48 protein-coding genes and 1 tRNA gene (2 of these 49 cut by a window edge) are annotated in these 56,904 nt (G+C 72.0%); 17 read left to right on the top strand and 32 right to left on the bottom strand.

The annotated features are described in order from the left end of the window. The 3 genes from WMF12_RS16825 to WMF12_RS16815 all read left to right on the top strand — a co-directional run. Nucleotides 1-336: the final stretch of a dihydrodipicolinate synthase family protein gene (locus WMF12_RS16825; protein ID WP_437872540.1), read on the top strand. The gene continues 558 nt to the left of window position 1, outside the view; the window shows 336 of its 894 coding nt (coding positions 559-894); its start codon lies off the left edge, out of view; it ends in the stop codon at nucleotides 334-336. A 213-nt stretch (nucleotides 337-549) separates the two neighbouring features. Beyond that, complete coding sequence (locus tag WMF12_RS16820) at nucleotides 550-1,428, top strand: MbnP family protein (protein ID WP_437872539.1); 879 nt, start codon at nucleotides 550-552, stop codon at nucleotides 1,426-1,428. Next, the gene (locus WMF12_RS16815) at nucleotides 1,425-2,471 is read left to right on the top strand and encodes a cytochrome-c peroxidase (RefSeq protein WP_437872538.1); all 1,047 of its coding nucleotides are present in this window, start codon (nucleotides 1,425-1,427) and stop codon (nucleotides 2,469-2,471) included. Before WMF12_RS16820 ends, WMF12_RS16815 begins: the two co-directional genes overlap by 4 nt. Nucleotides 2,472-2,727: 256 nt before the next feature. Here the strand turns inward: WMF12_RS16815 and WMF12_RS16810 are convergent, their stop codons facing one another. The 6 genes from WMF12_RS16810 to WMF12_RS16785 all read right to left on the bottom strand — a co-directional run bounded on the left by WMF12_RS16810 (nucleotide 2,728) and on the right by WMF12_RS16785 (nucleotide 8,990). Continuing rightward, nucleotides 2,728-3,819 (bottom strand): hypothetical protein, encoded by a 1,092-nt coding sequence (locus WMF12_RS16810; protein ID WP_437872537.1) that lies wholly within the window; start codon nucleotides 3,817-3,819, stop codon nucleotides 2,728-2,730. Between the two features lie 586 nt (nucleotides 3,820-4,405). Next, entirely contained in the window at nucleotides 4,406-7,177 is a 2,772-nt protein-coding gene (locus WMF12_RS16805) for a hypothetical protein (protein WP_437872536.1), read from the bottom strand. Beyond that, on the bottom strand, nucleotides 7,174-7,398 hold the full coding sequence (locus tag WMF12_RS16800) for a hypothetical protein (protein WP_437872535.1): 225 nt from the start codon (nucleotides 7,396-7,398) through the stop codon (nucleotides 7,174-7,176). Before WMF12_RS16800 ends, WMF12_RS16805 begins: the two co-directional genes overlap by 4 nt. A gap of 120 nt (nucleotides 7,399-7,518) precedes the next feature. Beyond that, on the bottom strand, nucleotides 7,519-7,815 hold the full coding sequence (locus tag WMF12_RS16795; protein ID WP_437872534.1) for a hypothetical protein: 297 nt from the start codon (nucleotides 7,813-7,815) through the stop codon (nucleotides 7,519-7,521). A gap of 42 nt (nucleotides 7,816-7,857) precedes the next feature. Continuing rightward, nucleotides 7,858-8,235 carry an RHS repeat domain-containing protein gene (locus tag WMF12_RS16790; protein ID WP_437872533.1) on the bottom strand — a complete coding sequence of 126 codons (378 nt, stop codon included), beginning with the start codon at nucleotides 8,233-8,235 and terminating at the stop codon, nucleotides 7,858-7,860. Nucleotides 8,236-8,917: 682 nt separating this feature from the next. Then, nucleotides 8,918-8,990 (bottom strand) — tRNA-Lys (locus WMF12_RS16785). Between the two features lie 235 nt (nucleotides 8,991-9,225). Between WMF12_RS16785 and WMF12_RS16780 the strand changes: the two genes are divergently transcribed. Both WMF12_RS16780 and WMF12_RS16775 read left to right on the top strand, forming a co-directional pair. Beyond that, nucleotides 9,226-9,981, top strand: a complete 756-nt coding sequence (locus WMF12_RS16780) for a S1 RNA-binding domain-containing protein (RefSeq protein WP_437872532.1) — start codon at nucleotides 9,226-9,228, stop codon at nucleotides 9,979-9,981. 591 nt (nucleotides 9,982-10,572) lie between these two features. Then, nucleotides 10,573-12,171 carry a L,D-transpeptidase gene (locus tag WMF12_RS16775; protein ID WP_437872531.1) on the top strand — a complete coding sequence of 533 codons (1,599 nt, stop codon included), beginning with the start codon at nucleotides 10,573-10,575 and terminating at the stop codon, nucleotides 12,169-12,171. A gap of 218 nt (nucleotides 12,172-12,389) precedes the next feature. On the opposite strand, the gene WMF12_RS16770 is transcribed toward WMF12_RS16775, so the two are convergent. After that, the gene (locus WMF12_RS16770; RefSeq protein ID WP_437553094.1) at nucleotides 12,390-12,839 is read right to left on the bottom strand and encodes an acyltransferase; all 450 of its coding nucleotides are present in this window, start codon (nucleotides 12,837-12,839) and stop codon (nucleotides 12,390-12,392) included. 474 nt (nucleotides 12,840-13,313) lie between these two features. Between WMF12_RS16770 and WMF12_RS16765 the strand changes: the two genes are divergently transcribed. Beyond that, nucleotides 13,314-14,066, top strand: coding sequence for a hypothetical protein (locus tag WMF12_RS16765; RefSeq protein WP_437872530.1), 753 nt, complete (start codon nucleotides 13,314-13,316; stop codon nucleotides 14,064-14,066). A gap of 197 nt (nucleotides 14,067-14,263) precedes the next feature. Here WMF12_RS16765 and WMF12_RS16760 read toward each other — a convergent pair whose 3' ends face one another. Continuing rightward, nucleotides 14,264-14,656: a response regulator gene (locus WMF12_RS16760; protein ID WP_231864879.1), complete on the bottom strand. Its 393-nt coding sequence runs from the start codon at nucleotides 14,654-14,656 to the stop codon at nucleotides 14,264-14,266. 208 nt (nucleotides 14,657-14,864) lie between these two features. After that, nucleotides 14,865-15,299, bottom strand: coding sequence for a DUF309 domain-containing protein (locus WMF12_RS16755; protein ID WP_437872529.1), 435 nt, complete (start codon nucleotides 15,297-15,299; stop codon nucleotides 14,865-14,867). A gap of 80 nt (nucleotides 15,300-15,379) precedes the next feature. Here WMF12_RS16755 and WMF12_RS16750 point away from each other — a divergent pair, with 80 nt between their 5' ends. Next, complete coding sequence (locus WMF12_RS16750) at nucleotides 15,380-15,550, top strand: hypothetical protein (protein WP_437718119.1); 171 nt, start codon at nucleotides 15,380-15,382, stop codon at nucleotides 15,548-15,550. A gap of 50 nt (nucleotides 15,551-15,600) precedes the next feature. On the opposite strand, the gene hflX is transcribed toward WMF12_RS16750, so the two are convergent. From hflX to glgA, 6 genes are all read right to left on the bottom strand, one after another. Further along, nucleotides 15,601-17,031 carry a GTPase HflX gene (hflX, locus tag WMF12_RS16745; RefSeq protein WP_437872528.1) on the bottom strand — a complete coding sequence of 477 codons (1,431 nt, stop codon included), beginning with the start codon at nucleotides 17,029-17,031 and terminating at the stop codon, nucleotides 15,601-15,603. Nucleotides 17,032-17,273: 242 nt separating this feature from the next. Next, the gene (locus tag WMF12_RS16740) at nucleotides 17,274-19,196 is read right to left on the bottom strand and encodes a GAF domain-containing protein (RefSeq protein ID WP_437872527.1); all 1,923 of its coding nucleotides are present in this window, start codon (nucleotides 19,194-19,196) and stop codon (nucleotides 17,274-17,276) included. A 232-nt stretch (nucleotides 19,197-19,428) separates the two neighbouring features. Further along, entirely contained in the window at nucleotides 19,429-20,841 is a 1,413-nt protein-coding gene (locus tag WMF12_RS16735; protein ID WP_437872525.1) for a WD40/YVTN/BNR-like repeat-containing protein, read from the bottom strand. A gap of 35 nt (nucleotides 20,842-20,876) precedes the next feature. Next, entirely contained in the window at nucleotides 20,877-21,338 is a 462-nt protein-coding gene (locus WMF12_RS16730) for a FixH family protein (protein ID WP_437872523.1), read from the bottom strand. Then, nucleotides 21,331-22,326, bottom strand: coding sequence for a hypothetical protein (locus tag WMF12_RS16725; RefSeq protein WP_437872521.1), 996 nt, complete (start codon nucleotides 22,324-22,326; stop codon nucleotides 21,331-21,333). The genes WMF12_RS16730 and WMF12_RS16725 overlap by 8 nt, the downstream gene beginning before the upstream one ends. A gap of 166 nt (nucleotides 22,327-22,492) precedes the next feature. Continuing rightward, nucleotides 22,493-23,947 (bottom strand): glycogen synthase GlgA, encoded by a 1,455-nt coding sequence (glgA, locus tag WMF12_RS16720; RefSeq protein ID WP_437872520.1) that lies wholly within the window; start codon nucleotides 23,945-23,947, stop codon nucleotides 22,493-22,495. A gap of 206 nt (nucleotides 23,948-24,153) precedes the next feature. On the opposite strand from glgA, the gene WMF12_RS16715 reads away from it, so the two are divergent. The 5 genes from WMF12_RS16715 (at nucleotide 24,154) to WMF12_RS16695 (ending at nucleotide 31,718) form a co-directional block, all read left to right on the top strand. Beyond that, nucleotides 24,154-25,335: a vWA domain-containing protein gene (locus tag WMF12_RS16715; protein WP_437872519.1), complete on the top strand. Its 1,182-nt coding sequence runs from the start codon at nucleotides 24,154-24,156 to the stop codon at nucleotides 25,333-25,335. A gap of 87 nt (nucleotides 25,336-25,422) precedes the next feature. Further along, nucleotides 25,423-26,475 carry an RluA family pseudouridine synthase gene (locus tag WMF12_RS16710; RefSeq protein ID WP_437872518.1) on the top strand — a complete coding sequence of 351 codons (1,053 nt, stop codon included), beginning with the start codon at nucleotides 25,423-25,425 and terminating at the stop codon, nucleotides 26,473-26,475. A 204-nt stretch (nucleotides 26,476-26,679) separates the two neighbouring features. Next, entirely contained in the window at nucleotides 26,680-27,618 is a 939-nt protein-coding gene (locus tag WMF12_RS16705) for a hypothetical protein (protein WP_437872517.1), read from the top strand. 111 nt (nucleotides 27,619-27,729) lie between these two features. Further along, nucleotides 27,730-29,679 (top strand): molybdopterin-dependent oxidoreductase, encoded by a 1,950-nt coding sequence (locus tag WMF12_RS16700; RefSeq protein WP_437872516.1) that lies wholly within the window; start codon nucleotides 27,730-27,732, stop codon nucleotides 29,677-29,679. Nucleotides 29,680-29,789: 110 nt separating this feature from the next. Further along, on the top strand, nucleotides 29,790-31,718 hold the full coding sequence (locus WMF12_RS16695; protein WP_437872515.1) for a hypothetical protein: 1,929 nt from the start codon (nucleotides 29,790-29,792) through the stop codon (nucleotides 31,716-31,718). A gap of 111 nt (nucleotides 31,719-31,829) precedes the next feature. Here the strand turns inward: WMF12_RS16695 and WMF12_RS16690 are convergent, their stop codons facing one another. Then, complete coding sequence (locus tag WMF12_RS16690) at nucleotides 31,830-33,413, bottom strand: hypothetical protein (RefSeq protein ID WP_437872514.1); 1,584 nt, start codon at nucleotides 33,411-33,413, stop codon at nucleotides 31,830-31,832. A 219-nt stretch (nucleotides 33,414-33,632) separates the two neighbouring features. Between WMF12_RS16690 and WMF12_RS16685 the strand changes: the two genes are divergently transcribed. Next, on the top strand, nucleotides 33,633-34,139 hold the full coding sequence (locus WMF12_RS16685) for a DUF4112 domain-containing protein (RefSeq protein ID WP_437873861.1): 507 nt from the start codon (nucleotides 33,633-33,635) through the stop codon (nucleotides 34,137-34,139). Between the two features lie 220 nt (nucleotides 34,140-34,359). On the opposite strand, the gene WMF12_RS16680 is transcribed toward WMF12_RS16685, so the two are convergent. The 9 genes from WMF12_RS16680 to WMF12_RS16640 form a co-directional block, all read right to left on the bottom strand. Continuing rightward, nucleotides 34,360-35,064, bottom strand: a complete 705-nt coding sequence (locus WMF12_RS16680) for a Bax inhibitor-1/YccA family protein (protein ID WP_437872513.1) — start codon at nucleotides 35,062-35,064, stop codon at nucleotides 34,360-34,362. A 275-nt stretch (nucleotides 35,065-35,339) separates the two neighbouring features. After that, complete coding sequence (locus WMF12_RS16675; protein ID WP_437746632.1) at nucleotides 35,340-35,684, bottom strand: hypothetical protein; 345 nt, start codon at nucleotides 35,682-35,684, stop codon at nucleotides 35,340-35,342. A gap of 149 nt (nucleotides 35,685-35,833) precedes the next feature. Continuing rightward, nucleotides 35,834-37,267, bottom strand: coding sequence for a ParA family protein (locus WMF12_RS16670; protein WP_437872511.1), 1,434 nt, complete (start codon nucleotides 37,265-37,267; stop codon nucleotides 35,834-35,836). 188 nt (nucleotides 37,268-37,455) lie between these two features. Further along, nucleotides 37,456-39,024: a bifunctional phosphoribosylaminoimidazolecarboxamide formyltransferase/IMP cyclohydrolase gene (gene purH, locus WMF12_RS16665; RefSeq protein ID WP_437872510.1), complete on the bottom strand. Its 1,569-nt coding sequence runs from the start codon at nucleotides 39,022-39,024 to the stop codon at nucleotides 37,456-37,458. A gap of 175 nt (nucleotides 39,025-39,199) precedes the next feature. Continuing rightward, nucleotides 39,200-41,692, bottom strand: a complete 2,493-nt coding sequence (gene lon, locus WMF12_RS16660) for an endopeptidase La (RefSeq protein ID WP_437746629.1) — start codon at nucleotides 41,690-41,692, stop codon at nucleotides 39,200-39,202. Nucleotides 41,693-41,900: 208 nt separating this feature from the next. Beyond that, a complete protein-coding gene (gene clpX / locus WMF12_RS16655; protein WP_012235779.1) occupies nucleotides 41,901-43,157 on the bottom strand; it encodes an ATP-dependent Clp protease ATP-binding subunit ClpX in 1,257 nt (418 codons plus the stop codon). A 482-nt stretch (nucleotides 43,158-43,639) separates the two neighbouring features. Continuing rightward, nucleotides 43,640-44,284, bottom strand: a complete 645-nt coding sequence (locus WMF12_RS16650; protein WP_012235778.1) for an ATP-dependent Clp protease proteolytic subunit — start codon at nucleotides 44,282-44,284, stop codon at nucleotides 43,640-43,642. Nucleotides 44,285-44,582: 298 nt separating this feature from the next. Further along, nucleotides 44,583-45,851, bottom strand: a complete 1,269-nt coding sequence (tig, locus tag WMF12_RS16645; protein WP_437718100.1) for a trigger factor — start codon at nucleotides 45,849-45,851, stop codon at nucleotides 44,583-44,585. A gap of 265 nt (nucleotides 45,852-46,116) precedes the next feature. Further along, on the bottom strand, nucleotides 46,117-46,281 hold the full coding sequence (locus tag WMF12_RS16640) for a hypothetical protein (protein ID WP_012235776.1): 165 nt from the start codon (nucleotides 46,279-46,281) through the stop codon (nucleotides 46,117-46,119). Nucleotides 46,282-46,974: 693 nt separating this feature from the next. On the opposite strand from WMF12_RS16640, the gene WMF12_RS16635 reads away from it, so the two are divergent. Further along, nucleotides 46,975-47,910, top strand: a complete 936-nt coding sequence (locus tag WMF12_RS16635) for a ParA family protein (protein ID WP_437718099.1) — start codon at nucleotides 46,975-46,977, stop codon at nucleotides 47,908-47,910. Next, nucleotides 47,907-48,812 carry a ParB/RepB/Spo0J family partition protein gene (locus WMF12_RS16630; RefSeq protein ID WP_437872509.1) on the top strand — a complete coding sequence of 302 codons (906 nt, stop codon included), beginning with the start codon at nucleotides 47,907-47,909 and terminating at the stop codon, nucleotides 48,810-48,812. Before WMF12_RS16635 ends, WMF12_RS16630 begins: the two co-directional genes overlap by 4 nt. Before the next feature lie 109 nt (nucleotides 48,813-48,921). On the opposite strand, the gene WMF12_RS16625 is transcribed toward WMF12_RS16630, so the two are convergent. The 4 genes from WMF12_RS16625 to WMF12_RS16610 are packed head-to-tail and all read right to left on the bottom strand — an operon-like array spanning nucleotide 48,922 to nucleotide 53,991. Next, nucleotides 48,922-49,977 carry a tetratricopeptide repeat protein gene (locus tag WMF12_RS16625; RefSeq protein ID WP_437746626.1) on the bottom strand — a complete coding sequence of 352 codons (1,056 nt, stop codon included), beginning with the start codon at nucleotides 49,975-49,977 and terminating at the stop codon, nucleotides 48,922-48,924. Further along, nucleotides 49,974-52,835, bottom strand: a complete 2,862-nt coding sequence (gene glnD / locus WMF12_RS16620; protein ID WP_437872508.1) for a [protein-PII] uridylyltransferase — start codon at nucleotides 52,833-52,835, stop codon at nucleotides 49,974-49,976. The genes WMF12_RS16625 and glnD overlap by 4 nt, the downstream gene beginning before the upstream one ends. Nucleotides 52,836-52,854: 19 nt before the next feature. Then, on the bottom strand, nucleotides 52,855-53,688 hold the full coding sequence (locus tag WMF12_RS16615; RefSeq protein ID WP_437872506.1) for a CheR family methyltransferase: 834 nt from the start codon (nucleotides 53,686-53,688) through the stop codon (nucleotides 52,855-52,857). A gap of 15 nt (nucleotides 53,689-53,703) precedes the next feature. Next, nucleotides 53,704-53,991, bottom strand: coding sequence for a hypothetical protein (locus WMF12_RS16610; protein ID WP_044965043.1), 288 nt, complete (start codon nucleotides 53,989-53,991; stop codon nucleotides 53,704-53,706). A gap of 111 nt (nucleotides 53,992-54,102) precedes the next feature. Here WMF12_RS16610 and WMF12_RS16605 point away from each other — a divergent pair, with 111 nt between their 5' ends. Both WMF12_RS16605 and crcB read left to right on the top strand, forming a co-directional pair. Then, nucleotides 54,103-55,017: an ABC transporter ATP-binding protein gene (locus WMF12_RS16605; protein WP_437872505.1), complete on the top strand. Its 915-nt coding sequence runs from the start codon at nucleotides 54,103-54,105 to the stop codon at nucleotides 55,015-55,017. A gap of 114 nt (nucleotides 55,018-55,131) precedes the next feature. Next, the gene (gene crcB / locus WMF12_RS16600) at nucleotides 55,132-55,515 is read left to right on the top strand and encodes a fluoride efflux transporter CrcB (protein ID WP_437746623.1); all 384 of its coding nucleotides are present in this window, start codon (nucleotides 55,132-55,134) and stop codon (nucleotides 55,513-55,515) included. Nucleotides 55,516-55,584: 69 nt separating this feature from the next. Here crcB and WMF12_RS16595 read toward each other — a convergent pair whose 3' ends face one another. The 3 genes in view from WMF12_RS16595 to WMF12_RS16585 are tightly spaced (at most 24 nt apart) and all read right to left on the bottom strand, a layout consistent with a single transcriptional unit that may run on beyond the window. Then, nucleotides 55,585-56,589, bottom strand: a complete 1,005-nt coding sequence (locus WMF12_RS16595) for a hypothetical protein (RefSeq protein WP_437872504.1) — start codon at nucleotides 56,587-56,589, stop codon at nucleotides 55,585-55,587. Nucleotides 56,590-56,613: 24 nt separating this feature from the next. After that, a complete protein-coding gene (locus tag WMF12_RS16590; RefSeq protein WP_437872503.1) occupies nucleotides 56,614-56,889 on the bottom strand; it encodes a hypothetical protein in 276 nt (91 codons plus the stop codon). A 6-nt stretch (nucleotides 56,890-56,895) separates the two neighbouring features. Then, nucleotides 56,896-56,904: the 3' end of a polysaccharide deacetylase family protein gene (locus WMF12_RS16585; protein ID WP_437872502.1), read on the bottom strand. Its footprint extends 936 nt past the window's final position; the window shows 9 of its 945 coding nt (coding positions 937-945); the start codon falls outside the window, past its right edge — the gene reads right to left on this strand; it ends in the stop codon at nucleotides 56,896-56,898.

The following is a 56,904-nucleotide window of genomic DNA, read 5'->3' as shown; positions in this document are numbered from 1 at the left end:
TACAACGGAAGCAATCCGCTCGCGCTCGCCGCGTTCGTGGCCGGGGCTCGCGGCTGGTGCACGGCTGCCCCGCACATCATCCCTCGCCTCACCGTCGAGCTGTACGACGCGGTGACCCGTGGTGATCTCGACGCCGCTCGGCGCTCTTTCTACCGCCAGCTGCCGTTCCTTCAGTTCATCGTCGCGCATGGCCTGCCGCGGGCCATCTCGGCGGCCCTCGAGCTGATGGGCACACGGGTCGGGCCGCTTCGGGCCCCGCTGCAGCCCCTCGACAAGGCGCGGACAGAGGAGCTCCGGCGGATCCTGGTGGATCTCGCCGTACTGCCATCCGCATGAGCCGTCCGGAATCTTTGCTACCGCTCGTCACGCCATCGCTCGCGCCTTGATCGCGTCTCGCCCAGCAAGATCCCAGCGATGCGTCATCTGTTCCGGTGTGGTGCGTCATCGCGTACACTCGATCCCACGATGAAATCTCCTGGCTTGTTCCGGTTGATCGGGTTGCTCTTGGGCGCCGCGGCCGCTTGCGGCACGTCCTCGAATCAGCAGCAAATGGCGTCCGGGACCGGCGGGGCGGGCGGCAGCCAGCCCGACGGGTCCGGTGGAGCGAGCAGCACGGGCGGCGCGGGCGGCCAGGCCGAGGCCACCTGGCCGACCGGTTGCGAAGAGCAGCCGGCGTCCATCAGGACCGAGGGCGCCATCGTCGAGCTCGCGTTCGAGCTCGTCCTCGGCGGCGCACCGTTGCTGTTCGGCGAGCCGAACGTCGCGCCGGACGGCAGCACGGTCACGCCGCTCAACGTTCGCTTCTACGCCTCGCACGCGGCGCTGATCGGGGCGGACGGCGATCTCGTGCCCGTCGATATCGTCGGCCCCGACGGCGCCGCCACCCCTTACGGGGTCCACTTCTACAACGCCGAGGAGCCGGGCTCGGCCACGCTCCGGCTGCGCGCTCCGGCTGGCAGCTATGAAGGCGTCAGCTTCGTCTGGGGCTTGCACCAGGCCTGCAACGTCTCCCGGCCCGAAACGACCGTCGCGCCTCTGTCGGAAGCCTCCCAGATGACGTGGCCGCACACCGGTTACCTCTTCCTGCGCTACGAGGGCAGCGTGGCTCCGCCGGCCGAGGGTGAGGGTGGTTCCGACGATCCGGACGGAGAGACGGCCACGGTTCCGCCGGCGGTCCACATGGGGGGCAACCTGGTCATGGATCTCGCCCCCAGGGTCGAGGTACGAGGCGCCCTGTCCGTGCCCGCGAGCGGCTCGACGGGCAAGGCCGTCCGGGTCGTCCTGGATGAGGTCTTCGCGGGCGCCACGGCGGACGTCGATTTGACCGGGTTCGTCGCGCCGCCCGGGCCCGTGGGAGACGAGCTCCTCGCGGGTGAGCGCCTGCGGCGCGGCCTCCCCGACCTGACGGTGTTCGCCTTCGGTCCGTGACGCCGGGCTTCCACCGTGGCGGGGCCATCGGCCTGGCGGCGCTGCTCCTTGCGGGCGGATGCGGCGACGACGGGCCGGCGGCCCCTGGACCTTTGCCGCCGCTCGTCACGGACGCCATCCCCGCCGGGTTTCCGGCGCGCACCGCGGCGGCCAGAGCGCCGGCCGACAACGCGCTCACCGAGGCGAGGGCCCAGCTCGGCAAGAGGCTCTTCTTCGACAAGCGCCTCTCTCGCACCGGCGAGATAGCGTGCGCGAGCTGCCACCGCCAGGAGTACGCCTTTGCCGATCCGGACCCCGTCTCCCGGGGGGTTGACGGCCGCCTGGGACAGCGGAACGCGCCCGCGCTGGTGAACCTGGCCTGGGGCGAGAGCTTCTTCTGGGATGGCCGCGCGGCCACCCTGGAAGAGCAGGTGGGGAAGCCCATCGAGAACCCCGACGAGATGGATCTACCGCTCGCCGAGGCCGTGGCTCGTGTCGCCGGCGATGACGTCTACGTGAAGGCGTTCAAGGATGCCTATGGCGGGCCTCCCGGCGAGGAGTCCTTGCGCCATGCCCTGGCCAGCTTCGTCCGTTCGATCGTCAGCGCCGACAGCCCTTACGACCGGCACCGGCGCGGGGACGACACGACCTTTGGAGACGCCGAGCGCCGCGGCGAGGCGCTGTTCCTGAGTGAGCGGGCTGGCTGCTTCCATTGCCACCCATCCGGAATGCTCACCAACGAAGGCTTCTTCAACAACGGCACTTACCTCGACGGCGGCGACGTCGGGCGGCAAGGGATCACCGGACGGACGGGAGACCTCGGCAAATTCAAGGTGCCCGGCTTGCGGAACATCGCGGCGAGCACCCCCTATATGCACGACGGATCGCTGGCGACGCTGGAGGAAGTGGTCGACCATTACGATCGCGGCGGGCTGGGCCATTTCTCGACCGATCCGCAGATCGATGAGCTGGGGCTCTCTCCGGACGAGAAGGCCGATCTGGCGGCGTTCCTGCGGTCGCTGACCGATCCCGCCTTCCTCGACGATCCGCGGTACCACCCCTGAGGGGCAAGGGCGAGCGCGAGGTACACGCGCTGCTCGCTCGCCGCGAACACGGCGCTCATGTCGGCGGGGGAGTCGTCGACCAGATCCGTCATCTCGATGATCACGGTCATCGCCGCCCGATGTAGCGCGAGGCGCTCCAGATCCGAGGCTGCCATCGCTCCGAGGAGGTCGACCTGGCCCTCGAGGCGGTCCGCTGGCTGCGGCAGGCGCCTCGCTCGGCCATCGCCTTTTTTCACCTTCGCCTCGGCTCGTTCTCTCACTTCCAGCGGTCGAAGAAGCCCCGGCGCCGAGACTGTCGCTTCCGCATCGCCTTGAACCTCTCCATGAACGCTGCGTTCGTGCCGTCGCGGGCGGCAAGGTCGCGAAGGTCGATCGCCAGCTTCAGCGCCTCGTCGTAGGCGCTCTTCGCGACCAGGGCCTCCAGCTCGCTCCAGGCTGCGTCGAGCCGCCGCGCGAGCGCGTCGAGCTGCTTCGTCCGGGCGGCCTCTGCGGCCTTGCGCGACCGCTCGGCGCGGAGCGCCTCGGCGCGCTCTCTCTTCTCGCGACGCTCCTCGGCCGCGGCACGCAGCTCCGCGACGGTTCGTGGAACCCTGGTTGTTTTCGCCTTCACCCGAGCACGGAACGCGCGGCGCAGCTCGGCGCCGAGCGCGAGCTCCGGCTCGTCCACCGCGCGCCGTAGCCACTGATCCTTGGTGCGCGCGGGGAGCGCGCCGACCCACGCGCGGAGCGCGTCGGTATCCTCCGGCTCCGCGCCGCTCGGCTCCGCCGCGGCCGCCAGAAGATCGCCGTCGAGGCGGAGGAAGCCGACCATCGCCTCGAGCGGCGCGGAGAGCTCGCGGAGCCCCGGCGGCAGCGGCGGCTCCGTTTCGTCGTCCTCGACATCGCCCACCTCGACTGCGAGGAGCCAGGCGAGGTACGCGGCGCGCAGATCTCCGCGCAGGAGCTCGCTCCGCACGGGTGCAAGCGACGCGAGCGACACGCCGCTCGTGAAGTCGTCCTCGGGCTCCTCGGTCTCGCTCACCAGCTCGATCACGACGTGCTCGCCGGCCTTCGTCATGCACGCTGCGCCGCCGGGGAAGTACGGGCGGAGCTGCTTCTCGTCGGCGCGCGCCGCCGGCAGCCGGAACATCAGCCGCCGGGTACCCCAGTTGGCGAAGTAGAGGTGCGCGTCGAAGTAGCGCTCGAGGAGCTTCGCCGGGTCGGCCTTGAGGTTACCCCACTGGTACTCGTTCCAGAAGCGCGTGGGCGTGATGTCAGCGCGCGTCGAGGTGTCCCTGAGCTCCGCCATCTGCTTGGGCGTGAGGGGACGATCGAGCGCGACGAACTCGTACCACTGGTACTCGCTCATCTGTGCCAGGTCGTCTCAGTGAGGAGCGCCTCGATGTTGTGCGGCGTCACGTGCTTACCCGTGCGGAGGTCGTGAGCGACCTGGGTTTCGATGTTCGCGTTCATGAAGCCGTTTCAGCCACTCCTACCCCACGGGCCAACGCGATGGGCACCAAAAATCGTCCGCATAGAGCGAGCGCGACGAAAAAAATAGGATGGCCACAACGAGAAAATTAGTCGGCTTCTCGCAATGCTTTGTGAGCCGCAGGCGGGGTGGGCAGCTCACCCGGGCTTGGGGCAGTTGACCCGCGTTGCCGAGGAGCACCTCGGGAAGGCCGGCCCGGCGACGCGTAGATTGCGGCGCTGGATGCGTCGAAGCCTCGACGGCATAGAGCACGTCGCGCAGATCTTCCCATCGAATCGTGAGCACCCTCGAGGCTATAGCCTCGTTGCGCCGCCTGTCATCCATGGCGGCCTGTTCGCTGCGTACGCGGCGTCGGGACGCGTGCCCTCGAGGCCTGTCAGCGACTATGGCCCGGTGGCAGCTGCGAATACGCCGCGGAGATGAGGCCTGAAGGGCTCGGCGCGCGACATCTCCACGCGGACGCTCAGGGCAGCCACCGGCAAACGTCGACGATCTCCCGGGCCACCGCGACGACGCCCTGCGGTCCAGCGACGCGGGCGAACAGCGGCGCCAGGTGCCCGAGGTCGTCCTTCGTCCAGTCGTCGAGGAGATCGGGCCGCGGCTTCCAGCCGAGCTCGTTCAGGAGTCTCTGGCAGACGCGGCGCGCGTGCGGCTCGGTCATCGAGGCGGCCAGCGGGATCAGCGCGAAGAGCGCCTCGTCGTCGTCGCTCGGCTGCTCCAGAGCGCGCTCGATCAGATCGCGCGCAATCGCCGGCGCGTCGTCCGGCGAGGCCACGGCGATCGCGACCAGGTCTGACCACGGGGCGCCGATCTCGCGTGACAGGTCGAGGACCGCATCGGCCCCGAGAGCCCGGGTCCACGCAGCGGCGTTCCGCTCGAAGAGCAGGCGCGCGCCGTCGCTCGCCCGCAGATCGCCCGACAGCTGGGCCCAGGCGGCCTCGCGGACCGCGGCGGGCAGGTGCGCGAGCAGCGCGGATCGCGCCTCGATCCGGTCCGACGGCTGGGGCAGCGTGTCCACCAGCGCGAGCGCATCCTCCACGCGCCCCAGATCGCAGAGGCGCGCGGCGACGGCCTTCACCACCGGGAGGTGGAGGCCGGCCGCAGCCGCGCACGCCTGGACCAGCGCGGACGCGGCGCCGGCAGGTGCGTGCGGCGCGAGCGCGCAGATGCTCCAGCACGCGTCCGGCGGAAGCGCGTCGCCCGCGAGCAGCGACAGCGCGAGCCCCAGCGCCTCCGACGCGCCCGCTTCCCGCTCCTCCGCGGGCAGGCCCGAAGCGAGGTGCGCTAGGACCAGGTGCCGCTCCGAGGGGGGCAGCGCCTCGGACCATGCCCAGAGCCCGCGCACCGCCGCGGGAGACCATCGCGCGGCGACCTCCGAGAGCCGCGGCAGCTCGTCGCTCCTCGCGTCGGCCGGGACCTCGGCGAACGCGTCGCGACCGAGGTCGAGCGCCTCGGCCTCGGGCAGCAGCGCCGCCAGGGACACGCGCGCGCTCCGGCTCTCCTTGGTCCGCTCGCGAGCGAGCCGCGCCGCCGCCTCGCGCGCGGCCGTCACGCGCGCCTGCCCGTCGAGCGCGCGCGCCACGGCGGCGAGCGCGCCCCCACCGGCGTGCTCCTCGCGGGCGGCCTCGAGCGCCCAGTCGAGCACGACGGCGCGCTCGGCGTCGGGCAGCTCGTTCGCCAGCCGGATCAGGGCATTGGCGCGCTCCGCGGCGTCGGCGATCGGCCGTCCAGCATCCAGGATGTCCTCGCCCACGCGCGGCATCTCGATGTGGGGTCCGGCGGAGCCCTCGCCGCCCTGGGCCCCTTTCTCTTCCTCCTCGTCGTCCTGCGCCGCCAGCGCGGCCAGCGCGCGCCGCGTCTCCTCGAAGCCAAGGATGCTCCGCACTGAGCTCGTCACGAGCAGGCAGCGGACCCGCGCGGCCAGCACCGCCACGACATCGCCTCCGGCCGCTGCATCGACCAGAAGGCTCGCCGCGCACGCCGCCGTCGCGTCCACGTCGGCGATGAACCCGGACGAGCCATCCGGGCGTGTCCTCCACACGTCGAGCCACGCACTCGAGACCAGCTCGATCCGCTCTGCGAGGCTCGCGTCGACCCGCTCCAGGTGGGCGCGCCAGTTCCGGCATACGTAGTCGGAGACCGTGCCCGACGCGAACACGCGCTTCCCGTGGTCGGCGAACCGGCGATCGACCGCCGCGCGCTCACGCGGCGCGAGCCGCCCTTCGATGGCCGCCGCCCAGGCCGGGTGACGGAGCGCGAGGCCCGGCTCTCCGGCGGCGACGAGCGGTCCGCTCAGCTCGTTCCAGGCTCCGCCGTTCACCGTCGAGATCGCGAAGAACTCCTCCGCCTCGATCGGCGCGAGCGCGCCCGCAAGCCATGGCAATACGGGGCGGATCGTGCCGCCAGCGCAGAGATCCAGGATGCCCGGAGCTCCGGCGGGAACGCTCGCGAGCGCCGACGCCACAGCCGCGGGATCCTTCGCGAAGGCCTCGGCGAGCGCCTCCACGAGGAGCGGCTCCCCGCCGCTCACCCGTGCGACATCGTCCTTAACGCTGGCCGGCAGCTCGCCGAGCCTCCGCCCGATCGCCTCTGCGACCTCGTCGACTGCGATCGGCGGCAACGCGACCACCTCCGTCCCCTCCCGGAGCCCTCCCAGCGCCTCGAGCGAGCGCACCGACAGCACGGCGCGCACGCCGGGGCCGAGGTCTCGCAGGAAGCGCCGCGCTGCATCGAGGGTCCAGGAGACGCCCTCGTCGAACCCGTCGAGAATCACGACGAGCGGCCTGCTTCCGGGCGGGCGGCCCTCCTCGAGCATGCTCGCAAGGTCGCGCCGCATCTCCTCGACCCCGTGCGGCCGAGCGCCGATGCGCCGCCGCGACCTGAGGAACAGAGCCACGCGCGCATAAAGGAGGTTCAGCGCCGTGGACTCCAGCGCCGTACCGAAGCGGCGGCTCACGGGGACGAACGCGATTTCGTGCCGGCCCGCGCGGGCCAGCTCCAGCGCCCACGCGCCCAGCAGCATCGACTTGCCGCGCCCGCTCGGCCCGAGCAGCGCCACGCGCGCACCGCCGTGCTCCAGCCACGCTTCGAGGCCCGCCACGGCGCCAGCGCGCGCTCTCCCGCCGAGGGGGGCGCTGCGGCAGCGCTCGACCTCGCGCCAGAAGGCGAGGACGCCGCGCTCCGCCGCCGCCGGGCCAGCGGCCGGCGCATCCGGTGCTCGCGAAGGAGTGCTCATGTCCCTGCGAAGGGCGGCGTGCTCGAGGGAGCGGTCCTGAACGACGTGGGGTATCCCTTGTGCCAGACATTGCCGTTCCACGCCTTGCCATCCGAGCCGATGACACCGTTCTTCTTGCCAGTACCGCCGTTGTTCGCCGGGTGGAGGCCGAGCTCACGCAGGACCTGCGCGCAGAACTTGCATGGATCCATGAGGTCACCGCCCTTGTCCGTCGTCGTCATCTTGCCCTCCTTCACCTGTTTCTGCAGCTCCTTCCTGATCTCGGTGTCTTCGGCCGCGGGGTCTTTACAATGCCTTACCGTTCTTCTGGCGGTCCTGCCGGATGTCTTTCGCCAGGTTGTTCAGCGCCTCGATCTCGGCGCACTGCCCGGCGCTCGACGGCTTCGGCCCCGCCACCTTGCCCTCGTCGTGGCGCCGACCGGATCGACGAACGTCCGGAGGCGCCCGTGCTCGTCGTACGTCTGGCTGAACACGGCCCCGGCGCTCACGGCCTTGTCGAGCTTGCCGAAGCGGTTCCCGAAGTAGCGATGAACCGTGATGGAGTCCGCGACTTCGACGTATCCGTCCTCTCCGAACTCCAGCTTGCAGTGGTAGATGCCTCTGGCGACGGTCCTCCCGTCGGCCAGGTGCGTCGGCACGTCCTCCGCCAGGCTGCGGTCACGCCCATCGTCGTAAGCGCCTCACGTCTCGACGCAGCGGTGCCAATCGTCGTAGCGGAATGAGAACGTGAGCCCGGTAGGGCTCGTATGGGAGGTGAGGAGGTGTTCCTGGTAGGTGTAGCGCGTCGTGTATCCCTCAGCGTCGGTCGCGGACGTGAGATCTCCGGCGGCGTCATAGCTGTACTGCGCGAAGGGCACCCAGACACCGCGCTCCCGCGCGTTCTTGCTCTCGAACGCGCCGATGCGCCCGTCGGGCGCCCGCCGGACCCGGACGATCCGGCCGACGCTGTCGGTGATCTCCCGGGTCTCGTGCGGTCTTGCTGCCGTGCGATCCAGACGAACGTACACCTCCTGGCCCCCGGATGCACCCACACGCTCGCAGCCCGGGGCAATGCGCATCGACGAAGAGGATACTCATGAAGTTCAAGACGACGATAGGGGCCGGCGGCCATTCCTGTCGACTCGATAGCGTCTCGCCGCGATGGGAACGAGGACGCCACCCTCACCTGCCGAGACGGGTACCACGACCTCTTCGCGTCCAACTTCAGAGCTCGGTCAGGTTGACGAGACATCACGTGCGCTTGGTGCGTCGATGACCAGAGCAGCCCCACGCACAGCCGCACGGGGACGACGCGGCCGAGCAGCAGCCCACCAGAGGCCGCGAACTCGCATCCTTGTTCGCGTACCACCTCGTCAGCGAGCGCGACCCGAGAGCGAGAAGGCGAACGCACCGACGGCGACTTCGTGGAGGACGTCCCGACGTAGCGCGCACTGCGGATCGTCGCGCTCGAGCGTGCGGCTCGGCTCGCCTCGGGCGTCGGCTCACGCCGGCCGCTCGCGCGCGAGGAGCGGGCCCCACGTATCAGCTCGCCGGTCGCCGGCTGGGGCCGTCGCTGGACGCTCGAGGAAGTCCGCGCTCACCTCGGCCACACGTCGATCGCCTCGACACACCGCCACGCGCACCTGAGCGAGACGGCCATCAAGGGCACCGTCCGTCAGACGCCCGGGTGGGCAGCGCAGCTGCCCACCTCCGCCTCGATTCCACCTGAGGTTTCGCGTCTAACCTCTCGGAATCATTCAGTGGGTCGACAGGGACTCGAACCCTGGACCTACGGATTAAAAGTCCGCAGCTCTACCGACTGAGCTATCGACCCGATTCAGCGGCCGCGGAAGCTAGCAGAAGCCCCCGCCAGGTTCCACCTTTCCGTTCCCGCCGCCTCCCCGCTCTCCGCCCTCCCCGTCCTCTCCCCAGTCCCGTCCCCCTCCCCAGTCTCCCCCCTCCTTCCGCTTCCGCCCCTCCCTCTCCCTCCCCGTCCTCTTGCCTCTCCCCTCGGTTCCTGCTCACCGCCGCCTTCCTCGCGCCCTCGCCTCGCGCTATGAGGTCGCGCCATGTCGTCGTCACGCCCTTCCGCCGCCTCCAAGGAATCGTTCGCTTCGCTCTTCGAGCAGTCCGAAGGAGCTGGCAAGCAGCGTCGCCGCCAGTACCACACGGGTGAGACCGTCGAGGTGACCGTGGTCGCGATCGCTCGCGAGGCGGTCTTCGCGGATCTTGGCGGCAAGCAGGAGGGCATGTTCGAGCGCCCGGCGCTCGCCGATGGTGACGGCAACCTCCGGGTCGCGGTCGGCTCGCGCATCTCGGCCGTGGTATCCGGCGTCGACGCTGGCACCGGCCAGGTGCGCCTCACGCCGGTCGTCGTGCGCGCGAGCGACGACGGCGACGGCGGGACGTCGCTCGCGGTCTCCGCGCCTGCCGCGGGCGGCGCGCCGCTGCTCGTCGAGGGAGCGCGGGTCAAGGGCAAGGTGACGGGCATCGAGCGTTACGGCGTCTTCGTCCAGATCGCGGGCACCTCGGGCCGCTCGGGCCGCGGCCTCGTCCCGACGGCCGAGACGGCGACGCCTCGCTCCGCCGACCTGAAGAAGCACTTCACGGTGGGGCAGGACGTCGAGGCGAAGATCCTCAACGTGGACGAGTCCGGCAAGATCCGCCTCTCGATCTCCGCGCTCCGCGTCGACGAGGAGCGCGGCCAGTTCGAGTCGTATGCCAAGGGCGAGCGCTCCGGCGGCGGCAACGACAAGGGCGCGAAGCCTGCGCCTCGCAACTTCGGCACGCTGGGTGACCTGCTCGCGAAGAAGGTCAAGCGCTAGCGCTTCTTCCCCCTCGTCCCGTCTCCAGCTCCCCCTCCCGTCTCCCTCTCCCTCCTCTCCTTCCCCGTCCTCACGCCGCCGGCAGGAGATTGCATCTCCCCCTCGGTTCAGCATACACCTCGCCCGCTCAGCCCCTTGCGGCTCCAGCTTCGGCTCCTCGTCGCCCGCCGGCTCGCTGGCCCCGCGCGCCTTCGCACCTCGGGCCTGGGTGTCCCTGCCTCCGCCTTCGCGTCGATGCCTTCCCTCGCTCGAGCCTCCGCCCCCGAGTCGCCGCCCGCACCCCAGCGCTCCCCGCGCACGCGCGCTCGCCCCCGCGTCGGCTCACGCGCCACGGCGCCCTCCCGCGCGCACTCCGGCGCCCTGCTCCGCTCTGGCGCTCTCGCCGTCGCCTTCGCCGGCGCCTCCCCGCTCGTCCTTACGGCCGCGGCCTGCTCTCCGTCCCAGGATCCGCCGGGCAGGGCCACCGACGATCACCGCTCCGGCGCCGCTCACGCGCCCGCCCCGCTCGCCACCGGTGCCGCCCTCGCGGCCCCGGGTCTCCCCTCGCCCGAAGCGCTGGCCCCCTCTCCTGGATCCGCCGCGCCGGACGCCGTGTCCCCTGCGTCGCTCGCGTCGCCGACCGCCGCATCACCCTCCTCGAAGGAAGCCACGCTCCCGGGCCGGGGCGCGAAGATCGCCAGCATCGCGATGCGCACCTGGATCTACGTCGCTCCCGACGAGCGCTCGACGAAGCTCGGCTACCTGCGCGCCGGCGCGGTCGTCGATCGGGCCGAGCTCCCTGCGGGCACCGGCGGATGTGCTGGCGGCTGGTACCGGATCGCGCCGCGCGGTTACGTCTGCGTGGGCAAGGGCGCGTCGCTCGCGCTCGAGCACCAGGTGGTCGCCGCCGCCGTGCGCGGCCCGCGCCGTGGTGCGCCGGTGCCTTACTACTACGTCATGTCGGGCTCGCCCCCGCCGCACCTCTACTTCCGGCTCCCGACCGTCGAGGATCAGCGCCGCGTCGAGGGGTCCACGCTCGGCGTCCACCTCGCCCGTGCCGCTGTCGCGCCCTCGTCGTTGCCGCTCGATCCCGTGCCGGAGTTCCTCCTCGCCGGCCGGGATCTCCCCAAGCCGTACGGCGCCGAGGAGAAGCTCCACTACTCGGTGCATACGGGCCGCACCAAGGAGAGCTCCGCCTTCGGCCTGATCACGACCTTCGAGTGGACCAACCGCCGCTTCGGCCTCACGACCGAGCTCGACCTCATCCCGCTCGATCGCACCCGCCCCGCGCGCCTCAGCGCGATGCGCGGCGTGATCATCAAGGATCTCGACGCCGAGGGCGCCGAGGTCCCCGCGAGCGCCACCGACACGGCATCCCCGGCCGCCGCGGCGTCGTCGGCATCCCCCACGTCCTCGGCCGCCCCGACGCCCGCCGCCGCTCCACCGGCCGACACCGCGAGCTTCTCCATCGCCGAGCTGCCTGCCGACGAGCTGCCTCCCCCGCCGCCCGGCACCGATCCCCGCCCCGATCCCGCCTTGAAGGGCGCCCCTGCCTTCGTCCGCGTCCACGGCACCACGCGGCAGCGCCCCTCCGCGTCGGGCCGCGCGCTCGTCGACGCGGGCCTCGCGCCGCACCGCTCGGGCTGGGTGCTCACCGGCCGCACGCGTGGCGGCGCCAAGGGGCTGCTCGAGACCACCGAGGGCTCATGGCTCGCCGCCGACCACCTCGTCATCGCCGAGCTGCGCAAGGACCCTCAGGGGTTCGCGCGCGACGGCAAGAAGTGGATCGACATCTCGATCCGCCGCCAGATGCTCGTCGCTTACGAGGGCACGCGCCCCGTGTTCGCGGCGCTCATCTCCAGCGGTCGCAGCGGCATGGCCGATCCCGAGGAGACCGACGCCACCGTCCGTGGCTCGTTCTACATCCACGCGAAGCACGTCTCGACCACGATGGACGGCGATGACGAGGCGTCCGAGGCGGCGTTCGACCTGCGTGACGTGCCGTACACCCAGTACTTCCACGGGGGTTACGCGCTGCATGGCGCGTACTGGCACGACGAGTTCGGCAAGGCGCGCAGCCACGGCTGCATCAACCTGGCCCCTGCCGACGCGGCCTGGCTCTTCGAGTGGACCGAGCCCGCCGTCCCGCCCGAGTGGCACGGAGCGATGAACATCGAGGGCGGCGGTACGCTCGTCTATGTGCACGGCTGACGGCTCCGCGCACGGCTGACGGCTCCGCGCACGGCTGACGGCTCCGCGTACGGCTGACGGCTCCGCGTACGGCTGACGGCTCCGTGCACGGCTGACGGCTCCGGCTGCCCCGACCCCCTCACGACAGCCGGACGACCGGCCCAGCTCGCCAGGTGCATCTGGCAAGCTGGGCGGGGGGCCCGCTCACCCGACCGCTGCTGGCCCTCCCGTCCCTCCCGTTACTGGCAGGACGCCGGCATCTGCGCGCCGACCAGGAGGCCGCGCAGGGTCGAGAGCGCTTGCCGCCCCTGCGGCGAGTTCGCCAGGCCGTCGCACGCCGAGGCGGCCGCGAGGTAGCCGCCCTGCTGCTCGGGCGGGGCCGACTTTGCGTTCTGGCGCAGCGCCGCGCAGCACTTGCGGATCCCGCTGGAATCGCCCGTGCCGACCACCTTCTTTCCAGCGTCCGCGTCCGCCGTGTCGGCGTCCGCCGCATCCGCCCCGGCGTCCTCTTCGGGCACGATCTGCGTCGTGGGGGTCGGCGTCGGGGCCGGCGTCGGCACGACGGGCGGAGCCGAGGGCACCGGCGGCACGTCGTCCTCTTCCTTCTTGGGGCACCCGCTGGTGACCAGAGCCACTGCAAGGGGGAACATCAGCGCCCCCAGAACCGTGAAGAGCCGTGTAGGTTTCATCTCACCTCAAGTATCCGATTCGCGTTTGCGTGGGAACTTCTGTTCGACGAGGAACGCCCCGATCGCAACCAACTTCCCCGAGCGCTCGCGGTCATGAGGCCCGCCGGCTGCACGCCCTCGGCGATCCGAGCGGTCGAAGTATGGGCGTCACGAGCCCGCTCGCAAGATCGCGAACGCCGCCGACGGGCGCGCTTCAGGTGCTCCCCGACCTCGGTAGCAGGCGCGTGCGTCGCGGCGAACACGGCGAGCGCGACGGACGCGAGGCACGCGGCGAACGCGGCGAACGCCGGCGCGCGCGCGGGGCGGAATCGCTCGCAGCGCTCAGCGACCGCCGCCGATCAGCGTGGGCCTTGGCGCGCGGCGGGCCCAAGCACGCGCGCGTGTGCATGTCCAAATCTCGAAAGGACACGCCGACCGGCCGGCGCAGGCGCGCGACTCCAGCGCTCGACCGATACGGCTGAAGCGGGAGCAACCATGAAGTACACGCAGCACGAGGAGTGGACGAACGAACCGCGAGCCGCCGCCACCAGCCCCGGAGAAGACACATCGGTCTCGTTCTCGGTGGACGCGCCCTCGCTGGACGCGCCCTCGCTGGATACGCCGGCGATCACGGAGGATGCCGCCGTCACGACCCCGCCCGCGGCGCGCGCCGCGAGCGAGGAGTGTGACGCGTCCTCGGGGCAGATCGACCTCACCGCGCTGAAGGCCGGCGAGGAGGGCGCCCGCCCCCAGGTCCTCGACCTCTTGCCGATCTTCCCGTTCGGCGAGCCGCCCGCGTCCGCACCCGTTCCTGAGGCGACGGCGCTCGACGTACCGGCGCGCGCGTGGCGCGCCCGCTCGATCGCCGTCCTGCTCGCAGGCGCCGCCGCGATCGCGGCCCTCACGGCGGGCATCTCTGCCCCGGATGCCGCCGCCACCGGCCCTCGCGCGGCGGCCGGCCTCGCCACCGCGGCCCGCGCGGTCGAGGCGCGGCTCCCGCACATCGACGCGCCCGCCGAGCGCGCGCCGGTAGCGCCTCCTGCCGAGCGCGACAGCTCTGGCGACGCGCCCGACAGCGTCGTCGCCTCGCAGCGCGCGCCGGAGAACCGCGTACGGGCCACGGGCGCAGCCGCGCCGACGCGCGCCAGGCCGGGCCCTGCGGCGCCGAACACGACCGAGCGCCGCGCTCCCACCGACCCGTGCCGCGGCGACCTCCTCTGCGCGATGCGCCGCGCCACGGGCGGCTGATCCGCCGCCGAGCCCCTCGGCAGATCCGCCGCGGCCTCGGTCGGGCTCATGCCGGGGATGCACCCGCTCAGACAGCGCGCCGGGCTCGCGCCCGGCAAGACCCCCGCTCAGATACCTCGTTCAGGCGGCGCGCCGGGCTCGCGCCCGGCATGACCCCCGTCAAGCGCGCGCCGGGCCCGCGCCCGGCCCGGACCTGCTCAGGCGGAGGCTGGGCTCGGGCCGGACGGGCACCCCGCGTGCGCCGCGATCGAATCGAGCAAGCGGTTCAGATCGAACGGCTTTGCGACCGACGCGCAGGCGCCCACCTCGCGGGCCCAGGTGCCGGCGTCCACCGCGGCCGTCATCACGAGGATGGGCGCGCGCGGACCAGGACACGACGCGTACGCGCGGGCGAACCCCCAACCGTCCATCACCGGCATGCGCATGTCGAGCAGGATGAGATTCGGCCGGTTGCGCTCCAGCAGCGCGAGCGCGGCCTCGCCGTCGCTCGCCGAGAGGACGTCATAGCCCTCCTCCTCCAGCGTGATCTCGAGCATTTCCCGGATCTCCTGGTCGTCGTCCACGATCAGGATCTGCTTGCGCCGTGTCACGCGGCTCCTTTCGGTTTGCAGCTTGGCCCGAGGCTCGGCGCTCGCCGTCCCCTCCACTCCGGTTCCACAGTACCCGTCTGCCACGATATCCCCCCACACGGGCGCTTCCCATGCGCGAACACCACTCAGGCAAACGATGTCACGCCCGCGTCCCATGTCGCACGCGACGAGCGCAATATCGACTGCGGAGCCCGTTCGGGTCAGACGCTCACGGCCGCGAACGCGCCCCGGACGGCGAGGGCGGCGCGACATCGCCCGCGATCTCCATCCTGGGCAGAAGCGAGGCGTCGATCTCGGTTCTCTCTCCGCTCGCGAGCTGCTCGATCACGGCTGCTACGCGGGTGATGTCGTCGACGAGCAGCGGGATCGCCAGCCCGCCCATGCCATCCGGCGTGCCCGCGAGCCGAGCGCGCGCCTTGTCGAGCAGGCGCAACGCCCCCGGTGGGCTCTGCATCCTCGTGAGCTTGTGCAGGGCCGCAGCGACGAGGATGAGCCCCTGGAGAAACGTCTTCCTCACGGGGTCCGGCTCGTCTCGCCACCCGGACTCCCACAGCTCGTGCGCCTCGAAGAACCGCCCCGCGCGGTAGGCTTCCAGCCCGCGTTGGACGATCGCTTCGAGCGCTGCGTCGGTGGAGGAGCTCATGGCGGAGCGACAGCGGACAGCGGAGCGTACCACGCGCCCCGGACGCCTGCGATCCGGTGCTCCGGTGCTACGCTCGGCGCGTGCAGCGGTGGATCCTCGTCGCGGTGATTGCTGGGCTCCACCTCCTGGCGTTCGCGATCGGCATCCTCCTGCGCCGCCGCAGGCGACGGCGGCGCCTGCAGGCCGACGAGGCGCGCGCCATCGCCGCGCACGCTGACGCCGCGCGCGCCCGAGCCGCCCGCCCGCGCTGACCCCGCTCGCCCGCGCCGAGGCCACGCGCGCCCGCGCCAGCCTCCGCCCCTCAGCGCGCGAGCAGGCTGCGCAGCCGATCGAGCGCCGCCGCGTGCGCCCGCACCGAGAGCCGGCCGCCGACGTCGTCGTACTCCTCCGAGAGCACGCGCGCGTTCTCGTAGATCTCCCCGATGAGGCCCTGCTTCGCGTACGGCAAGAGCAGCTCGGCCTCCACCATCGACTGCTCGAAGAACGCGATGATCGCCTCCCGCAGCGCCGCCACGTCGTCCGGGATCTTCGCCGACAGCTGCGTCGCCTCGGGGAACTCGAGGCGCAGCGCATCCCGCTCCTCCTCGGAGAGCCGGTCCACCTTGTTCAGCAGGAGCCGGCTCGGCACCTCGCTGGCGCCGATCTCGGAGAGCACGCCGCGCGTCACCGCGAGCTGATCGCGGAACGTCGGATCCGACGCGTCGGCCACGTACAGCAGGAGCGACGCCTCGAGCGCCTCGTCCAGCGTCGAGCGGAAGCTCGCCACGAGATCGTGCGGCAGCTTCTTGATGAAGCCGACCGTGTCCGAGACGAGGATCCGCGGGCGCACCTCCGGGTGGAGCGCGCGCACCGTCGTGTCGAGCGTCGCGAAGAGCTTGTCGGCGACGAGCACCTCGCTGCCCGTCAGCGCCCGCATCAGCGACGACTTCCCCGCGTTCGTGTAGCCGACCAGCGCGACGCGGCGCTGCCCTTGCCGGAGCGCGCGGCGCGTCGACTGCTCGCGCTGGACCGCGGCGAGCTCCTCCTTCAGCTCCGCGATGCGATCGCGGATCTTGCGCCGATCGAGCTCGAGCGCGCTCTCGCCAGCGCCCTTGCCGCCGATCCCGCCGCGCTGCCGATCCCCGCCGCCGCCCGTCTCCCGGAGCCGCGGCGCGACGTAGTTGAGCCGCGCGATCTCGACCTCGAGCTTCGCCTCCCGGCTCCGCGCATGGCGGTGGAAGATCTCGATGATCACGCCCGCCCGGTCGAGCACCTGCGCGCCCGTCGCCCGCTCCAGGTTGCGCGCCTGGCTCGGCGAGATGTCGTGGTCGACCGCCACGACCGTCGCCAGGCGCGCCGCCTGCCCGGCGCCGCCCGCGCGCGGCTCCGTGCCGCCGTCGTCGCCCCCGTCGTCGCCGTCGTCTCCGCCGAGCACGACGTCGTCCTCGTCGCCTTCGCCGCTCTCTGCGGCCCGGCGCGCGCGCGCCTTGTTCTTCCGCTCCGGCGCGCCCGAGGGCACGACGCCGCTGCCGCCCGTGAGCTCGGCGAGCTCCCTGAGCTTGCCCTCCCCGAGCACCGCGGCCGCCGCGAGCGCGCCGCGCCGCTGCGACACGGTCGCGATCACGTCGAAGCCGAGCGTGTGCACGAGGCGGCCGAGCTCGGCCAGATCGGCGGCGTGCTCTACATCGTCGACGCCGGGGAGCTGCACCCCGACGAGCACAGCGAGGGGACGTTCTTGGTTGGTGGTGGTCATACGGTCGTGTGCGAGGGCGGGAGCTTCGCCTCATCCACCCCCGCGACGCAAGCCGCCGCGCGCTCGCCCGCCCCTCGCTGCGTCGCCTCGGACGAACCCGCCGGGCTCGCTCCGGTGAACCGCCGAGCTCGCCCCGACGCGGACCACGAGGGCGGGCAGGGACAGCCCGACGCCGGCGGCGGGCGTCGCCTTCCGAGCACGCCCGGGGCACGCGCGCCACATCCCGAGGCGCACGAGCGGCGTCACCTCGCTCGCGCCGCCTCGCCGTGCAGCCGCGCGCTCTCGATGGCCAGCGACGCGAAGCGCCCGAGCTCCGCGGCCACGCCCGTGTCGTCTTGCCGGAGCTCGCGCTCCACGGTCCAGAGGCTCAGCAGGCCGAGCTTGCGGCCGCGCGCCGCGAGCGGCACGAGGATCGCCGAGCGGGCGCCGAGCTCTCGCAGCGCCGAGAGGTGCTCCGGCCCGCGGGCGATCCGCTGCAGCCACGGATCGGTGACCAGCGGGATCAGCGTGGCCGCCCTGCGGGCCGTCGCCTCGGCCAGCGAGGCGGCGTCGCCGAGCAGCAGCGGAGGGTGCTTGAGAAGCCTCGGCAGGAGCGCCCGCGCCTCGGGCAGGCGCGCCGATGCGACGAGCCGCGGGGCGCCGCCGCCGTCGTCGAGATCGAGCGCGCAGAGGTCCGCGAAGCGCTCGCCGCCGAGGCGCACCACCTGCTCGATCGTCCCGTCGTGGTCGATCGACTCCGCCATCAGCGCGCTCGCGTCGATCAGGATCTGCCGCGCGCGCTCGGCCTTCCTGAGCTCGGTCACGTCCTCGACCGTCATCACGGCCGCGGTGATGCGCCCGTCGGCGTCACGCACGGGGGCCACGCTGAAGCTCCCGAGGCGGCGCTCTCCGTCCGCGCGGACGAACTCCATCTCGTCGCGGGAGACCGTCTCGCCGCCGTGCAGCGCCCGGTGGAGCAGCCAGCGCGCGCGCTGGTCGTCGTCGGTCTCGCTGAGCAGCGTCCGCAGCGGCGCGTTGCTCGGGGTCTCCTCGGGGCCGCGGACGATCTCCGCGAACCGCCGGTTGTTGAGCGCGACGGCGCCCGACGTCCCCTCCGCGACGACCACGCCGACCGGGAGCCGCTGGATCGTCGCCTCGAACCGGCCGCGCTCCGCGGCGAGCTGCTCGCGCAGCTGGGCCTGGGTCGCGAGCGCGGCCGCGCGCTCGGCCGCCTTCTTGAAGAGCAGCCGGTCCCCCTCGGAGAACTCCGCCACGCGGCGGGAGCTCACGACCGTGACGCCGACGAGGCGGCCCTCCGAGAGCATCGGCACGCCGTAGAGCGCGTGGAGCGCGTCGCTCGGGCGCTCGCTCTGCGCCCCCGACTCCGGCCCCGCCGCGCCGCCCCCGGCGTCGGTGGCCAGCGGATCCGGCGCCGCCGAGCGCAGCGCCACCGGGCGCCGCTCGCGGACCACGCGCCCGACGAAGCCCTCCGCCAGCCTGTAGGCGCGCAGGCCCCACAGCGCCTCGTCGACGCCGATGCCGGCGCGGATCCGCAGCACCTCGCCCTCGAGCAGCAGCATCACCGCCCAGTCGACCGACCGCGCCGACTCGACGAGCACCTCGACCAGCCGCCGCAGCAGCCGATCGATATGGACGTTGCCCATGCCCTCGGCCGAGACGCGATCGAGCGCGCCGAGGGCGCGCTCGCGGCGCGCGGCGCTCCGCGTCGCCGGATCGATGATCACCTGATCGAGCACCTCGTGCAGGATCGTCATCTCGACCCACGACGGCTGCGTGCCTGTCCGCTCGAGCATCCGGAGCACGCAGCGGCGCAGCACCGAGTACTGGGCGGCCACGTCCTCCAGCTCGAACCCGTCGCGGAGCTTGTCGAGCACGCGGAAGCCGAGCAGCGGCTCGGGGAACTCGACCGACACCGACTCGACGCCGCTCCACGCGTCCTGCTCCTGGTCGCCCGGCGGCGCAGCCGCGGCGGACACGGCCGCCTCGAGGCGCTCGGCGAGGCGCGCGAAGATGGAGGGCAGCTCCTCGCGCAGCGCGATGTAGCCGGGGGACTGCTCGCCCGGCGCGCGGCGACGCTCGGCGCGCTCCCACGCCTCCAGGATCTCCGCGCTGTGGGCGCGCAGGAAGACGGCGAGCGGCGATCTGGGAAGGTCTCTAGGGGCCATTCACGCGCTGGCCGGAGCCGCGGCACCCTCAGTCTACGCCAGCCCACGAGGACGTAGATCCAGAAACGAACCGGCGGCGGCTTGCCCGTCCGGCGCCCCAGCGGACGCCGCCGAGTCGCTCCGCCCTCTCCGTCCGTACCCTTCTGCCTGCGCCATGCGAGCGCCCTTCCATAAGCGGTTATGTTGCGCTCGCCTGCACGCCTGCGGCATCGCGCTCGCCTGCGTCGCCGCGCTAGCGTGCGCGCCTGCGCCGCCGCGCGCTCGCGAGGCCCGCCGCGAGCGCGAACCAGATCGCGCCGCTGGCGGGCGGCGCGGCGCCCTCGCCCCGCCCCGCGCCTGCCGCGCCGATCTTGCACCCGCACCCGTCCGGCGCCTCCGCTGGCGGCGGCTCGGATCCCCCGCCGCCGCTGCCGGTCGCTGCGGCGCCGTCGCACTGCTGCGAGCCGATGGTGAGCGCCGTCGCACCCCACAGCGGAGCGCAGGTCGAGGTCGCGCCGCTCTCCGGCGCGCACTCGATCGGCCCGCAGAGCCCGTCGAGGTGCAGCAGCGCGGAGAAGCTCTCGCCGTCGTCGACCGATCGGCCCACCGTGAAGCCGTCGGCGAACTCGTCGCCGCAGGCGAAGAGCGCCGCGGCGGTCCAGGTCAAGCACCGCGCGCCGACGTCCGAGATCTTCTCGAACTCGAGCGACGCGGCCGGCGCGCGCCAGATTCCGTCCTGGGGCCCGCCCACGATCACGGTCGCGCCGTCCGGCGAGAGCGCGAAACCGAGGAGATCGCCGGCGCTCTCGAAGGCGGTGGTGAAGCTGCGCCCTCCGTCCTTCGAGACGAGCAGCGCGTCGGTCGGATCGCCGTCGAGCCGCACGTAGACGGTGTCGGGGTCGACGGGATCGATCGCGCCCAGGAACGGCAGGCGCATGTCGTCGCTCCCCGGGATGTCGAGCCGCTCCCAGGTCGCGCCGCGATCGTCGGTGCGCTGGAGGGCCCCGGCGTAGTCGGGCGCGCCGTAGCGGCCGCTCACGTAGACGCGCGCGCGGTCCGAGGGGGCAGCGTCGACCGTGTGGGCGAGGAAGTCCTCCGGCAGATCGACGCCGGCCTTCGTCCAGCTGTCCGCGTTGTCGCTCGTCTCCCAGAGCTGGGTCAGGAACTGGCCCGCCCCGAGCCCCGCGCTGACGACGAGCACGGCACGGGAGGGGTCCTCGCGATCGGCCGAGAGGTCGATGACATAGCGGTTCATCAGATCGCCCTGGGCGAACGACCAGTCGCAGCCGCCGTTCTTCGACGCGCTGAGGCCGTCGAAGACCCCGGCGATGATCGTCCCGTCGGCGAGGAAGGCGAGCATCGGATCCTCGTTCCCGCCGAAGCCGACGACCGGCTCGCAGATCCAGCGCCACCGCTCGCCGCCGTCGTGCGTGGCGAGCAGGCCGTAGGTCGCGCGGACCATGAGGCGCGACGGATCGCTCGGGTGCGACGCGATCAAGCCTGCGGCCGGGAAGCGGCCGTTGGCCGAGGCCGGCGCGGAGAGCGCCGCGACCGAGAGCAGCGCCGCGACCGAGAGCAGCGCCGCCGCGCAGGACGAGAGGGGGCCACGCCGCCGCGCGCCTGGTCCGCTGCGGGGGTGACGCGTCGGCGCTGGGAGGGCTCGCACGGAGCGTTCTGTAGGGGCTCGCACGAGGGGTGAGCCTAGTGGACGTCGAACTCGAATGCCGCCTCGTCGATGAGGGACGACGTCAGGGCCCGGCATTGCACGTCCCAGAGGCCCCCCATCCCGAAGGGCACGTCGGCGACCTCGTACACGCCGGGCTCGATCTCCGTGCCATCGTGCGCGGACCCGTGCCCCATGCCCGTCATGCTGGCGTAGACGCGGAGCTTGATCCGCTGCGCCGGGCTCCGCGAGTCGGTCCAGGTGAGCCGCACGTGGAAGGTGTTGAAGCCTCGCTTGATCGGCTCGGTCGACTCCACCGCGAACTCGATGCGCCCGTTCACGCCGACGTCCAGCCGGTGGCCGGCGTCCGGCTCCACGTCCCGGGATCCGCAGCCCGCCGGCGAGAGGACGGCGAGCGCCGCGATGAGGGCGGCGCGGGCGCGCGCCCAGCGGCGCCTGGGAGGTGACTTCGGCGAAGGCTGTTCACGAGGTTCAATCACGTCTTCCCCACACGTAGCGGAGGCCTGCGGACAGGGCGGCGAACGCGCCCTCGTTGCGGCCGATCCCGGAGATCGGCACGTCCACCTGGAGGTTGCCGACGGCGGTCCAGCGCGCGCCGATGTCGTGGGCAAGCACGGCGAGCAGCGCCGTCCGCACGCGCTCCTTTCCCATGGGATTGCGGGGGCCCGGGCCAGGCTCATCCTCGCGCGGCGCGCCCTCGCGCTCGTGGAGCGCGCCCACGGTGAGCGAGGCGCCGGAGGGCCACGCGGGCCCCGCCGCGGCGAGGATCTGCACGCGGGGCGCGGACCGCGCCGCGTCGCCGTCGGGGAGACGGTAGCTGGTGCGGACGCTGGTCGAGGCGGAGAGCAGCGCGTGGAACGAGCCCCACGACTTCTCGAAGACCATCCCCGGCCGGATCTCGGCCACCCCGAGGCCGGTCGTGTCGGCGCCCGTGATGTCGACGCCCATCGCGCGCGCGCCGGTCGCGCCGCTCACGCCGGCGTCGAGCGGCGCCGTCCCGGTGCTCGGGCCGCGCCCGGTCGGGAGCGTCACGCCGAGCGTGAACGCGGCGGACGGGATCCACGGCGACGCCGCGCCATCGATGAGGTCGATCCTGGCTGCCGCGCCCAGGTCACCCGGCCCGCCGCCAGACGCCGTCACGCCGAGCCCCACCCCGCTCCAGGTGACCATCATCGGAACGGAGACGGCGAGCTGGAGGTGATCCCCGGCCCGCACCAGCCACCCGGCCTCGGCCCTCAGCTCGCGGTGGTAGACGCCCTCGCCGGACGCGTCGAAAACTCCGTCCACCGCCCACGTCCCGAGCTGCTCGGTGAGCCGGACGGAGAAGCTCGCCGCGGCGCGCTCCGAGGGAGCGAGCCACTGGGCCATGCCATGGCCCGCACCGCAGCAGGCCGACGCGCGCGCGGCCCTCGGGTGCACCGCGAGCGACAGCAGGAGCACCACACAGGCGACGGCTCTGGCCAGCACGGCCGCTCCTATAGGCGAGGCTCCTGCCCCGCGCCAATGCGACACGTTGTCGCGCGGAGGGCGCCTGATCTCGGTCGGGCCGCGCCTTCACGCGGTGCCCCGAGCCGTTTCCGTTCCGCGCGCAGCGCCTCGCGACCGCGCGCGGCGCTCGGCGACGGCGCGGCGCTCAGCTGGCGAGGGCCTGGCGGTAGACCTGGACGTAGCGGCGCGCGGGGCGGTCCCAGCCGAGGTCGAGGCGCATGATGCGGCGCTGGACCGCGGGCCAGCGCGGCGACGTGAGGGCCGCGAGGGCGCGCTGGACGCCGCCGAGCAGCGACGTGGCCGTCGGCTTGTCGAACAGGAACCCCGTGCCGGTCTCCAGGGCGGCGTCGATGTCGACGATCGTGTCGACGAGGCCTCCGGTCCTGCACGCCACCGGGGCAGCGCCGTAGCGTTGCGCGTACAGCTGCACGAGGCCGCACGGCTCGAAGCGCGACGGCACGACCACGAGGTCGGCCGCGGCCATGAGCCGGTGCACGACGGCCTCGCTCACCCCGCCGAGGAATTTCGCCCGCTCGGGCGCCTTGGCCGCGGCGGCGGAGAGCTTCTCCATGAGCTCGGCGTCGCCCTCGCCGGCCACGACGACGCTGACGTCGCCCTTCAGGATCTTCGGCATGGCGTTCGCGAGCAGGTCGCTGCCCTTCTGTGCGACCACCCTGCCGATGGACACGAGGAGCGGGCGATCCGGCCGGATCTCGAGCCCGAGCTCCTGGAGGAGCGCGCTCTTGCAGCGGCCCTTGTTGCTCACGTCCTCCGCGTCGTAGCGGGCGATGATGGCCGGATCGGTCATCGGGTTCCAGACGGCGTAGTCGATGCCGTTGACGATGCCGGACAGCTGGTTCGCCCGGGTGCGGAGCACGCCGTCGAGGCGCTCGCCTTGCTTCGGCGTGAGGATCTCGTTCGCGTAGGTGGTCGAGACGGTGGTGAGCGCGTCCGCGGCCAGGATGCCGCCCTTGAGGAAATTGAGCTGGCCGTAGAACTCGAGCCGCTCGGGCCGGAAGTGGTCGTCGTCGAGGCCGAGGTACGGGAGCGCGTCCTTCGGGAAGAGGCCCTGGTGCGCGGCGTTGTGGAGGGTCAGCACGGTCCGGCCAGGCGCGGACTGCTGGTGGCGGAGCAGGTACGGCACCATGGCCGTGGGCCAGTCGTGGGCGTGGACGATATCGAACGGCGAGCCCGACCGGGCGCGCTGGCGGACGAGCTCCACGACGGCGCGGGAGAACAGGGAGAAACGGCGCGCGTTGTCCTCGTAGTCGCGCCCCTCCTCGCCGTAGATGCCAGGCCGATCGTGGAAGCCTGGTACGTCGAGGACGACGAGCTCCACGCCCGTGCTGAGCCGCCCGTCGAAGAGCGTCACCTGGATCGGCCCGCCCGGCGACACCTTCGCATCGACCTCGAGCGGCATCGGGGTGAGGCGGCGCGCCATCATCAGCCCGCTCGAGTCGAGCGCCTGGTAGCGCGGCAGCGCGATCGTCACCTTGTGCCCGAGCAGCCGGAGCGCCTTCGAGAGCGACGACACGACGTCGGCCAGGCCACCGACCTTGACGATGGGCGCGATCTCGGACGCAGCGAAGAGGATGTCCATGCGGGCGCCGTGTGTAGCACGAACCGGGGCGCGTACAGCGCGGCTTCCGAACCCACAGCGGCGCTGAACGCTGGCCAGCGCCCGGGTGTCGCCGCAGGGGCAGCGCCACGCGCGCCGTTTTGGAGCAACTTTCCATCCGCGCCACATCCACTTCCAGGGCCCTACATGGCGAAGACGCCCCATCCGGGCCTGTGTATTATTTCTCCATGAGCAGTATCCTTAATTTTCCCAGGCTTTCCTTGCTCCTCGCCCTCCTCGTCACCGGCGTCGCCGTGAGCTGTGGCGGCAAGAACGACGGCGACGGTTCGTCCCAGGGCTCCGGCGGCATCGGCGGCAGCGGTGGCGCGGGCGGCAGCGGCGCCGGCTCCGGTTCGGGCTCTGGCTTCGGCGAAGGCGGCGCGGGGCTCGACTTCGCCGGCTCGCACAGCGCGAGCGGCACGGGCGGCAGCGGCGGCGCCTGCCAGCAGCTCGACATCACGTTCGAGCCGCAGACGCCGACCGTGATGATCGTCGTCGATCGCTCGGGCAGCATGTACGGCAGCGGCTTCTGGGATCCGCTCAAGACTGCGGTGCTCAGCGTCGTCGACGGGCTGCAGGACAGGGTGCGCTTCGGCTTCGTGACGTTCACCGGGATCGAGAACATGCAGTGCCCGCTGCTCGCCAGGGCCGACGGCATCGCCCTCAACCACCACGCCGCCATTTCCGCCGCCTACGACGAGGCCTCCACGGTGCCGCCCGGCAAGCTCGAGACGCCCACCGCCATGACGTTCAACGAGACGGTCGTCCCGGAGCTCCTCGCGTTCCCGGAGCCTGGCCCCAAGTACATCCTGTTCGTCACCGACGGCGAGCCCGATCGCTGCGACGACGTGGCGGCCGTGTGCGCGCGCGACGACGTCGTCGGCGCGGTGCAGGACGCCTACGAGCAGGGCATCGGCACGTTCGTCTTCGGCCTCGGATCGGGCGCGCTCGCGCAGCACCTGCAGGACGTGGCGAACGCCGGCGCGGGCCAGCCCGTCCAGCGGCCCCAGAGCGGCACGGACGAGGATTGCTTCGCCGGCGCAGGCACCTACGCCAACGCCGGCGGCACCGCCACGTACTACACGCCGGACCCCACCGACGCGTCCGCCCTGGAGGACGAGCTCAACGCGGCCATCGCCGGCGTCAAGAGCTGCACGTTCGACCTCCAGGGCTCGATCGAGGTCGACCTCCGCAACGCGTCGCTCGGCCAGGTGCTCCTCGACGGCACGCCCGTGCCCTACGACGCGCAGAACGGCTGGACCATGGAGAGCGCCACCCGGCTCACCCTCGTCGGCGACGCCTGCGAGCAGCTCAAGGACGCGCAGGAGATCTCGTTCGACTTCCCCTGCGAGATCCTCGTCCCTCAGTGAACATGCGCCGGCGCGCGCCAGCGCGCGCCGCCCCTTTTCCGCGCCACAGGCCGGCGCTTTTGCTAAAGGCGAAGGCCAGCTCGACCCATGACCAGGATCAGCGCGCGAGAGCTCGCCGGCACGAGCGGCCCCTTCGGCCGCGGCACGCCGGTGGTGCGCCCCGCGGAGGTGCCGGAGGGTTCGGTCGTCACCGTGCTGCGCGTGCCGCCGGAGTCGGCCGGCATGCGGCTCGACCGGTTCGTACAGACCCAGCTCAAGCGGACGAGCCGCACGCGCGCCGCCGAGATCGTCGCCCGCGGCGCCTACTCGCCCGAGGCGCGGCGCCTGCGCGGCAGCGATCGCGTCCGGCCGGAGCAGTGCATCCTCCTCTGGCGCGAGCCATGGGACGAGCAGGCGCCCGACACCCCGATCCCGGTCCTCCACGAGGACGACGCGCTGCTCGCCATCGACAAGCCGGCGGGCCTGCCGGTGCACCCCACGGCGCGGTACCACAAGAGCACCGTGATCAAGATGATGGAGGCCGCGCGCCCCGACGAGCGGCTGTTCCTGGCCCACCGGCTCGACCGGGAGACGAGCGGCGTGCTGCTGCTCTGCCGCACGCCCGAGGCCGACCGGACCGTGAAGGCGCAGTTCGAGGAGCGCACCGGCGTCGTCAAGCGCTACACCGCGATCGCCTGGGGCTGGCCCGAGCACGATACGTTCCGGGTCGAGCTGCCGCTCGAGCTCGACGACGCGAGCCGCTACAAGGTCAAGATGCGGGTCGCGCCGCCGGGCCGCGGCCTCGCGTCGGCCACCGCGTGCGAGGTGCTGGGCCGCCGCGCCGATCCCCTCACCGGCCGGCGCTACGCGCTCGTCCGCTGCACGCTCGAGACCGGCCGGCAGCACCAGATCCGGGTCCACCTCGCGGCGAGCGGCCTGCCGCTCGTCGGCGACAAGCTCTACGGCCCGGACGAGGGCATGTTCGCGCGCGGCGCCGACGGCGTGCTCACCGACGACGACCGCCGCGCGCTCGAGCTCGACCGTCACGCCCTCCACGCCGCGCTCCTGGAGCTCACGCACCCGATGACAGGCGAACGCGTGCGCATCGAGGCGCCGCTCTCGGACGATCTGCGCACCTTCTGGGACGCGCTCGACGCGTGATCCACGCGGAAGGCGGAGGATCCATCGCGGGGCCACCCCTCCGCTCGTGTGTGTGCGGGGTGACGCTTGCGGGACGCGATGACACCGGTGGGCGAGGCGGCGCCTGCGGCGCTCCATGGACGCTGCAGACCGGAGCCCCGCGCGAGCGCGCTCGAGCGCCTGCGGATCTTGTGCCGAAGTGCCGACTTACGTACGATGGCCGAGATGACGCGTGCGCGAGACGACCTCGAGGCGCTGCGGGATCCAGCGCTCCGGTCCACACCGCTCGAGGCCGAGAGCACCGCCCAGAGCACGACATCCGGGCCGGTGCCTGGTCCGGGAGAGACGATGCAGGACGCGGCGGCGCCCTCTCCAGGAGAGCCTGCCGGCGCCGGAGAGCCGCGGCAGGCGGGCCCGGAGCGGGCCGCAGCGGCCTCGTCGGCCGGCGCCGCGCCGCTGCAGGCCGACGCGCGGGCCCGGGGCGACGAGAGCCTGGATCGGGAGCGCTACGAGCGGTACGCGATGCCGGCGAGCGACCTGCCCGCGGCCAACGTGCAGGCCTTTCGCGGCGACGCGAGCGGGGTGCTCGCGATCGTCCGGCGCGCCGTGCAGTCCGTCACGCGCGATCCGGCGCGCCACCGGCGCCGGCTGCCGAAGTCCCGCTTCGACGCGATCCGCAGCTTGCCGGAGCTCGCGATGGCGCTCGACTACGCGGTGACGCGCATGCAGCCCGAGAGCGCGCCGCCGCCCGAGGTCGTCGAGAAGCTCGATCTGCTCTACGGCGTGCTGCGCCCGACGATCGCCACCGCCGAGGTGTACTTCCCGCGCAGCATCGTCCCCGAGACCTTCGGCATCGTCCGGCGCGCGCTCGTCGCCGGTGATCCAGCGAGCGCGACGGCCACCATCACCAACCTCATCCTGGACCGGTGGAGCCACGTGCAGAGCCGGATCCCGATCACGAGGGAGGAGCTGACGCAGCTGAACAGCACCGCGAAGTGGCTGCTCAGCAACACGCGCCCGCCGGAGCGGCTCGACTCGAGGGACATCCGCGATCGGCTGTGGTCGCTCCTGCGCGAGCGCTACGAGCAGCTGCGGGCGATCGCTCAGGAGGTCTCGGGCGACGACTCGCGGGAGTACGCGCCCGAGCGGCTCGCGGCCGATTGATCCGGCGCGCGGGGCCGCCCCGGCGCGGCGCGGAAGCCCGGCCAGGTCCGGATGGACATCCGGGGGGCGGGGCGGGTGTACCGCCCCGCAGGCCCGATCTACGCTGCCGACATGCAGGAGCTCCGCAAGACGACCTGTAACCGCGACTGCCCCGACGCCTGCAGCATCGTGGCCACCGTGGAGGACGGCCGCGTCGTGCGCCTCGGCGGCGACCCGGACCACCCGATCACGCGGGGCTTCCTCTGCTACCGCACGTCGCGCTTCCTGGAGACCCAGTACTCGCCCGAGCGGCTGACGACGCCGCTGCTCCGCAAGGGAGGCGAGCTCACGCCCGTCTCCTGGGAGGAAGCGCTCGACACCGCGGCCGAGCAGCTCCTCACGATCCGGCGCGAGTCCGGTCCGGCCGCGATCTTCCATTATCGGAGCGGCGGCTCGCTCGGGATGCTCACGGGGATCGCCGACGCGTTCTTCGCGCGGTTCGGGCCGGTCACGGTCAAGCGCGGCGACATCTGCTCCGGCGCGGGCGACGCCGCGCAGCTCGCCGATTTCGGGGAGGAGGACAGCCATGACCTCGCCGATCTGCGGAGCGCCCGGCACATCCTCCTCTGGGGCAAGAACGTCTTCACCTCGAGCCCTCACACGCTCCCGGTGCTGCGCGAGGCGAAGGCGCGCGGCGCGGAGCTCGTGCTCATCGATCCGGTGCACCACAGGACGGCGTCGCTCTGCGGGGCGTTCTACCAGCCGCGCCCCGGCGGCGACTTCGCGCTCGCGATGGCCGTCGCGCGCGTGCTCTTCGACGAGGGGTGGGCCGATCCGCGCGCCGCGGACTACTGCGATCACCTCGACGCTTTCCGCGCGCTCGCGCGCCGGAGCTCGGTCGCCGCGTGGTGCCGCGAGGCCGACGTGCCCGAGCGCGCGGCCCTGGACCTCGCGCGCCGCCTCGCCGAGAGGCCCACGGCGATCCTCGTGGGCTGGGGCATGGGCCGGCGCACCACGGGCGGTGCGATCGTGCGCGCCCTCGACGCGCTGGGGGCGGTGAGCGGGAACCTCGGCATCCCGGGCGGCGGCGTCTCGTTCTATTTCAAGCGGCGCCGCGCGTTCGACCTCTCGCCGTTCGAGGGCGAGCGCCCGGCGCCCCGCACCGTCTGCGAGCCCCTGCTCGGGCGCGAGGTGCTCGGGATGAGCGACCCGCCGATCCGGGCCGTCTGGGTGACCGCCGGCAACCCGGTCGCGATGCTGCCCGAGTCCGACACCGTCGCGGAGGCGCTCCGGACGCGTGAGTTCGTCGTCGTGGTCGACTCCTTCCTCACGGACACGGCGCGGGTCGCCCACCTCGTGCTGCCCACGACGACGCTCCTCGAGGCGGACGACGTGGTCGGCGCCTACGGCCACCATTACCTCGGCGTCGCCACGCCCGTGCTCCCGCCCCCGGCCGGGGTGAAGGCCGATCTCGAGATCATGCAGGCGCTCGCGCGGCGCGTGGGCCTCGGCGGCGTGCTCGACGGCAGCGCCCGCGACTGGAAGCGGCGGGTCACCGAGCCCAGGCTCGCGCCGCTCGGCGTCACGCTCGAGACGCTGGAGCGCGGGCCGGTGCGCAACCCGCTGGCGCCGAAGGTGCTGTTCGAGGACCGCAAGTTCCCGACCCCGAGCGGCCGGGTCAACCTCATCACCGAGGCGCCCGAGGAGCGCGTGGATCCCGACGCGAGCGAATTCCCGCTGCTGCTCATGGCGCTCTCCACCGAGAAGTCCCAGTCGTCTCAGTGGGCGCGACCCCAGCACGGTCCGGCCGTCGTCACGGTCCACCCGGACGCGGCCGGCGGCGTGCCCGACGGCGGCGCCTGCCGGATCACGTCGCGCGTCGGCTCCATGACGGCGCTGCTCCGCCACGATCCTGCCCAGCGCCGCGACGTCGCGCTCCTCCCGAAAGGAGGCCACCTCCGGGACGGCCGCTGCGCCAACGCGCTGATCACCGCGCGCACCACCGACATCGGCGAGGGCGGCGCGCTCTACGAGGAGCGGGTGCGCGTCGAGCCCATCGACCCGCCGGCGCCCCTGCCCTAGCGCGCGGCGCGCGGTCGCGCGGTCGCGACGAGGCGCGGGCTCCGGTAGGGCCACGCCGTACCCGCGAGATCTGCTGGCCCGCTCAGCCGGCGGTCTCTTACGCTCGCGCGATGGCGAGAGAGCTGCCTGCAAGGTTCGGGATCACACCGCACGCGGCGCGCCGCATGGCGAACCGGCAGATCGCGCTCGGCGGGGTGATGGCGGTGCTCGGCGCGGGAGTGAGCGCGACGGGGCTCGGCAGCGCCGCGGCCGGGCTGCCGTTCGGGATAGCCGGCGCGCTCATCATAGCGATCGGGCTCCGCACCCGCTCGATGAGCGTCGCCGTGCAGGTCGTCAACAAGGCGTACAACCTCGCGGCTTCCGGCCAGCGCGAGGACGCCGCCGAGCTGCTCGACTACGCGGAAGAGACGTGCCGCTCGCGCTACGTCCTGCGCGTCATCGACGTCCAGCGCGCGCTCGCTGCCATGCAGCGCGGCGATCTCGCGGGCGCGCTCGTCCGCGCCGACGCTGCGGTGACCCGCCGCACCGACCCGCTCGCCTTTCACCTGGAGCACGCGACGATCGCCGCGGCGCGCTCACTGAGGGCCCTGCTCCGCGCCTCGACGGGCGATCGCGACGGCGCCGCGGCGGACATCGAGATCGTGCGCGCGAGCGCCCTCGCGTCGCCCGAGGTGCTCGCCCGCGCGGAGCTCGCGGCCGCGGTGCTCCTGGAGCGCTCGGGCGACAGGGAGGCGCTGCGGGCGCACCTGCTCCGCGAACGCAGCCTCCTCGTCGAGCACACGCGCCCGCGCGAGCGCGCCCTCGTCCGGGCGTACCAGCGCATGCTGAAGGCGAAGGCGAGCTCGGTCTACCGCACCGGCGCGAAGCGGGAGCCGGCGGCCGGAGGCGAGCTCTCGGCGGCGGACTGGGCGGCGCGCATCTCGCCCGAGGCGGCGCCGTTCATGCGCGCCCCCGCGCTGGCAGCGGGCGGGGTGGAGGAGCTGTCGCGCGCGGAGGTGGACCGCGCCGACGCCTCCGCGCGCGCCGCCGCGGAGGGGCGCGCCGGGAGCAACCGCCAGCCGGTGGCGAAGGCGGCACGCCGCATTTTGCTTCTGTGGTTGGCCCTGGTGATGGTGTTCCTGGGGGTGTGGCAGCTCTTGAACTCCGATCAGGCGCCGCGGGTGGCACCCGAGGTCGAGCGTCTGCCAGCGGAGCCGATCTTCGGACCGCTCGCGATCGTCCTGGCGTTTCCGATCTTCTTCATCGTGATGCTCGTCGGTGCGGTGCTGGTGAACGCGGTGCGCACGCGCAAGCTCTCGCAGCGCTTCGTGGCCGCCCAGGTCGCGATCGCGAAGGGCGAGGCGCAGCGCGGGAAGGCTGAGCTCGAGGCCCTCACGCGGACCAAAGCGCCCGCGGCCGCGGCGCAGGCGTACCTCGCGCTCGCCGAGCTGTCGGACCGGCAAGGGGAGCTGCTCGCGGCGCTCGCGGCGTGCGAGGCGGGGCTCGCGCGGCTGAACACTGACGCGGCGCGCGCGATGGCGGCGGACATCCTGCTGCCTGCGCTCCTAGCCGAGCGCGCGTTCGTGTTCGCGGCGATGGGCCGGAGCGCCGACGCGCGCGCCGAGATGGCGCTGCTCGCCGAGCGGTATGCGTCGTACCCGTTCCTGGAGAGGGCCAGGCTGCGGGTGGCGCTGGCCCTGCGGACACGGGAGGGCGACATCGCCGGGGCGGCGCGCCTCACCGAGCGGGACGCGGACCTGCCGCTCAACGCGCGCGACGAGCTGCTCGCCGACGTGTGCCGCGCGGCGGCGAGCCCGGGCACCGCGGGCGCTGGCGAGGTGGAGCGGCTCCGCGAGGAGCTGCGGCTCGACGCCGCGAGCCGGCGCTGGCTCTCGGCGATCGCGCCGGCGGCGCTCGCGGCGTTCGAGCGCCTGAGGGAGCAAGGCGACGCCGAGGCGCTCGCCGGGGCCGAGGCCCTCGCGGAGACCGAGGCGCTCGCGGAGGCCGAGGCCCTCGCGGAGCACGCCGGGGTGCGCCCGCGGGACGCCGGGGCGGCGTGAGCGCCGCGGCGCCGCGGCGTGGGAGCGGCCTCAGGCGCAGCTGCGGGCGCAGATCCTCGCGCCGGACGAGCGCGGCGCCCGATCGATCATCCGCGGCGCGCGCGTCGCCGCTCAGTCTTCTCGAGCAGGCGCCCGCATCGGCTCCCTCGGCCTGGTCCGCTCGGGGGGCGCGGCGGCCGAGCCCTCCACGGCGTCGCCGATTTCGCGCGCCACGTCCTCCACGGTGCGCAGGCTGATCCTCCCGGCGAGCACCAGGGTCGCGCCGATCTCGCTGCAGTCGATGGGATCCAGCCGCACCGGCGACGCGAACGCGTTGACGGCCGCCATCTGCCCGGCGGCGTAATCGAGGCGCGCGCCGAACACGAGATCGCCGTACCGGGTATAGGAGATTAACCCGAGCGACGCGTGGGCGCCGCTCATCCGCTCGAAGAAGAGCTTCGACTCGGCGGACATGGGGCCTCGCAGGCTCGACAGCGCGTTGAAATCGGAGGCGACGCCGCCCACGAGGCTGAGGTCGCGCGTGAGGAACACCTCGGCGCCGAGCCCGACGTTGACGATGGGCGCCGCCGCCTCGACGATGTCGAGGCGGCCCCGCGCCCGGCTCGTCACCGCGCCCCCGGCGATCGCGATCTCCTCACGATCGGCGGCGATCCGCGCGAACTCGCGCTGGCCCATGTAGAAGAAGCCGTCGAGCTCCAGCCGCAGCCTGCTCCACTCCGCGCTCGCGCCGACCGCGACGCGGGCTGGAGAGGGGGCCACGAACTCCCCTTCACCGGCCCAGTAGCGCGCCGCCGCCGTCCCGTCGGCGCGCGTGTCGACGTAGCTCGCGTCCAGGGAGTCGACGGCATGAACGCTGGGCGTCCGCAGGCTGATCCCGGCCGAGAACACCCGGTTCAGCCGGTACGTGACGCCGATGTGCGCGAGAAGGTCCCATGAATCGCCCGAGAGCGCGGCCTGGTAGGTCGCGCTGCTCGCCGAGCCCGCGCTGGTGTCCTCCACGAGGCTGGCGACGCCGAGCGAGCTCGTGTAGCGGGTGCGCACGAGCGAGAGCGAGGCGCCCACGGCGAGGCGCGAGGTGGCGCTGTAGCTCCACGAAGGACCGGCGCTGAAGCGACCCCACGCGTAGCGGAGCGTCTGCGCCTGGCTCACGCGCCGCGAGGCGGACTCCCCCGAGAATCGCAGCGCGTCGAACCCGAACTCGTTCTCCTCCGTCTTGCCGAGGCAGGCGGCGACGACCTGTCGGCCGACCGGCATCCGCGTCGAATCCGCGCCTCGTGCGCCGCTCTTCCAGTTGAAGAAATAGCATGTCGCGTCGGGGAGGCTGTCCAGCCCATGATCGCTCACCGACGTGCGATCGAGCCGGAGATCGCCGTACAGGCCGGGGTCGACCGGACCTGGCTGGTGCCACCGTTGCAGTGTGCGGTGCGCGTAGCGGAAGAACGCCGACGAGAACGCGATGTTCCGGTCCTCGATTCGGACGATCGTGGCCGGGTTCAGGAAGGGCGCGGCGCCGTCGACGCCCAGCACGACCCCCGTGCCCCCCAGGAGCGCCGATCGCCCGCCGAGGAGCGCGGATTCGTACCTTCCCTGCGCGCGCGCCGCGTCTCCGCCGAGCGTCCCGAGCAGCGCGCTGGCGAGGCCGAGCAGCGCTCGGCGCGCTCCGGAGCTGCGAACCAGGGCGCGCGGGCTCGGCATGGCAGGCGCCAGCATGGATCACGGCGCCGTCGCCGCAATGGCGGCAGCGCCCGCCCGCCCACGGCCCCCTCCCGAGGCGACGTGCTCCTGCCCGATCCTCGCCCGCCGCGCCGCGTGTCCCTGCGACGCCGCCCCGCGGTCTCTCTTGAGTCGCCGTTGGAGGGGGCGAGAAGTAAACTGCAAGGGATGTCTGATCCGCTTCGCAGAGATGGGTCCGCCATGCCCGTGCCGCCCCTCGCCCCGCTGAAGGTCGTTGATCTCGAGGACGAGCGGCTAAAACGCTTGAACGCCCTCGGGCATTTTCTGGACAACTCCATCCGTATCCCTGGAGTCGGCTACCGGGTCGGCTACGACGCCGTGATCGGGTTGATCCCTGGGGTCGGCGATCTCATCGGTTTCGCGCTCTCGATTTACATCGTGCTCGCGGCGACGCGTTACCGTCTCCCCGCCTCCGCGGTGCTGCGCATGGTGCTCAACGTGGGCCTCGAGACGCTGCTCGGCACGGTCCCTCTCGTCGGCGATCTCTTCGATGCGACCTACAAGGCGAACGCGCGCAACCTCGACCTGCTGCGCGCCCACCTCGCAGCGCGAACGCAGGGCGGCGCGCCGCCCTCCAATCTTCGTTTCTACGCCGGCCTTTTCCTGGCGCTGGCAGGCATCCTCGCCCTGGCAGCTCTCATGCTCTTCTCGCTGACAAGAGCGCTACAGACCCTCTTCGGCTCCTGACGCCCCCTCTCCTCACTTCTCTGCGACGGACGCCCCCCTCTCCTCACTTCTCCGCAACGGACGCCACCCGAGTCCTTCTCCGCAACGGACGCCACCCGAGCGGGGTGCACCCGCACAGGAGACGGGCCCAGATCGGCGTTTTCGGCGCGCAGGCGTACTCTTGTACGCCGAGCACCGAAAACGTCGAGGTGGGCCCGTATCCGAAGCGGGTGCGCCCCGCTCAGTCGCGGGAGCTGATGAAGAGGCGGAGCACGTGCCAGAACAGCATGGCGACCGACGCGAAGAGCTCGAGCGCGGCGCCGACGTACCGGTCCTCGGGGAAGTGGTGCAGGATGTTCGACGTGTCGTACAGGATGGCGGCCCCAGCGAACGCGACCATGGCGACGCTGAAGAAGGTGCCGAGCTGGAAGCCGAACAGCGCGCCTGCCGCGATGAGGACGAGCGCGCAGATGGCGCCCCAGCGCAGGAGAGCCCCAAGGAACGAGAAATCCTTGCGGGTCACGAACGCAATCGCGGTGAGCCCGGCGAAGCCGGCCATCGTGGCGAGCCCAGCGCTCTGGATCGCGCCAGGAGCGACCATGTCCGCGATGTAGAGCAGCGGCACGAAGACGATCGCCTGGGCGAGCACGAAGCCGCCGAGCGCGGCGTACTGCGCCGGCTTCGATACCGACGTGTGCGCCGCGCGGCTGGCCAGCCAGCTCACGAGCATGAACGCCCCGAGAACCAGCAGCCAGCTCGTGCCCATCATCGCCCTGGCGATGACCGAGGCGACGCCGGTCTTGAACAGCGCGACCTCGATCGCAGCGAAGAGTACGATCGCACCGAACAGGTGGTTGTACGTTCGCACGATGAAGCGCTCGCGCGACTCGGCACCGGCGCGGAGCACCGACGAGCGGGTCCCGTATCCTACGTAGTTCTGGTCCATGTTCCCTCTCTGGTAGGCCTCGACTCTAGCACGTCAAGCACGCCGCATGCCCGCGGCGAGGCGGCCGGGGGACGAGGCGCAGCGCCACGACGCCGCGAGCGCCGGCGCCTGTGCAGGGGCCCTCCGCCGCTCGCCGGCTCTCGGGAAAGCCGGCCGGTCCGCGGGTCCCCCACGGCACCGCTCAGGGCCCCCCGGAGCCCGCGGCGCCCGCCGCACGATGATGGAAATGCGGACGTCGCGCCCCGCGCCCTGTCGAAGTCTCCTGGAAGAAGGGATTAAATCCCCTTCGGGATCTTGTCGAGGTCCACCTGGGAGAGCGCATGCCGGATCAGCGCGCTCCTGTTGGCCTTGGTCATCCCGCGCGCCTTGAGCGAGCTGACCATCTCGTCCAGCCGCTCGAGATCCTCGGTGTACATCGAGATACAGATGACCTTGTAGTGCTGCGGTCTCTCCGGCGCCGGCGCAGCACCCGGCTCGGATGCGGCGCCGCTCGTCCGGGCCTTCGCGCGCACGCGAGGCGCTTCCGCGGACGTATAGAACGCCCCGGACAAAACACCTTCCACTTCGTCGCGATCGAGCAGCGCCCGCGCGGCGCCCCCGAGATCGCCTTCGCTTTTCATTGCTTCCTCCAGCTCCCCTGCCCGGTCGAGGCTCCGCGACTGCGGGCCCTTCATTCAGCGAACTCCCGCATCCGCGGGTCCCTTCATCCAGCGGGACTCCGCGTCCGCGGGTCCCTTCATCCAGCGGGACTCCGCGTCCGCGGGTCCCTTCACGCCCCCGCCGCCGCGGCGCCCGGCCGCTCGGTGGCCGCGTCCCCCCGGTCGACGCTCCACGCTGTCCCCTCGCGCGCCGCCCCTGCCTCAGGGCCCGCCGTGCCGCGCTCGCGGCTCTCGATGATGCGATCGACCACCGCGAGGTAGTCGTCCGCGGCAGGGGTTCCCGACGCATACTCGAAGATCGTCTGCCCTTGCGCGGGCGCCTCCTTGACCTTGATCGCCTGCCGGATCGGCGCGAGGCAGCGCTCCCCGAAGTGCTGCTTCATCGTGCTCACCGCCTCGCGCGCGATCTTCGCGCGGCCGTCGTAGAAGGTCGGCAGCACGCCCCAGATCTGCACCGGGTGATGCAGCAGCGCGTTCACGTTCTTCACCGTCTTGATCACCTGACGGACGCCGACGAGCGACAGATAGTCGCACGCGACCGGGACGAGCACGCTGTCGGCGAACACCAGCGCGTTCTGGTTCATCAACGACAGGCTCGGCGAGCAATCGAGCACCACGTAATCGTACTCGGCCGCCGCAGCGGAGAGGCGATCCGAGAGCACGCGGTCGCGGTTCTGGCGCCCTGCCAGGTAGAGCTCTGCCGCGGCGAGCGTCTCGTTGGACGGCAGGAGATCCAGGTTCGGTCGCACCGTCTTGGTCGCGTCCGCGACCCGGAGCCCCATCACGAGCACGTGATAGAGCGACCGCTCCGCGCCCGCGCCGAGCGAGACAGAGACGTTCCCCTGCGCGTCGGTGTCGACGAGGAGCACCCGCTTGTCGCGCGCCGCGAGCCCGGCCGCCACGCTCACGGCCGTCGTCGTCTTGCCCGTACCGCCCTTGTGGTTGAACACGGCCAGACAGCGGGGCACCCCGGCCGGGCGCTGCGGCGGCTGCGCCGGCCGCTTCGCGCCCCCCGCCGGCGACAGGGGCACCGCGACCGCGCCCTGCCCTTTGAGCTCCGCCGGGCGAGCGGCAGACGCGATCGGCGCGGCCCGCCCCGTCGCCTCGCCCTGGGCGCTCGCCCGAGCCGCCGGCGGCGCCGGCTCACCTGCCTCCACGGCGGAGCGCGACCCGCCTCCTGCCAGCGGCGCCTCGTCACCGGTCGCCGTTGCTCCCTCGGCCGGCGCCGCGGCCGCCGCCGCGATGTCGCCGAGCCGCACCCCCTTCGCCTCACGGACCAGCTGCGTCCGGCACCCCAGCGAGCACGCGTAGTGCCGGCGCCCGGCGACGTAGAGCACCTGGGACACGAGATCCGGCGGAAACCGCTTCGCGCACGCGTCGCACGTGGCGAGCGCGGCGCCGTCCTGCCCGCCGAGCTGGCTCTTTTCCAGGCATTTCTGCGAGCAGAAGAAGGAGAAGCCGCCGTCCTTCTCCTCCATCTGGTACCGGAACTGGACCTCGAATCCGGTCCCGCACACGCTGCACGTCTCGCTGATTCCGCCCACAGCTCGCTCCTTCGCGCCGCGCACAGCGCTTTGCCCAGGCGCAGCGTTGACCATCATCACAGTCAAGGCGCAAAGGTCAACTTTTCTGCGAGCGTGACCCACCCTTCCGGCGCAAGGGAGGGTGAGCGCGCGTTCCGGAACGGAGGCGCGAGGCCGGTTCAGTGACGGGACCTCGGCGCCAGGCCAGCTCAGTGACGGAAGTGCCGGGCCCCGGTGAACACCATCGCGATCCCCGCCGCGTCGGCCGCGGCGATGACCTCCGCGTCCTTCACGCTGCCGCCAGGCTGCGCGACCGCCGTGATCCCGTGCTCCGCGGCGAGCACCACGTTGTCCGGGAACGGGAAGAACGCGTCCGACGCGAGGACGCTCCCGCGAGCCCGCTCGCCCGCCTTGCTGCAGGCGATGCGAACGCTCTCGACCCGCGACATCTGTCCGGCGCCGATCCCGACCGTCCTCCCGGGAATCGCGAGCACAATCGCGTTGGATTTCACGTGCTTGCAGACGCGCCAACCGAGATCGAGCGCCTCGATCTCCTTCTCCGTCGGCGCGCGCTTCGTCACGACCCGGCCGCCGCGCACCTCGCCGGCCGCCGAGGCATCTCGCTCCTGGACCACCAGGCCCCCGCCGACGCGCTTGAACGTCAGCTCCCGGTGATCCGCGGGCAGGAGCGCGCCGGTGGCGAGCACCCGGAGGTTCTTCTTGGTCCGGAGCACCTCCAGCGCCTCGGGCGTATAGGCGGGCGCGACCACGCACTCCAGGAACGTCTCGACGAGCACCTCGGCAGCAGCGCGGTCGACCTCGCGGTTCAGGGCGACGATCCCACCGAAGGCGCTCACGGCGTCCGCGTCGCGCGCCGTCCGGTAGGCGGCCGCGAGGCTGTCGCCCGTCGCGACGCCGCACGGGTTCGTGTGCTTCACGACCACCGCGGCGGGCTGCGTGAACTCGCGCACCGCCTCGAACGCGGCGTCCACGTCGACGAGGTTGTTGAACGAGAGCTCCTTGCCGCCCGCGCCCAGCGACTCCGCCAGCGCGAGCGACCCCGCGGCCGCGCCCCGCTCACGATAGAAGGCGCCGGACTGGTGCGGGTTCTCGCCGTACCGGAGCGGATAGGCCCGCTCGAGGGCGAGCGTGAGGAAGCGCGGATAGGCCTCGCGCTCCGCGGCGCTCGGCTCACCTTCCTCGGGGAGCGAGGAGAGGTAACCGGACACCATCCCGTCGTAGGCCGCCGTGTGCGCAAACGCCTTGGTGGCGAGCCGGCGGCGGGTGGCGCTCGACACCTCACCTTGCCTGTCGATCTCGGCGAGCACAGCATCGTAGTCGGCCGGATCGACCACCACCGCGACGCGCGCGTGGTTCTTGGCCGCGCTCCGCACCATCGACGGCCCGCCGATATCGATGTTCTCGATGATCTCGGGGTGCGTGACCCCCGGTTTCCGGACGGTCGCCTCGAAGGGATAGAGATTGCACACAACGAGATCGATCGGCGCCCCGCCGAGCCGCGCGAGGTCCTCGTCGTCGATCGCGCCGCGCATCAAGATGCCGCCGTGCACCCGCGGATGGAGCGTCTTCACCCGGCCATCCATGACCTCGGGAGAGCCGGTATAGGCCTCCACCCCGATGACCGGGACGCCAGCGTCCGCGAGCGCCCGCTGCGTCCCCCCGGTCGAGAGGATCTCCACGCCCTTCTCCGCGAGCCGCCTGGCCAGCGGGAGCAATCCCGTCTTGTCGGATACCGAAATCAGTGCGCGTCGAATCATTGCGACGCACAGCTAGTCCGTCTCTGCGGCCGCCGCCAGCCCATAGCGGGGCGCATCTTCATGCGTTACCGGCTCATCCGCGTCGTTCGGCTCGCTGCGGCGTACGTTCGCCTGCCTGGCGGCTGACCTCGGAGCGCGCGAATCCGCACGCCGCTCACTCTGTCTGGCGCCGCGCTCACGCGCCGGGCGGCGCGGCCGGCGTCGGCTCGCCCGCCGCGGCCGGCGGCGCCTTGACCGGCGCCGCCTCGGTGACGAGCTCGCCGTCCCGGTACTCCAGGACGCCCTTGGGCGGCCCGAAGATCGCATAGGAGTCCGGCAGGAGGAGCGCCTCACGGAGCACGTCGTCGACGTGCTCGACGAGCACGAGCCGCAGCGCCTTCAGCACCCGCCGCGGCACGTCCCGGAGATCCTTCCGGTTCTCCTTCGGCAGGATGACGGTCGCGATGCCGCCGCGGTGGGCCGCGAGCAGCTTCTCCTTGAGCCCGCCGATCGGCATCACGCGCCCGCGCAGGGTGATCTCGCCCGTCATCGCGAGATCCCTCCGGACAGGCACCTTCATGAGCGAGCTGACGAGCGCGGTCACCATCGTGACGCCGGCGCTGGGCCCGTCCTTGCGGACGAAATCGGGGAAGTGAATGTGGATGTCGACCTTCTGATAGACGTCCGCCTCGAGCCCGAGGCGGTCGAGGCGCGAACGGACATAGCTCATCGCCGCGTGCCCGCTCTCCTCCATCCCCTTCTCCAGCAGCCCGGTGATCACGAGCTTGCCCTTGCCCGGCACCACCGTCGCCTCGGCCGGGAGCAGATCGCCCCCGACATTGGTCACGGCGAGGCCGTTCACGAGGCCCACCTCATCGCGCTCCTCGCGCCGGCCGAGCCGGTACTTCGGGACGCCGAGGTACTTCGGGATGCTCTTCGCGACGACCTCGATCGGCTTCTCCTTGCCGTCGGACACCACCCGCCTGGCCACCTTGCGGCAGACGCTCGCGATCTCGCGCTCCAGCGAGCGCACGCCGCTCTCCTTCGTGTAGTGGTGGATGATCGTCCGGAGCGCGCCCTCCGTGAAGTCGAGCGACACGTCCTCGAGGCCGCACTCCTTCCGCTGCCGGGGCACGAGGTACTTCACCGCGATATTCAGCTTCTCGAACTCCGTGTAGCCCGAGAGCTGGATGACCTCCATGCGGTCCTGGAGCGGCACCGGGATGCCGGAGAGCGTGTTCGCCGTCGTGATGAACATCACGTCGGAGAGGTCGTAATCGAGATCCAGGTAGTGGTCGTTGAACGTGTGGTTCTGCTCCGGATCGAGCACCTCGAGCAGCGCAGCCGCCGGATCCCCTCGGAAGTCGGTCGACATCTTGTCGACCTCGTCGAGCAGGAACACGGGGTTGTTCGTCCCGACCTTCTTGAGCGACTGGATCAGCTTGCCGGGCAGCGCGCCGATGTACGTCCGCCGGTGGCCGCGGATCTCCGCCTCATCGCGCACGCCGCCGAGCGACAGCCTCACGAACTTGCGCCCCGTCGCGCGCGCGATCGACTTCGCCAGGCTCGTCTTGCCGACGCCGGGCGGCCCCACGAAGCAGAGCACCGGGCCCTTGAGCTTCTTCGTGAGCGCCTGGACCGCCAGGTACTCGAGGATCCGCTCCTTGATCTTCTTGAGGCCGTAGTGGTCCTCATCGAGGATCCGCTCGGCCTCGACGAGGTCATAACGCTCCTCGCTCTTGTCGTACCAGGGGAGCTCCAGGATCCAATCGATGTAGTTGCGCACCACGGTCGCCTCGGCGCTCGTGGGGTGCATCATCTTCAGCTTCTTGAGCTCCTTCTTGACCTTCGCGGCGGCCTCCTTGCTCATCCGCTTGGTCTTGAGGGCCTCTTCGATCTCCTGGATCTCGTTCTTGAACTCGTCTCGCTCGCCGCCGCCCAGCTCCTTCTGGATGGCCTGCATCTGCTCGTTGAGATAGTATTCCTTCTGCGTCTTCTCCATCTGCTTCTTGACGCGACTCCGGATCTTCTTCTCCACCTGGAGAATCTCGATCTCGGCCTGCATCAACTCGATGAGACGCTCGAGCCGCTTCTGCGGCTCCTCCATCTCGAGCAGCGCCTGCCGGTCGGTCAGCTTGATGGTCGGCAGGTTGGCGATGATGGTGTCGGCCAGCCGCGAGGCCTCGTCGATGGCCTGCACCGCCATCAGGACCTCGGGCTGGATCTTCTTGTTGAGCTTGACGTACATCTCGAACGTCGACTGGACCGAGCGCATCAGCGCCTCGACCTCGACGCTCGCGACCGAGCTCTCGACGATCTCGTCGTATTCGATCAGGAAGTACGCATCGCTCTGGACGTAGCGGCGGATGCGCGCCCGGCGCTTGCCCTCGATGAGGACCTTGACGGTGCCGTCCGGGAGGCGGAGCAGCTGCATGATCGCGCCGACCGATCCGACGCCGAAGATGTCGTCCGGCGTCGGATCGTTCGTCTTCGCGTTGCGCTGCGCGGCGAGGAAGATCTCCTTGCCGCGGTTCATCGCCTCGTCGAGCGCGGCGATGCTGCGCTCACGCCCGACGAACAGCTGCGAGACCATGTGTGGAAAGACGATGATGTCGCGAAGCGGGAGCAACGGGACGATCCCGCGCTCGGGTGCGTTCTTGCCGCGATCACTGTCGTTCTTGAAGAACATCCGCCGTCTTTCCGGGAGTATCGGGAGGTCGGGGCACCCCCGCCTCGGTTGTCACAAATACCTTGATCTGATGCTGAACTTCCGCCGGCTCGTCCCGCTGCCCTCCAGGGACACGCGGCGCCGGCACGCTCGGAGGAGCCTCCGGGGGGCGAGGGCGCAGCTCGGGCCCCGCCTTGCGCCCCGACCCACCGCCCCCCTGGGGCGAGCGCTACGCGAGCTCCGCCTCCTTCGTGTACACGATGAGCGGAGGCTCGTGCTTCACGATCACGTCCTCGCTGACGACGACCTCCTTGATCCCCGTACGGGACGGGACGTCGTACATGATGTCGAGCATCGCCGACTCGAGGATGGCGCGAAGACCGCGGGCGCCGCTGTTCCTCTCGAGGGCCTGGCGAGCCACCGCCACGAGCGCGCCGCGGGTGAACTTGACCTTCACCCCATCCATCTCGAAGAGCTTCTGGTACTGCTTGACCAGGCTGTTCTTCGGCTTCGTGAGGATGTCGATGAGCGCCTCCTCGTTCAGCTCGTGGAGCGTCGCCACGACCGGCAGGCGCCCGATGAACTCCGGGATGAGCCCGAACTTGAGGAGGTCCTCCGGCTGGACGACGCTGAGCAGGTCGCCCAGCTTGAAGTCCTTCTTCGCCTTGATGTCGGCGCCGAAGCCGAGGGTGTTCTGGCCGATGCGCCGCTGGATGATCTGGTCGAGCCCGACGAACGCGCCGCCGCAGATGAACAGGATGTTCGTCGTGTCGACCTGCAGGAAATCTTGCTGCGGGTGCTTGCGTCCGCCCTTCGGGGGGACATTGGCGATCGTCCCCTCGATGATCTTGAGCAGCGCCTGCTGCACGCCCTCTCCGGAGACGTCGCGGGTGATGCTCGGGTTGTCGCTCTTCCGGCTGATCTTGTCGATCTCGTCGATGTAGACGATGCCGCGCTGCGCGCGCTCGACGTCGTGATCCGCGTTCTGCAGGAGCTGGACGATGATGTTCTCGACGTCCTCGCCGACGTACCCGGCCTCGGTCAGCGTCGTCGCGTCCGCGATGGCGAAGGGGACGTTGATGATCTTGGCGAGCGTCTGCGCGAGGAGGGTCTTGCCGGACCCCGTCGGCCCCAGCAGGAGGATGTTCGACTTGGACAGCTCCACGTCGTCCGAGGAGACCCGGCTGTCGATGCGCTTGTAGTGGTTGTGCACCGCCACAGCGAGGATCTTCTTGGCGCGGTTCTGGCCGACGACGTACTCGTCCAAGGTCGCTTTGATGTCGGCGGGCTTGGGCACCGGGGTCGACCCCGCGTACGGCTCGTCCTTCTCGACCTCCTCCGCGATGATGTCATTGCACAGCCCGATGCACTCATCACAGATGTACACCGTGGGGCCCGCGATGAGCTTCTTCACCTCTTTCTGCGACTTGCCGCAGAAAGAGCAGCTTAGATTGCCATTCGAGTGATCGTCCCGCCTTCGCTCCACTTCGACCCTCAGTGCGGTCTGCCGACGCTACCGCTTCAATGAGAGGTGGGGTCCCGCCGCGGCGGCGGCCCCTCCAACTTGCGGCGGGAACGGCTTCCACCGTCCCCTGTATTTTCAGCGATGCGCAGCCAAACGCCGCGCTCGGATTCTAGTGCGGTGCCCGTACCGTCGCAAGCTAACGGGGGTGGTCTCCAGCCTGTGGCCAAAGTCAGGGAATCACCCGATGGCGCCCCGCAGTCGGCCACCGACGCGGCCGCGCATCGCGCGAAAAGCGCGAAAAGCAGCGGATCGAGCGAGCGCAGCGCGGCGCATGAAGCGCCGAGCCCGCGTGCTCCGCTGCTGCGCGCCCGCGCGCAATGCCCCGCCCGCCACAGCGGCGGGGCGTGGCGTGGCGTCACGACGCCGCGCCGCGGCGCGGCCCGGGGCGACGCCGCGCCGGCCTTCATCCCGAGCACGCCCGCCGGACGCGGCGGCGCGGCCACCTACTTGTTCCGCTTCGGGAAGACCTCGTCGATCAGGCCATACTCCTTGGCCTGCGTCGCGCTCAGGTAGAAGTCGCGCTCGATGTCCTTCGCCAGCTCGTCCCGGTTCTTGCCGGTCGCGTCGACGAGGATGTCGATCAGCGTCTCCTTGATCTTCTTGATCTCGCGCGCCTGGATCTCGATGTCCGTCGCCTGGCCTCGCGCGCCGCCGAGCGGCTGGTGGATCATCATCCGCGCGTGCGGCAGCGCGAAGCGCCGACCCTTGCGACCGGCGCCGAGCAGGACGGCGCCCATCGACGCGGCCTGGCCGATGCACATCGTCGAGACCGGGCAACGCACGTACTGCATCGTGTCGTACATCGCGAGCCCCGACGTCACCACGCCGCCCGGGCTGTTGATGTAGACCTGGATCTCCTTCTCGGGATCCTCGCTCTCCAGGAAGAGGAACTGCGCGATCACGGCATTCGCGACGAAGTCGTCGATCTCCGTGCCGATGAAGACGATGCGATCCTTGAGGAGACGGCTGAAGATGTTCCACTCCCGCTCGCCGCGGTGGGTCACCTCGGTGACCGTCGGGAGGATGTAGGCCTTCTCGCGTTCGAGAAACTCGATGGCTTGGGTGCGGGTTTCGACTCGTCGGGTCATCCGGTGCTCCGGGGGGTTCGCTGCCGCGCGGCAGGGGCTCTACTCCTGGGCCAGACTGCGTCCGATCGCAAGACCGAACGCGCCCGAGGTTACCGGAAATATCGGCCGCTCGCCGCGCGGCGCACGGAACACGCGGCGCGCCGCGGCCCGCTCGATCCAGCCGCGCGCGCCCGACGTCGATCGAGAGCGCGAAAGGCGCGACCTGGACAAACGGCGCACGCCGGCGCAGCAGAGCTGAGGCGCCGGCGTGCGGTGCAGAAGTCCCGGCCATTCCGCGCCGGACTGCTGCTGGGCGAAGCTAGCTCGCGTCGGCGACCTTCGCCGCAGCCTCGATGATGTCGAGGATCTTGTCCTCGAGGATCATCCCGGCGAAGAGCTCGCGCTTCTGGGGCTCGCGGTACTCCGCCTTGATCTTCGCCACGTTCTTGCCGGTCTGCTCGGCGAGCTCCTCGTAGCCCTTCTCGAGGTCGGCCTCGGTGATCCTGACCGCCTTCGCCTTCGCGATCTCGGCCATGACCAGGCCCGCGCGCACCTTCATCTCGGCGTCGAGCCGCACGCGGGCGCGGAACTCCGGCGTGGGATCGACGCGCTGCCCCTGCCTCCGCGCCGTCGCGAGCAGCTCGCGCTCGGCGAGCTGCGCCTGCTGATCGACGAGCGACGGCGGGACCGGGATCGGGTTCGCCTTGCAGAGCTCCACCACGAGCTGCTCGGCGACCGCGTCGCTCGCCCGCTGCGTCAGCTCCTTCTCGAGCTTCTTGCGGAGCGACTCGCGGAGCGCGGACAGGCTCTCGTCGCCGCAGTCCTTCGCGAACTCATCGTCCACCTCAGGGAAGATGCGCTCCCGCAGATCCTTCAGCGTGATGTGGAAGGTCGCCTGCTTGCCCCGCAGATCCGCGTTGGAGTGCTGCTCGGAGAACGTGACCGGTACGTCCTTCGACTGGCCGGGCGTCATCCCGGCGAGGGCGTCCTCGATCTCCTTGAAGACCTGGCCGCTGCCGAGCTCGGTCTCGATCTCCTGCTCCTTCGTGTCGCGCAGCGCGCCGCCGACCTCGAGGGTGAACGCGATCGTCGCGACATCCCCCTTCGCCGCGGGGCGCTCCGGCTCGGGCGCCTGCAGCGTCGAGTGCTCGCGCCGGAGGGCGGTGATCTCGGCGTCGATCATCTCGTCGCTCGGCGTCGTCGAGGGGCGCTTCACCTCGAAGCCCTCCCACTTCACCTCGGCGATGTCGGGGCGGACCTCGAAGCGGGCCTTGTAGGAGAACGCGTCGTCAGGGCGGAGCTCGGTGGGCGCGATCGCCGGCTGGGACAGGGGCTGCACCTGCTTGTCGGCGAGCGCCTGGTTCAGCGTGGCGTCGACGAGCCGCTGGGCGACATCGGCGTGGATGCGGCCGCCGTAGAGGTGCGCGAGCACCTGGCGCGGCGCCTTGCCAGGCCGGTAGCCCCGGACCCGGGCCGTCCGCTGGAGCGCCGTATAGGCCTTGTCGACCTCGCTCCGGACCCGGTCCGCGGGGACCTCCACCTGAAACTCCATCAGCACGGGAGAAAGCTTTTCGACGTTGACTTGCATGGCGGTTTTTTCGAAGGGCGGCACTCGTGCCACGCGTCGCTGGGGGGGTCAAGACGAGCGACAGGACGCTGCTTTAAAAAAAAGGAGCCCCGGCGGAGAGGCGGCCGCCGGGGCTCGGATCCCGGGAGGGATCGTGCAAGCTGATGTGCAGCGCCGCGCAGCGCCGGCGCTGGCGACGCGACGGAGCAGCAGCGCCGAGCGCGACCGCGAGGACGTGCGAGGACGTTGAAGCCATCCCGCGCGCAGCGCCGCCGCGCCGTCGCGCTCAGTCGTCGTCCGAGACGTCGAAGGGATCCTTGTCGAAGTCGAGCTCGGCGTCGAAGGACCCCTCCTCCTCGACGATGTCCTCGAGCGAGAAGCCCACACGGCTCGGGCGGAGAATCTCCCGCTCGAACTCTGAAAAGCTCTGATACGACCTGGGAAGCGGCATCTGTCCTCCTCACATGTGCCGAGGCGACGTCGGTGCGTCGGTCTGCTCGGCGAAGCTGGGCACCACGTCCGTGATCAAGGGGCGGTCGACGTCGGCCCGCGACTCGAGGTCGAGGGTGGACGACGGCGCGAGCCGATCGCCGACCTGCGTTGAAGCGAAGGCGAAAGCACGAGGACCTGCGCACGAGCGAGCGGCGCAGTGCCGCGCCCATCGCCCCAGAAGGCGCGAGCAAGGACCCGATCGACGGGCCCCGGGTCGCAGCAGGCGAGCAGCGCCCCGCCGAGGCCGAAGCAGCGGCCTCGCCTCGAGGCTCGACCGCGCGCCCATGCCTTCGCCGTTCGGCCACCTTTGCCTACATCAAGCGACATGTGGGCACTGTAGATACCCCTGCCGTTCAGGCCAACAATCTGGCAAGCGAACGGTGGAATGGCGGCGAGCGGGTGACGACGTCCCGCGCGGGTCACGTCGCTGAGGGGGCCCCACCCCAGCGTCCAGGGCGTGCTCTGGGCACGGCGGCCCAGCGTCCACGGCGTCCCCCGGGACGCCCGCGGCGGCAGCGCGCTGGGCCCGCGCGCTGGGCCGACCGAAGGACAGACCCGCACGCTCGGTCGAACGTTTGTGTCGAGGCGCCCGCTTCTCTCGACGTGCCGATGGGGGTCGTGTAAGCAGCCTGGTCGGACGCGACACAGCACGATGCCATCGCCCAACGAGGGGGGCGCGCCCGGCAAGCCCGGCTCCGCCCCCAAGCCTTCGCCTGTCATCTTCGCCGTCGCCAACCAGAAGGGGGGCGTCGGCAAGACCACGACCTCGGTCAACCTGGCCGCGAGCTTCGCCGCGGCAGAGTGCCGTACGCTGCTCGTCGACTGCGATCCGCAGGGGAACGCCTCGAGCGGCGTCGGCGTGCGGCGCGGGAGCTTCGAGCTGTCCCTCTACGACGTCCTGATCGGGCGGGCGGCGCTGAAGGACGCGATCGTCCCGACCGAGGTGCCGCTCCTCGGCGTGGTGCCCGCGACCCAGGACCTCGTCGCGGCGGAGCTCGAGCTGGTCGACGCGGACGACCGCGCGGTGCGGCTGCGCAACGCCCTGCGCCCGCAGCTCGCGGGCTACGACTACGTCGTGCTCGATTGCCCGCCGTCGCTCGGGCTCCTCACGCTGAACGCGCTCACCGCGGCGCACCGGGTGCTCGTCCCGCTCCAGTGCGAGTACTACGCGCTCGAGGGGCTGACGCACCTGATGGCGACCATCGACCGGGTGCGGAGCGCCTTCAACCCGGAGCTCACGGTCGAGGGCGTCGTCCTCACGATGTACGACGGGCGCAACTCGCTCACCCACCAGGTGGCCGACGAGGTGAAGGCGCATTTCCGCGTCTTCGACGCGATCATCCCGCGCAACGTGAAGCTCAGCGAGGCGCCGTCGCACGGCAAGCCGGCGCTGCTCTACGACGCGCAGTCGAAGGGGGCGCAGGGCTACCTGAGCCTCGCGCGCGAGATCCTGGACGGCCCGCCCGCCGCCGCGGCAGACACGAAGAAGCGGCCGCGCGGGGACGCCGCCGAGGCGGAGCCACCGGCCGAGCCTTCGCCCCCGCAGAACCCCGGAGAGCGCGCGAGGGACGCACGACCCAGATCATGAATGCCGATCAGAAAGGGGCGCGGCGCGCGCTCGGACGGGGGCTCGACGCCCTGCTCCCGGCGGCGCCGCCGGCGACAGCGACTGCGGCCGAGGGGCGCAGCGTGTTCGTGTGCGCGATCGAGAAGATCGTCCCGCAGAAGGGGCAGCCGCGGCAGCACTTCGACGAGACCGAGCTGGAGGAGCTCACCGGCAGCATCCGCGAGCACGGGCTCATCGAGCCGCTCATCGTGCGCAGGACGCAGGCGGGGAACGACGCCTTCGAGCTCATCGCGGGCGAGCGGCGGTGGCGCGCCGCGCAGCGCGCGGGGCTCAGGGAGGTGCTCGTCGTCGTCAAGGACGTCTCCCCCAAGGAGGCGTTCGAGCTCGCGCTCGTCGAGAACGTGCAGCGAGCCGACCTCAACCCGATCGAGATCGCCGAGGCGTTCGACCGGCTGCTGCGCGAGCACAGCTACACGCACCAGACCCTCGCCGAGCGCGTCGGCAAGGACCGCACGACGATCGTCAACTCGCTCCGGCTGCTCCGGCTGCCGCCGCGGATCCGCACCATGGTCATCTCGCGCGAGCTCAGCGAGGGCCACGCGCGCGCGCTGCTCGGCGCGCCCAGCGACAAGGTGATGGCCGACGTCGCGGAGCGGACCGTCCACGGCAAGCTCCCCGTCCGCAAGGTCGAGGCGCTGATCAAGGCGGCGAAGGAGAAGGAGCTCCGGGCCGCCGAGGGCGAGGAGCCGGGCGAGAAGAAGCGCGGCGGGAAGTCGCCCGCGATCAAGGACCTGGAGGCGCGGCTCGCGCGGCGGCTCGGGACCCGCGTCGAGGTGCGCGACGAGGGTGGCCACGGCGAGCTCGGCATCACCTACGGCTCGCTCGACGAGCTCGACAGGATCATCGCGCTGCTCGGCGCGTGACCCTGCGCGGCCGGCCCCTCGCCCGCCCGCGCAGGCGCGCCCCTGGTGGTAGCGGCGCGCAGGCGGGCGAGCGCGGCGGGCCGCGGCGGACCTGCCGCGCGGCCGCGCATCACTTCAGCCTGGCGCTGAGCTCCTTCACCTTGGCGCGGGCGCGCTTGCCGATCTCGGTGTCGCCGCCGTGCTTCCCGGCCTCGGTGAGCGCGGCGATCGCGCTCTGCGGCTTGCGCTCGGCCAGGAACGACAGGCCGAGGTAGTAGTGCGCGGCCGCGAACCGCGGGTCCACCTTGATCGCCGCCTGGTAGTCGGCGCGCGCCCCCGGCTCGTCGCCGAGCTCGTGGCGGCACGTCCCGCGGCGCACGTGGAACTCGGCCTCCGGCTTCAGCTTGATGGCGCGGTCGAACGCCGCCACGCAATCGGCGTAGGCCTTCGCCGGCCCGAGCATCCGCCCGATCGTCGCGATCGTCGCCACGTCGTCGCCCGTCGCCGCGAGCGCCTTCCTGAGCTCCGCCGCGGCCCGGTCGAGCACCTTCGCCTCGAACAGCATCGCGCCGTAGGCGAAGCGCGTGGCGGCCGTGTCCTCGGCCTTGAGCGCCGCCTCGTAGTGCTTGCTCGCGTTCGCGACGTCGCCCTTCAGCCCGTACGCGTAGCCCAGGTTCTGGTGGAGCGCCGCCCGGTCCGGCGCCTGCTCGATCGCCTTCGAGAGGACCGCGATCGCCTCGTCCGGCCGAGGCGGCTCGTCCAGGTAGAGCGCGGCCAGGTTCAGGGCGGCGGCCTCGAGCTTGGGGTCGCTCGCGAGCGCCTTCTTGTACGACGCCTCGGCGCCGGCGCGATCGTTCGTCTTTTCGTTCGCGAGGCCGAGGTAGTAGTGCGCCTCGGCGCTGCCCGGCTCGTGCTCGATCGCCTGGAGGAGGTGCTGCTTCGCCTCCTCGTACTTCTCGTTCTTGATGTACGCGATGCCCCGGTCCAGCGCCGTGGACGACGCGCCCTTCGAGGCCGCCGCGTCGCTACCTTCGGGCGGATCGGCCAGGAGCGGGTCGCGCTGGGGCTCCTGCGCCCCCCCGCACGCCGCGACGCACGCGGCGAGCGCCGCTGCCGCCAGGACCCGCTGCGCGGCGAGCCTCGCCGTCGCCGTCCACACCGCGCGCGTAAACCACCTCTCGTTCATCCGACACTCCCTTCGCCGTCCAGGCCCTGGAGGACCGCGTGCAGCCGCTCCTCCACCTCTTGCGTCCGCTTGCCGCTCGCGATCTTCGTCCCGTCCGCCTCGCTCACGTAGAACACGTCGGCCACGCGCGTCCCCTCCGTGTTGATCTTGGCGACCGAGATCGAGAGGCCGAGCTGGTAGAGCGCGTCCGAGATCGCGAACAGGAGGCCGGGGCGATCGCGCGTGAGGACCTCGATCACCGTGTGGTGCGAGGCGCGATCGTCGATGGATATCTGCGTCCGGACCTTCGGCGTCGGGCGCTCGCGCAGCGCGCCGCCCCGGCGCTTCTTGGCGAGCTCGGCGCCGGAGAGCTGCCCCGAGAGCACCGCCTGGATGTCGGTCACGAGCTTCGGGATGGCGCGCGCCACCCCCCCTACCCCTTCGCCGCGGTCGCGCACCCAGAACAGGTCGACGGCCTGCAGGCGCACGCCCGCCGGCGGGGACGAGCCCGCCCTCGCGCGGATCACGCCGCCATCGTCCATCCCGTCGTCGTCGCACGCGCGCGAGTGGATCTGCGCCGCGTGGACCTCGAGGCGCGAGGCCGCGAGCGCGGCCGTGATCGCCGCGAGCAAGCCGGGGCGATCCGGCGCCACGACGCAGACCTCCGCGGCCTCCGGGTGGCGCGACGGGACGAGCGCGACCGAGACGCTGTTGCCGCCGGACTGCTGCTGCCGGGCGAGCTCCGAGTGCGCGGCGATCGCGGCCGGGCTGTTCGCGAGCAGGTAGCGCTCGGGCATCGACGCGAGATAGCGGGCCAGGAAGTCCCGCTGCGCGCGCCGCTCGGCCTCGCTCGCGGCCGGGAGGTCCTCGAGGGCGCCGACCGTGCCGCTGATCGCGCGGGCCATGCGCTGGTCGTCGATGTCGAACGGCCCCGCGTCCTCGCGCGCGCCGCGCAGGGCCCTGTCCGCGGAGAGGTACAGCTCGTCGAGCATGCGCGCCTTCCACGACGTCATCGACGTGGGGCTCGTGGTCGAGATGTCGGCGACCGTGAGCAGGTAGAGATCGCGCAGCCCCTCGCGGCCGTGCACCTCGTGGCAGAACTCCGAGATCGTCGCGGGATCATCGAGATCGCGCCGGGTCGCGATGAGGTACATCACGAGGTGCTTCAGCACGAGGTGGCACGCCTCGTCGATGTCCTCCTGAGGGAAGCCGAGCCGCGCCAGGATCTTCCGGGCCATCTCGGCGCCGCGCCCGCTGTGATCGGTGCCCCCGATCGCCTTGCCCACGTCGTGCAGGAGCGTGGCGAAGAACAGCATCGTCGGCCGCGTCGCCTCGGCGGCGAGCCGGCACGCGAGCCCGAACTCGCCCGCGAGCTCGCCCCGCACGAGCGCCGCCAGCCGATCGACCGCGGCGACCGAGTGAACGTCGACCGTGTACACGTGGTAGACGTCGTGGTGGACGCGCCCGACGACCGGCAAAAATTCCGGGATCATCGCGAGCAGGAGGCCGAGGTCGTGCAGCTCGCGGACGACCGAGCCGCTCTGCAGCTCGGTCTCCTTGCACGTGGCGACGAGGGTCCGGAACCGCTCGGCGGCCTCGGGGCTCTCGCGGAGCGCCGCGCAGAACGCCGGATCGCCGGCGGCGCGGACGATCGCGCCGCGCGCGTAGGGCAAGAGCGGCACGCCGCGCTCGACGGCCTCGGAGACGAGCCGCAGCGCGATCGCCGGATCGGTCCTCAGCAGATCCGGATCGCTCATCGTGATGCAGCCGTCGAAGAGGCGGACCCCGGCGCCGAGTTCCTCGTCGCGGCGGCGGCGCCGCGTCAGCGTCGGCGTGGCGCGCGAGACGATCATGTCGAGGGAGCGCGAGATGGCCCGGGCGCTCCGGTAGTAGTCGCTCATCATCCGCTCGATCGCCTCGGGCGACACGGCGGCCTCGTCGGGGGGCGGCGCGCCCTTCCGGCCGGCGTCGGCCGGACCGGCGCCCTTGCTGTAGCCGAGCGCGCCCGCGCAGAGCTCCTGCTCGTCGAACGTCAGCCGGTCGGTCCTCCGCCCGGAGTGGGCGTGGAGCAGGTTGCGGATGCGCCAGAGCATCTCCGCGGCGCTCCGGATCTCCTCCGCCTCGCGGGCGACGAGCGCGCCGAAGCGGACGAGCGCGTCGAACTCGCCGACGCCGTAGCGCGCCTTCGCGGCCCAGCGGGCGACGTCGAGATCGCGCAGCCCGCCCGCGCCGTTCTTCACGTCCGGCTCCAGGAGGTAGACCGAGCCGCCGAAGCGCTCGTGCCGCTGCGAGATCTCCTTCCCGAGCCGCTCGATGAAGCGGGGCAGCTCCGAGTGCGCGAAGATGCCCGACGAGGCGCGCTGCCAGAGCGACTCCGACAGCGACGCGTCGCCGACGACGTGCCGCCAGTCGAGCAGGCTCGTCGCGGTGGGCAGGTCCTCGCGCGCGCCGTCGATGAGGTCGTCGATGGTGACGACCTGGTGCCCCACGGCGACCCCCATGTCCCAGAGCGGGTAGAGCAGCGCGTCCGCGATGGCGCTGGCGCGCTGGGCGTTGTGGGCGAGGATGCGCAGATCGAGGTCGCTCCGCAGCGCGACCGCGCCGCGGCCGTAGCCGCCGACCCCGGCGATCGCGACCGAGTCCCACTCCTTGCGGCTGGGCCCGCCGGACTCGCGCAGCAGGTGGAAGAGGCGCGCCAAGAGATCGTCGAGCAGGCGCGCGTGGCGCCGCCCCAGGGCGACCCCGACGGCGGCCGGGTCCGCGGCCGGCGTGGGGCCGCTCGGCGCCGTGCGATCGAGCTCGGCGCGCTCGCGCGCATAGGCGGCGCGGAGCTCGACGAGCCCGCTGGGCCTGGACGTGGGGGAGAGGTCGACGCTCATGCGGTGTCGTTCTGCTTTCTCAGGCGCCCGGGGCGCGGAAGGCGGTGACGTGCGCGTTCACCTTGACCGGCGTGAGGCCGGCGCCGCAGAGGCGCGGCGCCTCGCTCGCGGCAGAGAACAGGAGCCCGCCCGGGCCGAGCTCGGCCGCGAGGCGGCGCGCCACCGCGTCGCCGGCGGGCTCTGCGAGATACAGGAGCACGTTCTTGAAGAAGATGATCTGGAACCCGCCGCTCGGCACGGCGTGCACCAGATCGCAGACCTCGAAGGACACGACGTCGCGGAGCTGCTGGCCGACGTGCAGCGCGCCGCCCTTCTCTTCACAGTAGCGCTGAACGAAGGACGGGGGGAGCTGGTCGACGGCCTCGGCGGAGTAGACGGCCTCGCGCGCCGCCTCGATCGCCGGAGCGGCGCGGTCGACCCCGAGCACGCTGAAGCGGCGGCCCGCGCTCGCGAGCACCATCGCCAGGGTATAGGCCTCCTCGCCGGTGCTGCACCCGGCCGAGAGGCCGGCGATGGGCAGGTCGGGCGGGAGCCTGGGCAGCACCGAGGTGGCGATGGCCTCCCAGATGATCGGGTCGCGGTAGAAGCGCGTCTCGCCGACGCGGAGCGCGCTGACGATCTCCTCGATGGCCTCCCTGTCGTCCCGCAGCCGCTCGGCGGCCGCGAGCGGCGACACGCCGTGGCGCGCGGCCACGGCGCTGAGCACGGCGAGGACCCGCTCGCGCACCCAGCCTGGGGCGGCGAGGCTGCGGCCGAGGCCGAACCGGCGCTGCAGCTCGGCGAGCGCGAGGTCGACGGCCCGCTGGGCGGACCGCGCCGCAGGACCTCCTCCCGCTCTCGACGATCGGGCCATCGAAGGTCGTCGCGATCAGCCGAGGAAGCCGGCTTTCCTGGCCTGGGCTCCCTTACCGCCGCCGTCGAGGGCGATGGCGAACACGTCCTTCAGCGCGAGCACGAACGTCTCGCCCTTGGTGCTGCGCGCCTTGAGGAGCCCGCCCGCGCTCGACACGGCCTCGATCTTGGTCACCGGGAGCGACACGCCGTCGTGCGCGGCGTAGATCGTGAGCACGCGCCCTTCAGGGAGCTCGGCCCAGCCGTCTTTGTCGGTCTTCGCCTCTGCCGTCTCGAGGGCTGCCTTGAGTAGGTCGTCGGTCATGAGCAACGTTTCCGTCCCGCGCCCTGCCGCGTCAAGCACGTGCTCGCCCTTACCGTGATGCAAGGCGATCGGCGTCCTGCGGGGCCTCCTCCGTGGTACCGTACTGTGCGGATGTCGAGAAGGCCGCCCAGCCAGCCCCCCCCGCGAGGGGCCCCCCCGGAGGCGCAGCAGGTGGGCAACATGCCGCCGGGGTGGCAGCCGGGGGATCACCTCTTCGTCGACGACATCAAGAAATCGTTCGGGGCGACGAAGGTGCTGCACGGCATCACGATGCACCTCCGGCGGACCGAGACGGCGGTGATCATCGGCGGGTCGGGCGCTGGCAAGACCACGCTGCTCCGGCTGCTCATCGGGCTGGAGCGGCCGACCACCGGTCACATCTGGGTCGACGGCGTGGACATGGGCGCGCTCGACGATTTCGAGATGAACCGGATGCGCCAGCGGTTCGGCATGGTGTTCCAGTACGCGGCGCTGCTCGACTCGCTGACGATCTTCGACAACGTGGCGTTCCCGCTGCGCGAGCACCGGAAGCACATGTCGAAGCGGGACATCCACGACAAGGTCGTGGGCATGCTGAACTCGCTCGGCCTCGAGAACAAGGAGGACCGAATGCCGTCGGAGCTGTCCGGCGGGCAGCGCAAGCGCGTGGGCCTGGCGCGCGCGCTGATGCTGGAGCCCGAGATCCTCATCTACGACGAGCCGACCAGCGGGCTCGATCCGCTGACGAGCCGGATGGTCGACGACCTGATCGAGGAGACGCGGGCGCGCTTCAAGGTGACGAGCGTGGTGATCTCGCACGACATGGCGAGCACGTTCCGCATCGCGCACCAGGCGTTCCTCGTGATCCAGGGGCGCGTCGTCGCGTCGGGGACGCCGGACGAGCTGGCGCACGGCGACAACGAGCAGGCGCGCCAGTTCATCGCGGCGTCGGGGGTGGCGACGGACGAGGTGTCGCGGGTGAACCGGCCTGCGCTGGCGGACAGCAAGGGCGGGCAGGTGATCGAGTTCAGGAAGGCGGCGGAGTAGGTCGCGTAGGCGCGCGGCGCTTCACCCGCGCGAGCGTCGAGTCAGCGGCGGGGCGAACGCAAGGGCACCGCCACCGGACACGGTGATCGCGACGCGTGCGACGAGGTGAAACGAATGGATCGGTGGTTCTGGATCGGCCTCGGTGGCGCAGCGGGGACCCTCGCCCGCTACGGGCTGTCGACGTGGTGCCAGCAGCGCTTCGGCGCCGAGTTTCCTTATGGGACGCTCGCGGTCAACGTGATCGGGTCGTTCTTGCTCGGCGCCATCGGAGAGGTCGCCGCGACGACGGAGCTCCTGTCGCCGACGCTCCGCCTCAGCCTGAGCACCGGCGTCATGGGCGGCTTCACCACGTACTCGAGCTTCAACAACGAGACGATCCGGCTCATCGAGTACAAGTCGTGGGCCGTGGGGCTCGCCAACATCGCGATCACGCTGGTCGGTTGCCTGCTCGCCGGCGTCCTCGGGATGGTCGTCGCGAGGCGGCTCGTCGCGGGCTGAAGGCGCGGAGACGGGCCGTGGAGAGCGTCGGCGACAGGCGGCGCCGCCCGTGGTCCTGGGGGATGAGGCTCAGCCGTCGGCGCCGAGGATCGGCGCGGTCTCTCCCTGCGCCGGCGGTGCGGCGCCCGGCGCTCCGCCAGTGGCGGCCGGGGGCGTCTCTGCGCCGGACGAGGGCTTCTCTCCGGCGGGCGGTGGCTTCTTGCCGGAGCTGCCGGAGCGGGCCTCGAACATCCATGCGGCCTTGTTCAGCTCGGGGACCAGGATCGTTCCGTCGAACCGGCGCGCCGCGCGGAAGGCGCGGAGGATCTTCTCGATCACGACCGCGACCCTTCCGTCCTGCAGATCGAGCGCGCGCTGCGTCACCCGCCGCCCCGCGGCGATCTGGACGCTGGCGACGCCGCGCACCCGCTGCGCCGTGACACGGAGCGCCGCCGCGCACTCGGCGCCGACGCCGTAGTCCTCGAGGAGCCTCGCGTCCTGCGCCGGATCGGCCCTTCGGGTCTCGTCGATGAAGCTCGCGAGCGCCTCGAGGCCCTTGGCGAGGCTCTCGGGGGAGTCCGCGCGCCCCACGACGGCGTCGACCCGCGCCATGCGGCGAGCGCCGAGCGCGTTGCGCAGGCCGTCGTAGCAGAGGTCGCGCTCGCCGATGCCGTCGCGCATCGCGCTCCGCCCCTGGATCTCGAGCGCGGCCCTCGCGCCGGCGGCCTCGGTCGCCGCCGCGTCGTGCGACCGCTTCATCGCCTGGAGCCTGCCCGCCTCGGCGACGAGCAGCGGCAAGAGCGCCGCGGGCATGCGCACCTTGCCGCGCTGCGCCTCGGACAGCGAGCCCAGGATCCGCCGCGCCGAGGCGACGAAGTGCGGGGCGTCATCGATGAGGCTCTGCGAGTCGATGCGCGTCCCCTCGGTGACGAGGTCCTCCTCGGGGATGCCCGCGTAGGTGCGCGCGGCGAACGCGCCATCCGCGGGGCCGAGCTCCCTCGCGAGCGAGTCGAGGGTGATGGTGGCGGGTGAGCTGATCGGTACCTCGGCCGGCGATGCCGCCGGCGCGGGCTTCTTGGTCTTGGAAGTGGCCATGAGAAGAGAGGCTACGGGAGGGCGTCAACGCAAGGAAAGCGGGCAACTGCGCTGGGCAGGATCACGTCGCGACGGCCCGGGCCCGCGGGCGCTCCGCGCCAAGGGCAGCGCTTGATCGGTGGCGAGGCGCCGCGCGAGCACGCGGTGCGCCGCCGCCGCGAGCGCGCGGCTCATGCAGTCCTCCGCCGTGTCGCCGAGGAGCGCCTCGGCCTGGCGGGTCAGGTCGCGCGCGGTCGCGAGGGATCGATCGTCTTCCGGATCGAGCATGGTCCCGAGGAGCTCGACCCCCAACGTCGACACCCCGGGTCACGCGAT

Source organism: Sorangium sp. So ce363 (assembly GCF_051520435.1).
Classification (GTDB): Bacteria; Myxococcota_A; Polyangia; order Polyangiales; family Polyangiaceae; genus Sorangium; species Sorangium cellulosum_B.
The sequence above is the reverse complement of the archived record's forward strand: the minus strand, read 5'-3'. Positions and strand labels throughout refer to the sequence as shown.

Coding starts and splice junctions, on each gene's coding strand:
- WMF12_RS16805 (WP_437872536.1), bottom strand. CDS start 7,177: ATGAGCACTCCTTCGCGAGCACCGGATGCGCCGGCCGCTGGCCCGGCG.
- WMF12_RS16595 (WP_437872504.1), bottom strand. CDS start 56,589: ATGGCCACTTCCAAGACCAAGAAGCCCGCGCCGGCGGCATCGCCGGCC.
- WMF12_RS16630 (WP_437872509.1), top strand. CDS start 47,907: ATGAATGCCGATCAGAAAGGGGCGCGGCGCGCGCTCGGACGGGGGCTC.
- WMF12_RS16695 (WP_437872515.1), top strand. CDS start 29,790: ATGGCGAGAGAGCTGCCTGCAAGGTTCGGGATCACACCGCACGCGGCG.
- WMF12_RS16770 (WP_437553094.1), bottom strand. CDS start 12,839: ATGAAACCTACACGGCTCTTCACGGTTCTGGGGGCGCTGATGTTCCCC.
- WMF12_RS16820 (WP_437872539.1), top strand. CDS start 550: ATGGCGTCCGGGACCGGCGGGGCGGGCGGCAGCCAGCCCGACGGGTCC.
- WMF12_RS16715 (WP_437872519.1), top strand. CDS start 24,154: ATGAGCAGTATCCTTAATTTTCCCAGGCTTTCCTTGCTCCTCGCCCTC.
- WMF12_RS16640 (WP_012235776.1), bottom strand. CDS start 46,281: ATGCCGCTTCCCAGGTCGTATCAGAGCTTTTCAGAGTTCGAGCGGGAG.
- hflX (WP_437872528.1), bottom strand. CDS start 17,031: ATGACCACCACCAACCAAGAACGTCCCCTCGCTGTGCTCGTCGGGGTG.
- WMF12_RS16765 (WP_437872530.1), top strand. CDS start 13,314: ATGAAGTACACGCAGCACGAGGAGTGGACGAACGAACCGCGAGCCGCC.
- WMF12_RS16610 (WP_044965043.1), bottom strand. CDS start 53,991: ATGACCGACGACCTACTCAAGGCAGCCCTCGAGACGGCAGAGGCGAAG.
- WMF12_RS16710 (WP_437872518.1), top strand. CDS start 25,423: ATGACCAGGATCAGCGCGCGAGAGCTCGCCGGCACGAGCGGCCCCTTC.
- WMF12_RS16790 (WP_437872533.1), bottom strand. CDS start 8,235: ATGCGCATTGCCCCGGGCTGCGAGCGTGTGGGTGCATCCGGGGGCCAG.
- lon (WP_437746629.1), bottom strand. CDS start 41,692: ATGTTCTTCAAGAACGACAGTGATCGCGGCAAGAACGCACCCGAGCGC.
- crcB (WP_437746623.1), top strand. CDS start 55,132: ATGGATCGGTGGTTCTGGATCGGCCTCGGTGGCGCAGCGGGGACCCTC.
- purH (WP_437872510.1), bottom strand. CDS start 39,024: ATGATTCGACGCGCACTGATTTCGGTATCCGACAAGACGGGATTGCTC.
- WMF12_RS16700 (WP_437872516.1), top strand. CDS start 27,730: ATGCAGGAGCTCCGCAAGACGACCTGTAACCGCGACTGCCCCGACGCC.
- WMF12_RS16740 (WP_437872527.1), bottom strand. CDS start 19,196: ATGGCCCCTAGAGACCTTCCCAGATCGCCGCTCGCCGTCTTCCTGCGC.
- WMF12_RS16635 (WP_437718099.1), top strand. CDS start 46,975: ATGCCATCGCCCAACGAGGGGGGCGCGCCCGGCAAGCCCGGCTCCGCC.
- WMF12_RS16650 (WP_012235778.1), bottom strand. CDS start 44,284: ATGACCCGACGAGTCGAAACCCGCACCCAAGCCATCGAGTTTCTCGAA.
- WMF12_RS16690 (WP_437872514.1), bottom strand. CDS start 33,413: ATGCCGAGCCCGCGCGCCCTGGTTCGCAGCTCCGGAGCGCGCCGAGCG.
- WMF12_RS16625 (WP_437746626.1), bottom strand. CDS start 49,977: ATGAACGAGAGGTGGTTTACGCGCGCGGTGTGGACGGCGACGGCGAGG.
- WMF12_RS16680 (WP_437872513.1), bottom strand. CDS start 35,064: ATGGACCAGAACTACGTAGGATACGGGACCCGCTCGTCGGTGCTCCGC.
- WMF12_RS16810 (WP_437872537.1), bottom strand. CDS start 3,819: ATGAGCGAGTACCAGTGGTACGAGTTCGTCGCGCTCGATCGTCCCCTC.
- WMF12_RS16800 (WP_437872535.1), bottom strand. CDS start 7,398: ATGACGACGACGGACAAGGGCGGTGACCTCATGGATCCATGCAAGTTC.
- WMF12_RS16780 (WP_437872532.1), top strand. CDS start 9,226: ATGTCGTCGTCACGCCCTTCCGCCGCCTCCAAGGAATCGTTCGCTTCG.
- tig (WP_437718100.1), bottom strand. CDS start 45,851: ATGCAAGTCAACGTCGAAAAGCTTTCTCCCGTGCTGATGGAGTTTCAG.
- WMF12_RS16605 (WP_437872505.1), top strand. CDS start 54,103: ATGTCGAGAAGGCCGCCCAGCCAGCCCCCCCCGCGAGGGGCCCCCCCG.
- WMF12_RS16685 (WP_437873861.1), top strand. CDS start 33,633: ATGCCCGTGCCGCCCCTCGCCCCGCTGAAGGTCGTTGATCTCGAGGAC.
- WMF12_RS16615 (WP_437872506.1), bottom strand. CDS start 53,688: ATGGCCCGATCGTCGAGAGCGGGAGGAGGTCCTGCGGCGCGGTCCGCC.
- glgA (WP_437872520.1), bottom strand. CDS start 23,947: ATGGACATCCTCTTCGCTGCGTCCGAGATCGCGCCCATCGTCAAGGTC.
- glnD (WP_437872508.1), bottom strand. CDS start 52,835: ATGAGCGTCGACCTCTCCCCCACGTCCAGGCCCAGCGGGCTCGTCGAG.
- WMF12_RS16705 (WP_437872517.1), top strand. CDS start 26,680: ATGACGCGTGCGCGAGACGACCTCGAGGCGCTGCGGGATCCAGCGCTC.
- WMF12_RS16755 (WP_437872529.1), bottom strand. CDS start 15,299: ATGAGCTCCTCCACCGACGCAGCGCTCGAAGCGATCGTCCAACGCGGG.
- WMF12_RS16675 (WP_437746632.1), bottom strand. CDS start 35,684: ATGAAAAGCGAAGGCGATCTCGGGGGCGCCGCGCGGGCGCTGCTCGAT.